The organism is Rhodococcus sp. LMD (assembly GCF_056108245.1).
In genome coordinates this window covers 4,173,775-4,231,445 of sequence record NZ_CM148557.1, presented here as the reverse complement: position 1 = coordinate 4,231,445, position 57,671 = coordinate 4,173,775, and the positions used below count along the sequence as shown (strand labels likewise).

General features: G+C 72.3%; 40 protein-coding genes (1 of these 40 running past the window's edge). 17 read left to right on the top strand and 23 right to left on the bottom strand.

Features of this window, described 5'->3' with window-relative positions:
• Both ACWPQI_RS19300 and ACWPQI_RS19295 read left to right on the top strand, forming a co-directional pair.
• A protein-coding gene (locus tag ACWPQI_RS19300; protein ID WP_474738441.1) for an amino acid adenylation domain-containing protein crosses the window boundary here: on the top strand, positions 1–8,175 show its 3' portion. The gene continues 10,695 nt to the left of window position 1, outside the view; only the last 8,175 of its 18,870 coding nucleotides appear in the window; its start codon lies off the left edge, out of view; the stop codon is at positions 8,173–8,175.
• Entirely contained in the window at positions 8,175–9,812 is a 1,638-nt protein-coding gene (locus ACWPQI_RS19295) for a tyrosine-protein kinase domain-containing protein (protein ID WP_010593281.1), read from the top strand. The genes ACWPQI_RS19300 and ACWPQI_RS19295 overlap by 1 nt, the downstream gene beginning before the upstream one ends.
• Here ACWPQI_RS19295 and ACWPQI_RS19290 read toward each other — a convergent pair.
• Entirely contained in the window at positions 9,783–10,298 is a 516-nt protein-coding gene (locus ACWPQI_RS19290) for an arsenate reductase/protein-tyrosine-phosphatase family protein (protein WP_010593280.1), read from the bottom strand. The genes ACWPQI_RS19295 and ACWPQI_RS19290 overlap by 30 nt on opposite strands.
• Before the next feature lie 154 nt (positions 10,299–10,452).
• Between ACWPQI_RS19290 and ACWPQI_RS19285 the strand changes: the two genes are divergently transcribed.
• Positions 10,453–11,853 (top strand): DUF7159 family protein, encoded by a 1,401-nt coding sequence (locus ACWPQI_RS19285; protein WP_474738440.1) that lies wholly within the window; start codon positions 10,453–10,455, stop codon positions 11,851–11,853.
• A gap of 69 nt (positions 11,854–11,922) precedes the next feature.
• The gene (locus tag ACWPQI_RS19280; protein WP_010593278.1) at positions 11,923–12,348 is read left to right on the top strand and encodes an ATP-binding protein; all 426 of its coding nucleotides are present in this window, start codon (positions 11,923–11,925) and stop codon (positions 12,346–12,348) included.
• Positions 12,349–12,369: 21 nt separating this feature from the next.
• Here the strand turns inward: ACWPQI_RS19280 and ACWPQI_RS19275 are convergent, their stop codons facing one another.
• From ACWPQI_RS19275 to ACWPQI_RS19255, 5 genes are all read right to left on the bottom strand, one after another.
• The gene (locus ACWPQI_RS19275; protein WP_003938889.1) at positions 12,370–12,813 is read right to left on the bottom strand and encodes a response regulator; all 444 of its coding nucleotides are present in this window, start codon (positions 12,811–12,813) and stop codon (positions 12,370–12,372) included.
• The gene (locus ACWPQI_RS19270) at positions 12,810–14,465 is read right to left on the bottom strand and encodes a sensor histidine kinase (RefSeq protein ID WP_017682226.1); all 1,656 of its coding nucleotides are present in this window, start codon (positions 14,463–14,465) and stop codon (positions 12,810–12,812) included. Before ACWPQI_RS19270 ends, ACWPQI_RS19275 begins: the two co-directional genes overlap by 4 nt.
• Positions 14,462–15,724: a PP2C family protein-serine/threonine phosphatase gene (locus tag ACWPQI_RS19265; RefSeq protein ID WP_017682225.1), complete on the bottom strand. Its 1,263-nt coding sequence runs from the start codon at positions 15,722–15,724 to the stop codon at positions 14,462–14,464. Before ACWPQI_RS19265 ends, ACWPQI_RS19270 begins: the two co-directional genes overlap by 4 nt.
• A gap of 115 nt (positions 15,725–15,839) precedes the next feature.
• The gene (locus tag ACWPQI_RS19260) at positions 15,840–17,141 is read right to left on the bottom strand and encodes a YibE/F family protein (protein ID WP_474738439.1); all 1,302 of its coding nucleotides are present in this window, start codon (positions 17,139–17,141) and stop codon (positions 15,840–15,842) included.
• 377 nt (positions 17,142–17,518) lie between these two features.
• Positions 17,519–18,784 (bottom strand): pyridoxal phosphate-dependent aminotransferase, encoded by a 1,266-nt coding sequence (locus tag ACWPQI_RS19255; protein ID WP_017682223.1) that lies wholly within the window; start codon positions 18,782–18,784, stop codon positions 17,519–17,521.
• A gap of 146 nt (positions 18,785–18,930) precedes the next feature.
• Here ACWPQI_RS19255 and ACWPQI_RS19250 point away from each other — a divergent pair, with 146 nt between their 5' ends.
• The 3 genes from ACWPQI_RS19250 to ACWPQI_RS19240 all read left to right on the top strand — a co-directional run bounded on the left by ACWPQI_RS19250 (position 18,931) and on the right by ACWPQI_RS19240 (position 21,594).
• Entirely contained in the window at positions 18,931–19,134 is a 204-nt protein-coding gene (locus tag ACWPQI_RS19250; RefSeq protein ID WP_003938894.1) for a cold-shock protein, read from the top strand.
• 197 nt (positions 19,135–19,331) lie between these two features.
• On the top strand, positions 19,332–20,483 hold the full coding sequence (locus ACWPQI_RS19245; protein WP_010593273.1) for an alkane 1-monooxygenase: 1,152 nt from the start codon (positions 19,332–19,334) through the stop codon (positions 20,481–20,483).
• A 166-nt stretch (positions 20,484–20,649) separates the two neighbouring features.
• Positions 20,650–21,594, top strand: coding sequence for a type IV toxin-antitoxin system AbiEi family antitoxin domain-containing protein (locus ACWPQI_RS19240; RefSeq protein ID WP_048772063.1), 945 nt, complete (start codon positions 20,650–20,652; stop codon positions 21,592–21,594).
• Between the two features lie 133 nt (positions 21,595–21,727).
• On the opposite strand, the gene ACWPQI_RS19235 is transcribed toward ACWPQI_RS19240, so the two are convergent.
• Positions 21,728–25,090 (bottom strand): (Fe-S)-binding protein, encoded by a 3,363-nt coding sequence (locus ACWPQI_RS19235; protein WP_048772065.1) that lies wholly within the window; start codon positions 25,088–25,090, stop codon positions 21,728–21,730.
• A 482-nt stretch (positions 25,091–25,572) separates the two neighbouring features.
• Here ACWPQI_RS19235 and ACWPQI_RS19230 point away from each other — a divergent pair, with 482 nt between their 5' ends.
• Positions 25,573–26,247 (top strand): DUF8020 domain-containing protein, encoded by a 675-nt coding sequence (locus ACWPQI_RS19230; protein ID WP_017682337.1) that lies wholly within the window; start codon positions 25,573–25,575, stop codon positions 26,245–26,247.
• A 397-nt stretch (positions 26,248–26,644) separates the two neighbouring features.
• Here the strand turns inward: ACWPQI_RS19230 and ACWPQI_RS19225 are convergent, their stop codons facing one another.
• The 5 genes from ACWPQI_RS19225 to ACWPQI_RS19205 all read right to left on the bottom strand — a co-directional run bounded on the left by ACWPQI_RS19225 (position 26,645) and on the right by ACWPQI_RS19205 (position 35,257).
• Positions 26,645–27,946, bottom strand: a complete 1,302-nt coding sequence (locus ACWPQI_RS19225; RefSeq protein ID WP_040270589.1) for a S1 family peptidase — start codon at positions 27,944–27,946, stop codon at positions 26,645–26,647.
• Positions 27,947–28,065: 119 nt separating this feature from the next.
• The gene (locus tag ACWPQI_RS19220; RefSeq protein WP_040270590.1) at positions 28,066–29,394 is read right to left on the bottom strand and encodes a S1 family peptidase; all 1,329 of its coding nucleotides are present in this window, start codon (positions 29,392–29,394) and stop codon (positions 28,066–28,068) included.
• Positions 29,395–29,486: 92 nt separating this feature from the next.
• The gene (locus ACWPQI_RS19215; RefSeq protein ID WP_474738438.1) at positions 29,487–30,995 is read right to left on the bottom strand and encodes a hypothetical protein; all 1,509 of its coding nucleotides are present in this window, start codon (positions 30,993–30,995) and stop codon (positions 29,487–29,489) included.
• Positions 30,986–33,454, bottom strand: coding sequence for a LuxR C-terminal-related transcriptional regulator (locus tag ACWPQI_RS19210; RefSeq protein ID WP_474738437.1), 2,469 nt, complete (start codon positions 33,452–33,454; stop codon positions 30,986–30,988). The genes ACWPQI_RS19215 and ACWPQI_RS19210 overlap by 10 nt, the downstream gene beginning before the upstream one ends.
• A 3-nt stretch (positions 33,455–33,457) precedes the next feature.
• Entirely contained in the window at positions 33,458–35,257 is a 1,800-nt protein-coding gene (locus ACWPQI_RS19205) for an Hsp70 family protein (protein WP_119699991.1), read from the bottom strand.
• A 245-nt stretch (positions 35,258–35,502) separates the two neighbouring features.
• Between ACWPQI_RS19205 and ACWPQI_RS19200 the strand changes: the two genes are divergently transcribed.
• The 3 genes from ACWPQI_RS19200 to ACWPQI_RS19190 all read left to right on the top strand — a co-directional run bounded on the left by ACWPQI_RS19200 (position 35,503) and on the right by ACWPQI_RS19190 (position 41,223).
• Complete coding sequence (locus tag ACWPQI_RS19200; RefSeq protein ID WP_474738436.1) at positions 35,503–37,827, top strand: IniB N-terminal domain-containing protein; 2,325 nt, start codon at positions 35,503–35,505, stop codon at positions 37,825–37,827.
• Positions 37,828–37,948: 121 nt separating this feature from the next.
• Complete coding sequence (locus tag ACWPQI_RS19195) at positions 37,949–39,775, top strand: dynamin family protein (protein ID WP_010593261.1); 1,827 nt, start codon at positions 37,949–37,951, stop codon at positions 39,773–39,775.
• Positions 39,772–41,223, top strand: a complete 1,452-nt coding sequence (locus ACWPQI_RS19190) for a dynamin family protein (RefSeq protein ID WP_017680759.1) — start codon at positions 39,772–39,774, stop codon at positions 41,221–41,223. Before ACWPQI_RS19195 ends, ACWPQI_RS19190 begins: the two co-directional genes overlap by 4 nt.
• A 73-nt stretch (positions 41,224–41,296) precedes the next feature.
• Here the strand turns inward: ACWPQI_RS19190 and ACWPQI_RS19185 are convergent, their stop codons facing one another.
• Positions 41,297–42,205, bottom strand: coding sequence for a type IV toxin-antitoxin system AbiEi family antitoxin domain-containing protein (locus ACWPQI_RS19185; protein WP_064066542.1), 909 nt, complete (start codon positions 42,203–42,205; stop codon positions 41,297–41,299).
• A 167-nt stretch (positions 42,206–42,372) separates the two neighbouring features.
• Complete coding sequence (locus ACWPQI_RS19180) at positions 42,373–42,870, bottom strand: hypothetical protein (RefSeq protein ID WP_064066541.1); 498 nt, start codon at positions 42,868–42,870, stop codon at positions 42,373–42,375.
• 239 nt (positions 42,871–43,109) lie between these two features.
• On the opposite strand from ACWPQI_RS19180, the gene dnaK reads away from it, so the two are divergent.
• Genes dnaK through ACWPQI_RS19160 form a run of 4 tightly spaced genes read left to right on the top strand, consistent with a single transcriptional unit; the run spans position 43,110 to position 47,217 of the window.
• Positions 43,110–44,954, top strand: a complete 1,845-nt coding sequence (dnaK, locus tag ACWPQI_RS19175; RefSeq protein WP_010593257.1) for a molecular chaperone DnaK — start codon at positions 43,110–43,112, stop codon at positions 44,952–44,954.
• Entirely contained in the window at positions 44,951–45,595 is a 645-nt protein-coding gene (gene grpE, locus ACWPQI_RS19170; protein ID WP_474738435.1) for a nucleotide exchange factor GrpE, read from the top strand. The genes dnaK and grpE overlap by 4 nt, the downstream gene beginning before the upstream one ends.
• 33 nt (positions 45,596–45,628) lie before the next feature.
• Positions 45,629–46,810 carry a molecular chaperone DnaJ gene (dnaJ, locus tag ACWPQI_RS19165; RefSeq protein ID WP_064066539.1) on the top strand — a complete coding sequence of 394 codons (1,182 nt, stop codon included), beginning with the start codon at positions 45,629–45,631 and terminating at the stop codon, positions 46,808–46,810.
• Entirely contained in the window at positions 46,810–47,217 is a 408-nt protein-coding gene (locus ACWPQI_RS19160; protein WP_010593254.1) for a heat shock protein transcriptional repressor HspR, read from the top strand. Before dnaJ ends, ACWPQI_RS19160 begins: the two co-directional genes overlap by 1 nt.
• Before the next feature lie 122 nt (positions 47,218–47,339).
• Here the strand turns inward: ACWPQI_RS19160 and ACWPQI_RS19155 are convergent, their stop codons facing one another.
• The 4 genes from ACWPQI_RS19155 to ACWPQI_RS19140 form a co-directional block, all read right to left on the bottom strand.
• Positions 47,340–48,329, bottom strand: coding sequence for an LLM class flavin-dependent oxidoreductase (locus ACWPQI_RS19155; RefSeq protein WP_040270615.1), 990 nt, complete (start codon positions 48,327–48,329; stop codon positions 47,340–47,342).
• A gap of 104 nt (positions 48,330–48,433) precedes the next feature.
• Positions 48,434–48,973 (bottom strand): flavin reductase family protein, encoded by a 540-nt coding sequence (locus ACWPQI_RS19150; protein ID WP_010593249.1) that lies wholly within the window; start codon positions 48,971–48,973, stop codon positions 48,434–48,436.
• 118 nt (positions 48,974–49,091) lie between these two features.
• Positions 49,092–49,340 (bottom strand): hypothetical protein, encoded by a 249-nt coding sequence (locus ACWPQI_RS19145; protein WP_010593248.1) that lies wholly within the window; start codon positions 49,338–49,340, stop codon positions 49,092–49,094.
• 11 nt (positions 49,341–49,351) lie between these two features.
• Positions 49,352–49,735 (bottom strand): nuclear transport factor 2 family protein, encoded by a 384-nt coding sequence (locus ACWPQI_RS19140; RefSeq protein ID WP_048772092.1) that lies wholly within the window; start codon positions 49,733–49,735, stop codon positions 49,352–49,354.
• A 240-nt stretch (positions 49,736–49,975) separates the two neighbouring features.
• Here ACWPQI_RS19140 and ACWPQI_RS19135 point away from each other — a divergent pair, with 240 nt between their 5' ends.
• The gene (locus ACWPQI_RS19135; protein ID WP_010593246.1) at positions 49,976–50,620 is read left to right on the top strand and encodes a PadR family transcriptional regulator; all 645 of its coding nucleotides are present in this window, start codon (positions 49,976–49,978) and stop codon (positions 50,618–50,620) included.
• 37 nt (positions 50,621–50,657) lie between these two features.
• On the opposite strand, the gene ACWPQI_RS19130 is transcribed toward ACWPQI_RS19135, so the two are convergent.
• The 4 genes from ACWPQI_RS19130 to ACWPQI_RS19115 form a co-directional block, all read right to left on the bottom strand.
• Positions 50,658–51,383 (bottom strand): IclR family transcriptional regulator, encoded by a 726-nt coding sequence (locus ACWPQI_RS19130; RefSeq protein WP_010593245.1) that lies wholly within the window; start codon positions 51,381–51,383, stop codon positions 50,658–50,660.
• Positions 51,384–51,563: 180 nt separating this feature from the next.
• The gene (gene bphC / locus ACWPQI_RS19125; RefSeq protein WP_010593244.1) at positions 51,564–52,472 is read right to left on the bottom strand and encodes a biphenyl-2,3-diol 1,2-dioxygenase; all 909 of its coding nucleotides are present in this window, start codon (positions 52,470–52,472) and stop codon (positions 51,564–51,566) included.
• A gap of 27 nt (positions 52,473–52,499) precedes the next feature.
• A complete protein-coding gene (locus ACWPQI_RS19120) occupies positions 52,500–53,681 on the bottom strand; it encodes an acyl-CoA dehydrogenase family protein (protein WP_017680753.1) in 1,182 nt (393 codons plus the stop codon).
• Between the two features lie 29 nt (positions 53,682–53,710).
• Complete coding sequence (locus ACWPQI_RS19115) at positions 53,711–54,877, bottom strand: 3-ketosteroid-9-alpha-monooxygenase, oxygenase component (protein ID WP_017680752.1); 1,167 nt, start codon at positions 54,875–54,877, stop codon at positions 53,711–53,713.
• Positions 54,878–55,121: 244 nt separating this feature from the next.
• Here ACWPQI_RS19115 and ACWPQI_RS19110 point away from each other — a divergent pair, with 244 nt between their 5' ends.
• A complete protein-coding gene (locus ACWPQI_RS19110; protein ID WP_010593240.1) occupies positions 55,122–56,816 on the top strand; it encodes a 3-ketosteroid-delta-1-dehydrogenase in 1,695 nt (564 codons plus the stop codon).
• 1 nt (position 56,817) lies between these two features.
• Here ACWPQI_RS19110 and ACWPQI_RS19105 read toward each other — a convergent pair whose 3' ends face one another.
• Complete coding sequence (locus tag ACWPQI_RS19105; RefSeq protein ID WP_010593239.1) at positions 56,818–57,603, bottom strand: FAD-binding oxidoreductase; 786 nt, start codon at positions 57,601–57,603, stop codon at positions 56,818–56,820.
• Positions 57,604–57,671 lie beyond the last annotated feature (68 nt).

Below are 57,671 nucleotides of genomic sequence, written 5' to 3'. Positions count from 1 at the left end.
GCCGGCGTCCGGCCCGGCACGGCCGTCGCGTGCGCCCTGCCCCGCTCGCTCGACGCCGTCGTCGCCGTGTGGGGGATCGCCCGGCTGGGGGCCGCGCCGATGCTCGTCGACCCGGCCCAGCCCGCCGCGCGGCTCGCTGCCATGCTCGCCGGCACGACCGTCGGTGTCACCGGCGCCGCGCACCTCGGGTCGCTGCCCGACGCCGTGACCTGGCTCGACGTCGCCGACACCCGCGACGGCACCGTCGCGGTGGCCGACCCGGATCCGGGCGCGCCCGCCTATCTGGTGTTCACCTCCGGCACCAGCGGAAACCCCAAGGGCGTCAGCATCACTCACCGCGGGGTCGGTGCCCTCGTCGAGGATCTGACGGAGCTGTTCGCCGCCGCGCCCGGTGACCGCATGCTGCACGTCGCGTCGCCGAGCTTCGACGCGGCGATGCTCGAGCTGCTCGTCGCGGGTACGTCCGGCGCGACCCTCGTCGTCGCCGGGGCCGACGCCTACGGCGGCGACGCCCTCGCTGACCTGCTCGCGGGTGAACGCATCACCCACGCCTGCCTGACCCCGTCGGCACTGGCGACGGTGCCGTCACGCGCACTGCCCGACCTGCAGGCGCTCATGCTCGGCGGCGAGGCCGTGAGCGACGAGCTCGTCGCGCGGTGGGGCGCGGGCCGTCGCCTCTACAACGGGTACGGCCCCGCCGAGGCCACGGTCTTCGCGACCTGTTCGTCGCCGCTGACGCCCGGCGCGGACGTCGTGATCGGCACACCCGTGCGCGGGGTCGAGGCCGTCGTGCTCGACGAGCGGCTGCGGCCCGTGCCCACGGGCGTCGCGGGGGAGCTGTACCTGGCGGGGGAGCGGCTCGCCGACGGCTACCGCGGCGATCCCGGCCGCACCGCGACCCGGTTCGTCGCCGCACCCGGCGGCCGTCGCCGGTACCGCACGGGCGACCTGGCCCGCTGGGCCGGTGTGTCCTTTGGGCGGCCAGGGCAGCCCAAAGGACACACCGGCGACGGAGTCGCCTTGCGGTTCGTCGGGCGCAGCGACGATCAGGTCAAGCTGCGCGGGGTGCGGATCGAGCCGGGGGAGGTCGATGCCGCGCTGCGCGGGGTGGCCGGGGTGCGGCAGGCGGCGACCGTCGTGCGCGACGGGGCGCTCGTGTCCTACGTCGTGCCCGCCACCGTCGACGCCGACGACGCGCGCCGGCAGCTGCGCCGCAGCCTGCCCGCCCATCTCGTGCCCGTCGCCGTCGTGCCGCTCGACGCGGTCCCGCGCACCGCGCACGGCAAGCTCGACGTCGCGCGGCTGCCCGCACCCGACCTCGGCGGCCGCGACGAACCCGGCACCGACACCGAGACCCTCGTCGCGCGGATCTTCGGCGAACTGACCGGAACCGACCCCGGCCGCGGCGACGACTTCTTCGCCGTCGGCGGCAACTCGCTGCTCGCCACCGTCCTCGTCGGCCGGCTCCGCGAGGAGACCGGCACCGCGGTGCCGCTGCGGCTGATCTTCGAACACCCCACCGTCGAGTCCCTCGCCGCCGCGCTCGACGCCGGCGGACTCGACGCCGACACCGGGCCGGTGCCCGTCCACCCCCGCCCCGACCGGATCCCGCTGAGCCGGGCGCAACACCGCTTGTGGGGACTGAGCCGCCTCGACCCCGACGCCTACCGGCTGCGCGCCGACGTGCACCTGACCGGACCCCTCGACGTGCCCGCCCTCGAGGCTGCGCTCGACGACGTCGTGGCGCGGCACGAGATCCTGCGCACCCGCATCGTCGTCGACGAGCAGGGCCCGCATCAGGTCCTCGCGGACCGCGGTGTCCACTGGGACCTCGAGGAGGCCGGAAGCGCCCGGCGGCTGCGGCTCGCGGTCGACCATGCTGCGGCGGACGGGGCGTCGCTCGCGCCGCTGCTGCGCGACCTCGCCGTCGCCTACGCCGCCCGCGCGGCCGGGCAGCCGCCGCGGTGGGAGCCGCTGCCGCTGCAGTACGCCGACTACGCGCTGTGGGAACAGACCCGCGGGATCCCCGAGCCGGACGTCGCGCACTGGCGACGCGCCCTCGACGGCCTCGACCCCGTCGAACTACCGACGGAAACAACCACTTCCGAGGCGGTGGCGGAGACCGTCGCGTTCGGGGTGCCCGCCGACGTGCGCGCCGGGATCGCCGCGCTCGCCCGCGCCCACGGCGCCACCGAGTTCATGGTGCTGCACGCCGCGCTGTCGGTGCTGCTCGCCCGCGTCGGCGCCGGCCACGACGTCGCCGTCGCCGCCGTCGTCTCCGCCCGCCGCTGGGCGCAGGTCGAACAGCTCGTCGGCCCGTTCCTCGACACCCTCGTGCTGCGCGCCCGCGTGGAACCCGACATGCCGTTCGCCGGGCTGCTCGCGCAGGTCCGCGACTTCGACGTCGCCGCCCTCGACCACGCCGGGGTGCCCTACGAGCAGATCCTCGCCGGCCTGTCCGGCCGCGTCCCGCAGGTCGCGCTCGCCCTGCAGGACTTCACCCTCGACCCCGTCCGGATCGGGGACCTCACCGTCGAGGCGCAGGAAGTCCTCGCCGGCGCACCGAAGTTCGACCTGCAGTTCGCGCTCGCGCCCGCCGCGGACGGCTACACCGGCACCCTCGTGCACGACGCGTCCCGGTTCGCCGGACCCACCGCGCGCCGGCTCGCCGACCGGTTCGTCGCCGTCCTGCGGCACGTCGTCGCCGCACCCGACGCGCTCGTCGGCGACCTGCCCGTCGCCCGGCCCGCCGCCCCGTTGACCGGAGCCGACCCCGCCCCCGCCCGCACGCTGCCCGAGCTGCTGCGCGCCACCGCCGCCGCGCACCCCGACCGGGAAGCGCTGCGCGAGGGCGAGACCGCGCTGACCTACCGCGAACTCGACGCCCGCTCCGACGCGCTCGCCGACGAGCTGCGCGCCGCCGGCGCCGGCCCCGGCACCGTGATCCCGATCGACCGGCCCCGCGGCCTCGACCACGTGCTGCGGCTGTGGGCGATCACCAAGACCGGCGCCGCCTTCACCAGCGCCGCCTCCACCAGTGCCGCCTCCACCAGTGCCGCCGCCACGAGTGCCACCTCCACCGGTGCCGCCGACGAGCCCGCCCCGGCGAACGTCGCGTACGTCGTGTCGACGTCCGGTTCGACCGGCGCTCCCAAACGTGTCGCCGTCACCCACACCGGTCTCGCGCCGCTCGCCGCCGAGGCCGCCCGCCGCTACCGCGTCGGACCCGGCGACCGCGTGCTGCAGGGCTACCACCCGGCGTTCGACGCGGCCCTGCTCGAGCTGCTGCTCGCCCACACCACCGGCGCGACCCTCGTCGTCGCCCCGCCGGAGGTGTACGCGGGCGCGGACCTGCAGCACCTGCTGCGCACCCAGCGCATCACCCACTACCTGTCCACCCCCGCGGTGCTCGGCACCCTCGACCCGCAGCAGCTGCCCGACCTGCGGGTCGTCGCCTCCGGCGGCGAAACCCTGCCGCCCGCGCTCGCCGCCCGCTGGACCCAGGGCTCGGGTGCGGCGGCCCGGCACATGCTCGACGCGTACGGACCCACCGAGGCCACCATCGTCGCGACCCTCGCCGACGTCGACGGCCGCGGCGGCATCGGCCGGCCCGTCCCCGGCACCGTCGCGCACGTCCTCGACGCGCGGCTGCGCCCGGTGCCCGACGACGCCGTCGGCGAGCTGTACCTGGCCGGGACGTCCGTGGCCCTCGGCTACCTCGGCGCCCCCGGCCTCACCGCGCAGCGGTTCGTCGCCGCACCTGGTGGCACCCGCCGCTACCGCACGGGCGACCTCGTGCACCGCCGCCCCGACGGCACCCTCGCCTTCCGGGGCCGCACCGACCGGCAGCTCAAGGTCCGCGGCGTGCGCATCGAACCCGGCGAACTCGAGGCCGCCCTGCTCGCGCAGCCCGGCATCCGGCACGCTGCCGTGCTGGTCTCCGGCGGCGCGCTCGTCGCCTTCGCCGCCGCCGACCCGGACGTCGACGACACCCGCGTGCGGGCCGGTCTCGCCGAAATCGTTCCCCCGCAGCGTATGCCGGCCCGGCTGCGGCTGCTGCGGCAGCTGCCGACCACCGTCAACGGCAAACTCGACGTCGCCGCCCTGCACGAACTCGACACCGTCCGCGACGACGCCGCCGACGACCGGCCCCTCACCGACGTCGAGGACCTCGTCGTCACCGTCGCCGAGAGCGTGCTCGGCGCCCGGCCCGACATCCACGCCGGGTTCCTCGCCGCCGGCGGCGACTCGCTGTCCGCCGTCGTCCTCGCCGCCCGCCTCGCCGACGCCTTCGGCGTCGACGTGCCCGCCCGCGCGGTCCTGCAGGCCCCCACACTCGCGGCGCTCGCCGCGCACCTGCGCGACGGCGACACCACCCGGATCCCGTTGCGCCGCTATGACGACGATACCGCCACCCCGCTCGCCCCCGCGCAGCAGCGGCTGTGGCTGCTCGGCCGCGCCGAACCGCGCAGCGCCGCGTACACCGTGCCCGTCGCGCTGCACCTGAGCGGCGACCTGGACACCGCCGCGCTGGCCGCTGCGGTCGGCGACGTCGCCGACCGGCACGAGGTGCTGCGCACCGCCTACCCCGACGGCGTCGCCACCGTGGTGGATCCGCCTGTGCTCGAGACGGTTCCGGGCACCGACGTGACCGCCGCCGTGACGGAGGTGTTCACCGCGCCGTTCGACCTCACCGCCGAGGCGCCGCTGCGGATCCGGCTGATCGACCTCGGCGCCGGCGAACGGGTGCTCGCCGCGGCCGTGCACCACATCGCGTTCGACGGCGGCTCGGTCGCGTCGCTGCTGACCGACCTGCAGCACGCCTACGCGGCCCGCGTCGCCGGCGCCGCCCCGATCTGGTGGCCGCTGCCCGTCCGCTACCGCGACTACGCCCGCTGGCACCACGACCTGCTCGGCGACCCCGCCGACCCGGACAGCCTCGCCGCCCGCCAACTCGACCACTGGGCAACGACTCTCGCGGGTCTGCCCGACACGCCGCTGCCGCTGCCCACCGACCGGCCCCGGCCCGCGCGGCCCAGCCACGTCGGCGGCGCTGTCACCGCCCACCTCGACGCCGCCACCCACCGCCGCGTGCGCGACGTCGCGCGCGCCCACGACGCCACCGGGTTCATGGTGCTGCACGCCGTGCTCGCCGCGCTGCTCGCCCGCCGCAGCGGCCGCGCCGACATCGCCGTCGGCACCGCCGTCGCCGGACGCGCCGACCCGCGCCTGCACGCCCTCGTCGGCATGTTCGTCGGCACCCTCACCCTGCGCACCACCGTCGACGGCACCGAGCCGTTCGCGGACCTGCTGCGCCGCGTCCGCACCACCGACCTCGACGCCCTCGCCCACGCGGACGTCCCGTTCGATCAGGTCGTCGCGCGGGTCGCGCCGGCCCGCGGCACCCACCACCCGCTGTTCCAGGTGCTGCTCGCCCACCGCACCGTGCCCGCAGGCGAGGACCTGCCGCAGCTGCCCGGGCTGCGCGTGCGCGAATTCGACGCCGGCGCCCCGGCCGCCCAGTTCGACCTCACCGTCGACGTCACCGACCGCGGCGACGACGGCGTCGACGTGCGTCTCGTGTACGCCACCGACCTGTTCGACGCCGGCACCGCCGAGGCGCTGCTGGACGAGTACCTCGCGCTGCTCGGCGCCGCGCTCGACGACCCCGCCGTCGCCGTCGGCGATCTCGCCGTCCCCGCCCCCGCACCGCTGACCGCGCCCGCCGCGCCGCCGCGGACGCTGCCGCAGATCCTCGCCGCCACCGTCCGCGCCCACCCCGGCGCCATCGCCGTGCGCGCCGGAACCGTCGCCTGGACCTACGCCGGGCTCGACGCCCGCGCCGCCTCCGTCGCCGCACGGCTGCGCGCCCGCGGCGTGACCGGCGTGGTCGCGGTGGCCGTGCCGCGCGGGGAGTACTGGCCGCTCGCGGTGTGGGCCGTCGCGAAGGCCGGTGCGGCGTGGGTGTCCGTCGACCCGGCGCAGCCGCCCGCCCGCGTCGCGACCGTGCTGCGCGACAGCGGCGCCACCGTCGGCCTGACCGTGCCGGGCGCGGCCCCGGCGGGGGAGGGCATCGACTGGCTGGACCTGACCGCCGGCGAGTCCGAAGACGATGCCCCGGATGTCGCCGCCGAGCCGCACCCCGACGACACCGCGTACCTGATCTACACCTCCGGCAGCACCGGCGCCCCCAAGGGCGTCGCCGTGCCGCACCGCGGCCTCACCGCCGTCGCCGACGCGCACGTCCTCGGCATCACGCCGGGCAGCCGGGTGCTGCAGGCCGCGTCGCACACCTTCGACGCGGCGGTGTTCGAACTGCTCACCGCCCACGCGCACGGCGCGACCCTCGTCGTCGCCCCCGACCACGTGTATGCCGGTGGGGCGCTGCAGGAGCTGATCGCCGCCGAGCACGTCACCCACGTCGTCGCCACGCCGTCCGTGCTGGCCACCCTCGACCCGGACGCGCTGCCGCGCCCGGTCACGGTGCTGTCCGAGGGCGAGGCGCTCACCGCGCCCGTCGTCGAACGCTGGCAGCGGCACCGGCTGCTCAACGGGTACGGGCCCACCGAGTTCACGATCGCCGTGTCGTTCGGCGGCCCGTTCGCCCCCGGCGCCCGGCCCACCGCCGGGACCGTCGTCGCCGGCGCCACCGCCCACGTCCTCGATGCGCGCCTGCACCCCGTCCCGGCCGGGGTGATCGGGGAGCTGTACGTGACCGGGCCGAGCCTGGCCCGCGGCTACCACCGCCGAAGCGGGCTCACCGCAACACGATTCGTCGCCGACCCGTACGGCGCGCCGGGCGGGCGGCTGTACCGCACCGGCGACCTCGCCCGCGTCACCGCCGCCGGCGAACTCGACGTCCTCGGCCGCGTCGACGAGCAGATCCAGCTGCACGGCATCCGCGTCGAACCCGCGGAGATCGACGCCGTGCTCACCGCCGCCGACGACGTCGACGCCGCCGTCACCGTCGCCGTGCCCGGCCCCACGGGCGAGACCGTCCTCGTCTCCTACGTGCAGGGCGGCGCCGACGCCGCCGCGCTGCGGGCCCACGCGGCCGCGCACCTGCCGCGGCCGCTGCGGCCCGCCGCGATCACCGTCGTCGACACGCTGCCGCTGCTGCCGTCCGGCAAGGTCGACCGCGCCGCGCTGCCCCGACCCGACTTCGGCGTCCCCGCACACGGTTTCGTGCCGCCCGCCGGCCTGACGGCCGAGGTGGTCGCCGAGGTGTTCGCCCGGCACCTCGACCGGCCCGTGTCCGCCGACCGGGGGTTCTTCGATCTCGGCGGCACGTCGCTCGGCGCCGTCGCCGTCGCCGCCGACCTGCGGGCCGCGCTCGACCGCGACGTCCCGCTCGACTGGCTGCTCACCGCGCCGACCGTCGCCGACCTCGCCGACCGGATCGACCTCGGCGGTGACGACACCGACCCGCTCGCCACCCTGGTGCCGCTCGCGGGACGCCCCGACGGCACCCCGCTGTTCTGCGTCCACCCGATCAGCGGAATGTCTTGGTGCTACACGGGACTCGCGCCGCACCTGCCCGGAGTCGCGCTGTACGGGCTGCAGGCCACCCGGCTCGAGCCGCTGCCGCGCACCGTCGCCGAGTTCGCCGCCCGCTACGTCGACCGGATCCGCACCGTCCAGCCCGACGGCCCCTACCACCTGCTGGGCTGGTCGCTCGGCGGAACCATCGCCCACGAGATGGCCGTGCAGCTGCACGAGGCGGGGCAGCACGTGGCGTCGCTGATCCTGCTCGACACGCTCACCCCCGACACCCTCCCCGACGTCGCGGCCCTGCCGGACGAACCCGTCGTCGAACTCGAGGTGCCCGGCCTGCCGTCGGCGTTCGTCGCCGAGATCCGGGAGCGGGCGCTCGCCGCGGGCGCCGCCCTCGAGGAGGCCGTCACCGCGCACACCCCCCGCGTCCTCGACGGCGACGCGCTGCTGTTCCGCGCCCGGCCCGCCGGACCGGCCGGACCCGACCTCGCGGCGAGCTGGCGACGGCACGTCCGCGGCCGCGTCACCGAGCACCACGTGCCCTACCCGCACTCCGACCTGACCACCCCGGGCGCGCTGGCCGTGATCGGCCCCGCGCTCGCCCAGCACCTGACCGCACGACAGATTTCCGCGCCCGTAGGGTGCACCGACAGTGTCACAGCAACGAGGGAGACACCGTAATGGAAGTACACGACTACCTACGCATCCTGCAGGCGCGATGGAAGATCGTCGCCGTGACGACCGTGGTGGCGGTACTCGGTGCGCTCGGAGCCTCCCTGCTCACCACCCCGATCTACCAGGCGAGCACCCGGCTGTTCGTCTCCACCTCGTCGGGGGCCTCGGTCAACGAGATCTACCAGGGCAACCTGTTCTCGCAGCAGCGCGTCGCCTCCTACACGAAGCTGCTCACCGGCACCACGCTGGCGCAGCGCACCCTCGACCGGCTGGGCCTGTCCGACCTGACGTCGTCGCAGCTGGCGGAGAAGGTCACCGCGTCGTCCGCGCCCGACACCGTGCTCGTCGACGTCAAGGTCGACGACGCGTCGCCCGAACGGGCCCGGGACCTCGCCAACGCCCTCTCCGACGAGTTCGTCGTGATGGCCCGCGAGCTCGAGACCCCCGAGAACGGCGGTGAGCCCACCGCGCGGGTCGTCGTCGAGCAGCACGCCGACACCCCGGCGACCCCGGTCTCGCCGAAGACGAAGCGCAACCTCGCGCTCGGCTTCGCCGTCGGCCTGCTCCTCGGCATCGCGCTCGCGGTGCTGCGCGACCGGCTCGACAACACTGTCAAGGACCGCAAGACGGTCGAGGAACTCTCCGGAACCGGCCTCGTCGGCACCGTCCCGCTCGACAAGGAACGGCAGGAGCACGCGGCGATCGCCTTCCAGGAGTCGAACTCCGGCAGCGCCGAGGCGTACCGGGAGATGCGCACCAACCTGAAGTTCCTCGACGTCGACAACCCGCCGCGCGTCATCGTCGTCACCAGCGCCCTGCCCGCCGAGGGCAAGACCACCACCGCCATCAACACCGCCCTGGTGCTCGCGGAGGCCGGTCACTCCGTCGTGCTCGTCGAGGGGGACCTGCGCCGGCCACGGGTGTCGAAGTACCTCGGGGTCGTCGGCGACGTCGGCTTCAGCACCGTGCTCTCGGGCCAGGCGGGCCTCGAGGACGTGCTGCAGCCCAGCCAGTACCAGGGCCTGTGGGTGCTGGCCTCCGGGGCGCTGCCCCCCAACCCCAGCGAGCTGCTCGGCTCCGACACCGCCAAGCACGTCCTCGACGACCTGCGGGCGCGCTTCGAGTACGTCATCATCGACGGCTCGCCGGTCCTGCCCGTCACCGACTCCGTCGTGCTCGCCGCGGCCACCGACGGCGCACTGCTCATCGCGCGCCACGGCAAGACCACCCGAGAGCAGCTCAGCCGCGCCGTCGGCAACCTCGGCAGCGCCGGCGCGCACCTGCTCGGCACGATCATCACGATGACGCCGAACAAGGGACGCGGCGCCTACGAGTACCGCTACTACTACGAGTCCGACCCGGCGGTGAAGAAGGCCGCCGCGGACGCGCCCGCCCAGCCCGCCGCGCAACCCACCGGCGGCCGTCGCCACCGGGGCGAGCCCAGCCGGCCGGAACCGTACCGGCCGGAACAGCAGGGTCCCGGCGACGCGCAGGCCGGGCAGCACTACCGGACCCCGCAGGCGTACTCCGCCGAGCCCGCCCACCAGCAGTCGGTGCCGACGGCGGTATCGCGGCCCGTCGCGCCCTCGCCCCTGCCGGGCCCGCGCAACGGATCAGTCGTGGATCCGGGCGAGCAGCGGTAGCAGCAGATCGGCGATCTCGGTCCCGACCGCGACGAACGTGTCCTCGTCGCGGCCGATCGGATCGGTCACATCCTCCGGCCCGGGCGCGGGAAACTGCGCCCGGGCCGCGGCCAGTTCGGTGACGGTCTCGGCGCCGCTGAGCTGCTGCAGCCGCGCGGCCTCACGCAGCGTGAACGTCCGCTTGAGCATCCGGGGCGCCGACTGCAGCACGGCCCCGCGATGCGACTCGGCCATCGTGATCACCAGGTCGGCGTCCTGCGCGATGCGCGGCGACAGACGCCGGGCGACGAAGCCGTCGGGTTCGCCGCCGAGCTGACGCAGCACCAGCGCCGCCGTCGGCTCCATGGGCCGGCCCACCATGCCGCGGGTGCCGGCACTGTGGGCGGACAGCTCACCCCGGCCCGCCTCCTTCGCGAAGGCGGTGGTCAACAGCTCGGCGGTGGGCGATCGGCAGATGTTTCCGGTACAGACGTACAGAACCCGCATCGCTCGATCGTAGGCAGCCGAAGGGTCGTTCGTCCGGTTCCCGGGCCGCATGTCCGATTCGGCCGGGGGTCTGTCCGGACCGTTCGGTAGCATCGGGCGGTCGGGATGCGCCGGGGGAGGCTGTGCGGCGCAAAACACGATCAGAAGGCGGCTGATGAGTTCGGTTCTCGGGGTGACCGCAGGGACGAGTGCCGTCCGGATCGTTCGTCCGATCGATCCGGACGCACCCTCCGCGGGCTACCAGTTCCAGGTGGTCGAGACCAGACGGGACGACCCGGCACGCCTCGCGGCGCAGACCGTGGGCGTGCTCGTGCAGGCCGGCATCGCGGGGGAGAGCGTCGAGCGCGCGGGCCTGGTGTACCGCGACGCCGCCGAGGCCGAACGGCTCCGCGCCGCGATGGCCGAGCAGGGACTCGACCGCTACCGGCTCGTCGGCGAGTCCGAAGCCGCACTGACGTACCTGCGGGCCACCGGCGAGCTCACCGCCGACGTCGCGGTCCTCTACGACCTCGGCGCGTCCGGGCTCACCGTCACCGTCGCCGACCGCAGCACCGGCGCCGTGCACACCGAACGCACCGGGGCCGTCGCCGGGCGCCTGTTCGACGACGCGGTGCGCCTGCACCTGCTCGGCTCGGACGGCGTGTGGCGGCCCGACGACCCCGAGGACGAGGAGTTCGTCGCCCAGTGCCGGACGGCGAAGGAACAGCTGTCCGGCAGCGACGCCGTCGCCGTGCCGGGTGCCGCCGGCGTGATCCTCATGTCCCTGGAGACGTTCGAACCGCTGATCAACCCGCTCGTCGAGGGCTCGGCACGGTTCGTGCGCGACGTCGTGCAGCGGTCCGGCGCCCAGCCGGAGACGATCGTGCTGCTCGGCGGCGGGGCCCACGTCCGCCTGGTGCGCCGGGTGCTCGAGACGTGGACGAAGCTGCCCGTCGTGGTGCCGCACGAACCCGAACTCGTCCTGGCCAAGGGCGGCGCCCTGCGTGCCGTCGCCGCGGACACCGCGGTCACCGAACAACTCGCCGCCCCGGCCGCGACCGAACGCATCGTCCCGCCGGGCGGCACGGCGCCGCACCGCACCGAGAGGCTGCCGCGCCCCGCCACGCCCGCACCGGCCGACGAGACCAGGACACCGGGGCGGAAGCGGGCGGCGACCGCTCACGAACCGCACGTGTCCAAACGACAGATCAGCGGGGCCGGGCTGGCCGGCACCGCCCTGGGCGTCGTCGCCATGATCGGCCTGGCGCTGGGCGCCCAGAACACTCTCGCCGGCGACGACGAGTCGGACACCCGGCAGACCGAGGTGATCGTGACGACGCCGTCGCCGACCCCGCAGCCGGCACCCGCCGTCGCGCCGGCACCGGCACCGACGACCACCACGACCGTCCCGCCGGTCGAGGACCCCACGACCGAGCGCGTGGTACCGCCTCCGCCGCCCCCCGCCACGGCACCGCCGCCGTTGATCCCCGGCCTGAACATCCCGGTGCCGACGCTGCCGCCGCTACCGCCGCTGCCGACGATCGAAGTGCCGCCGGAGCTGCGGTTACCCATCTGACGGGCCCCGTCCGCTGCCGGGGACCCGCGAACCTGATGGCGCCCAGCGCGACAGGCTAGAGTACAAACGATGTTTTCGCCGCAGAACACCCCGCTGTGCGACTCGGTCACGCTTGCCTATCGGCGCGTGCGCGCCGAGCCCGGTCAGCTGACCGTGCTGCGGCGAGCCCTGGAACGCTGGCTCGACGCGGTGCACGTGAGCCCCGAGCTGGCCCGCGACGTGCTGCTGGCCAGCTACGAGGCCCTCGCCAACGCCGTCGAGCACGCCTACCGCGACGGTGCGTCGGGCACGCTCGACCTCGAGGCGACGCTGATCCCGGCCGACCGCCAGGTCGAGGTCGCCATCATCGACCGGGGCAGCTGGCGCGCAAACGACACCGACCCGAGCACGAGCTCGCGCGGGCACGGCCTCACCCTGATCAACTCCTTGGCGGACACGGCGACCGTGGCCCCGGCCGACAGCGGGACCGTCGTCACCATGCGCTGGAGCATCTGACGCCGGTCCGGCCGCCCGGGACTACTGGCGACGGCGGGGCAGCCGCACCACCTGGACGAAGAACTCGTCGATCTGCCGGACCGCCCCGATGAACTGGTCGAGGTCGACCGGCTTGGTGACGTACGCGTTGGCGTGCAGCCGGTAGCTGCGCAGGATGTCCTCCTCGGCGGCCGAGGTGGTGAGCACCACGACCGGGATGTCGGACAGATCCGGGTCGGACTTGATCTTCTCGAGGACCTGCCGCCCGTCGTACTTGGGCAGGTTGAGGTCGAGCAGGATCAGGTCGGGCCGCGGCGCCTCGGTGTAGGCGCCGCGCTGGTACAGGAAGTCCAGGGCCTCCTCGCCGTCGCGGACCACGTGCAGCTCGTTGCCGATCTTGTTGTCCTCGAAGGCCTCGCGGGTCATCAGCTCGTCGCCCGGGTCGTCTTCGACCAGCAGGACGTCGATGGGCTCGGCGGGGGTCATGCGGGGGCTCCTTCGAGGTCGGTGTCGGCCGGGGCGGGCTCTTCGGGTTCTTCGTCGGGCAGGGCCGGAACGGTGAAGCAGAACCGGGTGCCCTCGGTGTGCTCGGTGTCGATCCAGATCCTGCCACCGTGGTACTCGACGATCTTCTTGCACACCGCCAGCCCGATACCGGTGCCGGTGTAGACGTCGCGGCCGTGGAGACGCTGGAAGATGACGAACACCTTCTCGGCGAACTCGGGGTCGATGCCGATGCCGTTGTCCGCGACGCACAGCGTCCAGCTGCCGGGCCCGTCCTGGTCTCCCTCGTCCCGCTCGCAGGTGATCTGCAGGACGGGAGTGCGGTCGGGGTGGCGGAACTTGATCGCGTTGCCCAGCAGATTCTGCCAGAGCATCGTCAGCAGGGTCGGATCGCCCGTGATCTCGGGCAGGTTCTCGGGACGCTCGACCCGCGCGCCGGACTCGTCGATCGCCGCGGCGAGGTTGGCCAGCGCCTTGTCCAACTGCTGATCCAGGTCGACGCGTACGTGGTCGTCGCTGACCCGCCCGACGCGGGAGAAGGTCAGCAGGTCGTTGATGAGGACCTGCATGCGCTTGGCGCCGTCGACGGCGAACGCGATGTACTGGGCGCCGCGCTCGTCGAGCTTGTCGCCGTAGCGCTTCTCGAGCAGCTGGCAGAACGAGGCGACCTTGCGCAGCGGCTCCTGCAGGTCGTGGGAGGCGACGTAGGCGAACTGCTCGAGCTCGGCGTTCGAGCGCCGCAGTTCCTCGGCCTGGGTGTCGAGGTCGGCCTTCTGCTGGGCGAGTTGCTGGTGCTGGGCGTGGGCGGCGGCCAGCGCGAACACGATGCGCCCGCGCATCTCCTCGACGTCCCGGGCCAGGATCCGGATGTCCTTCGGGCCCTGAGGGTGGATGTGCTGGTCGAAGTTGCCGTCCGCGACGACCCGCCGCGTCGCCGCACGCAGGCTGACCAGCGGCATCGCGACGAGGTTGTGCACCAGGACCACCATGAGCAGGCCGGTGAGCAGGAAGCCCGCCACCATCGCCACCAGCACGGAGTTGCGGATGGTCCGGGCGTGGATCAGGTCGTCGTAGCCGTCCGCGCGGGCCTGGACGAGTGCCGCGTTCTGCTCCTCGAACAGGGTGCGCATGGCGTCGAACGTCGTCCGGCCGCGCTCGGTGGTCGCGGGATCCACCGGTGCGGGGACGCCGGGGACGACGCTCGCGACGAGCGGGTCGGCGTAGTCGGCGCGCCAGGCCTCGGCCGCTGCCTCGATCTCGTCGACGTCGGCGAGCAGCTCCGGATGGCCGGTGGTGAACTCGCGCATCCGGTCGGCGGCCTCCTGCTCGACGCGTTTGCCGGTCAGGTACGGGGCGAGGAACTCGACGTCGCCGGTGGCGGCATAGCCGCGGGCGCCGGTCTCCTGATCCAGCAGAGCCGCCTGCAGCCGGTATGCCTCGGCGCGGGCCGGTTGGATCTGGTCGACGAGCTCGTCGGTGATCTGGGCGGTGCGCTGGATGAAGTACCCGCCCACGATGGTGCCGAGAACGACGAACACGGCAAGGACCGCGAAGGCGACCTGGAACCAACTCTGGACCGTCAGCCGCGAGCGCACCCGCTCGACCTTGGGTTCGGGCTTCGACGGGTCTCTCATGCCTGCTCCGTTGCCTTCTCGCTCCATCGCACGTGCACCACGGCCACGTCGTCGCCGAGTCCTCCGTGACTTTCCGCCAGGGCCTCGGCCCGGTCGATCAGGGTGTCGACGAAGGCCTCGGGCGTCAGGTGACCCTCCTCGCGGGCCAGCCGCAGCAGCCCCTCCTCGCCGAGGCGTTCCCCGCCGTCGCCGACCCGGCCTTCGAACAGCCCGTCGGTGAACAACATGATGCCGCCGCCTTCCGGCAGCTCCAACTCGTGCACGGGCCACGTCGACACACCGGGCAGCAACCCGATGGCGGGTCCGCCGGGCGCCTCGACCCAGTCGACCCCCCGAGGGCTGTGCAGCAGCAGACCCGGATGCCCGGCGCGCATCACCTGCACCCGGCGCCGGTCCGGCGACATCGCGAGACTGGTGAGGGTGGCGAAGTGCCGTTCGTTCGCGCGCTCGGCGACCATGATCCGCTCGAGCTTCTGCAGCTGGGTGACACCCGTGACGCCGGTGACCACCAGGGTGCGCCAGGCGATGCGCAGGCTCACCCCGAGTGCGGCTTCGTCGGGACCGTGCCCGCTGACGTCGCCGATGAGCACGTGCACGGTGCCGTCCTCGGTCTGGACGACGTCGTAGAAGTCGCCGCCGAGCAGCGACTGTTCGCGTCCGGGCCGGTAGCGGGCCACGATGTCCACGTCGCCGGTGCCGTGCAGCATCGGCGACGGCAGCAGTCCGCGTTCGAGGCGGGCGTTCTCCCGGGCCTGCAGCCGGCTGGCCTGCAACGCGACGGCGGCGTGCTCGGCCTGCTTGCGCTGGATGGCGTAGCGCACGGTGCGGCCGAACAGGTCCGGCTCCACGCGTCCCTTGACGAGATAGTCCTGCGCGCCGGCGGCGACCGCCGCCAGGCCCGTCTGCTCCTCGGCGAGGCCGGTCAGTACCACGACCGGGACGCCGGCGGCGTACTGCTGGACCCGCGCGAGGGCGTCCATGCCCTGCGCGTCGGGCAGATGCAGATCCAGCAGGATGCAGTCGGGCAGGCCGGCGTCCAGTTCGGCGCGCGCCGCGGCCATCGTCTGAACCCATTCCAGGCGCATGCCCTGGGCGCTGTCCGCCACCAGTTCCTCGACGATGAGCGCGTCGCCCGCGTCGTCCTCGATCAGCAGGACCGACGGCTCCTCCCGGGCCCAGTCGGTGTCCAGAGCGACCGACGAAGTGGTGGTGCCGATTCCTGGTGGTGCGCCGGCAGGCCTGTGCTGCTCGGAGAACATGGCCCCTGCCCTTCGATCTCGCGTGCCGTGACTCCGGTTCCCTCGTTCCGGACGACAACAGAGGAAGAATACCTATCGTGCGCACGTTCCCCGACGCGCGCGGCCCCGGAAACGGTCACCGGGCATGCCGGCCCTTGCGGGCGACGGGCTCGGGGGCGCCGGGCCGGGCCAGCAGCGCGGCGATGCCGGTGGTCAGCGGAACGGACAGCGCCAGTGCGATGCCGCCCACACACGCCCGCACCACCTCGATGGCGACGGCGTCGCCGGTGAGCACGTCCGACATGGACCGGCCGGCGACGCTGAACAGCAGCAACAGCGGCAGGGCGCCACCGGCGTACGCCAGCACCAGGGTGTAGACCGTGCTGGCGATGTGGTCGCGGCCGACCCGCATCGCGGAGGAGAACACCTTCCGGCGCGAGGCGGTGGGGTCGAGGGCCGCCAGCTCGAACGCCGACGCCGCCTGGGTGATGGTCACGTCGTTGAGGACACCGAGGGAGCCGATGATGAAGCCGGCGAGCAGCAGGCCGGTGATGCTGACCTGTTCGAGGTACAGCTGCACGTCGGTGTTCTGTTCCTCGGACAGCCCGGTCAGGTGGGTCATCCGGATCGTGACGTACGAGAGCACGGCGGCGAGCAGCATCGACGCGAGGGTGCCGAGCAGGGCCGAACTGGTGCGCAGGTTGACCCCGTGCGCGAGATACAGCACGGCGTAGAGAATGATCGCGCCGCCGACCAGCGCGACGGGCACGGCGGGTTGGCCGTCGAGCAACGCGGGGAGCATGAACACCACGAGCACACCGAATGCGATCAGCAGGCCGATCAGGGCGCGCAGGCCGCGCCAGCGGGCGACGGCGACGATGACCACGGCGAAGGCCGTGATGATGAGCGCGATCGGGAGGCCGCGGGCGTAGTCGTAGAACGAGTACTGGGTGGCGCCGGACGGGTCGACCTGCCGCACGAGCCGGATCTCCTCGCCGACGCGCAGGTCGGGCTGCCCCGGGCCCGGCCCGATCTCGAGCAGGGTGCGGGTGCCCTCGTTGGGGCCCGAATCGATCGTGACGATGCTGCGCTGGCACTGGTAGGCCTCGGTGGGAGGCGGGACGGGGTCGCCGGTGAAGGGGCGGCCGGCCGAACTGCTGCCGCACGCGCCGATGTCCTGTTCGACGACGGTGCCGGCCTCGGTGACGACGGCTCCGCCGCCGGTGGTCTGGAGCGGGGCCGGGATGTCGACGGCCTCGCGGCTCGGCCACAGGGCGACGGCGCCCGCCAGCACGGCGATGCCGATCACGACGAGGAGTCCGACGACGACCTTCGCGGCGGTGGGTCCGACGGGGACGGGTCCGGAGAAGTGGCCGTGTCCGTGCCCGTGTCCGTGTCCGTGGCTGGGGTCGGTGGGCTCTGCTCGTGTCACCGACACAGGGTAACGACGTGGTCTCGGTGAGGTCGCATCGCGGAGTCCGCGGTCACTCGCGGGGGAGATGGGCTGGTGGTGGCGGGGAGCAGGGGGGGTGTCCCCGCCACCGTCGACCTGATCTCGCACAGGGGGGTGGCGATGATCAGGGAGCCCAGCACGCTGAGGTGCCGTAGACAAACGTACTGCTTCTGTCGGTCCGACGGGTAGTACCTACGGTGTGTCGGTCCTCACCGGAACCCGGCCGAACGCTCGTTCCCGGTTCGTGGTCGACGTCCCGGCCTGCGGCGATGCAGTTCGCATGGGGGTACATATACATTCGACAACGTTCGGCGTGTCGCGCATCCCGGGCGTGTCGTGACGGCGGTCGATTCTCGTGGAGATCACTGCTTGTAGCTGGACAGGAAGTTGCCGAACCGTTCGATGGCCACCGCGAGGTCGCGGGCCCAGGGCAGCGTCACGATCCGCAGATGGTCCGGATCCGGCCAGTTGAAGCCGGTGCCCTGCACCATCAGGATCTTCTCCTGCAGCAACAGGTCCTGGACCAGCTTCTCGTCGTCGTGGATCTCGTACACGTCCGGATCGAGGCGCGGGAAGGCGTACAGGGCGCCGCGGGGCTTGACGCAGCTCACCCCGGGGATCGAGTTCAGGCGCTCCCACGCGACGTCGCGCTGCTCGAGCAGCCGGCCACCGGGCAGGATCAGGTCCTCGATGCTCTGATGCCCGCCGAGCGCGACCTGGATCGCGTGCTGAGCCGGCACGTTGGGGCACAGGCGGGTCGAGGCGAGCAGGTCGATGCCCTCGAGGAAGCCGGCCGCGTGCTCCTTCGGACCGGTGATCGTCATCCACCCCGACCGGTATCCGGCCACCCGGTAGGCCTTCGACAGGCCGTTGTAGGTCAGGCACAGCAGGTCGGGGGCGAGGGTGGCCAGGGAGATGTGCTTGGCGTCGTCGTAGAGGATCTTGTCGTAGATCTCGTCGGCCAGGAGCAGCAGCTGGTGCCGGCGGGCCAGCTGCACCAGCTGTTCGAGCACCTCGAGCGAGTACACGGCGCCCGTCGGGTTGTTCGGGTTGATGACCAGCAGGGCCTTGGTCTTGTCCGTGATCTTCGACTCGATGTCCTCGATGTCGGGATTCCACTCGTTGGACTCGTCGCACAGGTAGTGCACCGGCGTGCCCCCGGCCAGGGACGTCATCGCCGTCCACAGCGGGTAGTCCGGCGCCGGGATCAGCACCTCGTCGCCGTCGTCGAGCAGGGCCTGCATCGTCATCGTGATCAGCTCGGAGACGCCGTTGCCGAGGTAGACGTCGTTGATGTCGAGCTTCGGGAAGCCCGGCACGAGTTCGTAGCGGGTGACGATGGCCCGGCGCGCCGACGCGATGCCCTTCGACTCCGAGTAACCCTGGGCGTGGGGCAGCGCGGCGATCATGTCCTGCACGATCGTCTCCGGCGCCTCGAACCCGAACGGCGCCGGGTTGCCGATGTTGAGCTTGAGGATGCGGTGCCCCTCCGCCTCGAGCCGCGCGGCGTGCGCGTGCACCGGCCCGCGGATCTCGTACAGCACGTTCTGCAGCTTCGCGGACTGCTCGAGTTTCCGGCTGATGCGGTGGTGAAGGTGGCCCTGTTCTCCTGTACTCACGGCGTCCATGGTGCCACCCGTCCGCAACCGGGTTTCAGCCGGATTTGGGGCGCGTCGCCGCGTCCACCGCGACGTTCGGCCCGAAAAGTGCAATCATGACGACTTGTGACCGTGGCGTCGGGGTGACGCGCGGGTGGATTGAGGAGTCGTACGGTATGGCACAGGGAACTGTGAAGTGGTTCAACGCCGAAAAGGGTTTCGGCTTCATCGAGCAGGACGGCGGTGGACCCGACGTGTTCGTTCACTACTCGGAGATCCAGGGTTCCGGTTTCAAGTCGCTGGACGAAGGGGCCCGGGTCGAGTTCGAGATCGGACAGGGACAGAAGGGTCCGCAGGCCCAGGGGGTTCGTCCCATCTGAGCGGGTTCGTCCCGACAATTCGGCGGCGCTGCACCTTCGGTGCGGCGCCGCTGCTGCTTTCGGTCCAGGTCACAACCCATTGGGCAGTTCGTCTCTTTTGTCCTACCATTCGGTAACATTCCGGCGCGTCGCGGGCATACGCATGTGGGAACCGTGATGTTCGGGGGATGGGCGAGACAACCAGGGGGTTGGTGTAGATGGTGGGGGACGGTGCCGCTGTGGCGCAGTGGCGGGACCGCAAGCGATACCTGTGGCTGTGCGGGCTCGCCGTCCCGCTGAGCCCGTTCGTCGCGTGGGTGCTCGTCGAGTACCTGCGTCTGGGACTCTTCTGGGCGTTCGGCGCGCTGCTGATCGCGGTGATCGTCCCGCTCGTCGATCGATTCACCGGCGTCGACAAGGCCAACCCGCCGGAAGAACTCGTGCGTGAGCTCGAGGAGGACCGGTACTACCGCTGGTGCACCTACCTGTACCTGCCGCTGCAGTACGCCGGTCTCGTCTTCGCCTGCTGGGTCTGGACCGTCGCGCCGATGGGCTGGCCCGAGCGGTTCGCGATGGCCGCCACCGTCGGCGTGGTCGGCGGCGTCGGCATCAACGCCGCGCACGAGCTCGGGCACAAGCGCACCGACCTCGAACGCCGGCTCGCCAAGATCGCCCTCGCCCAGTCCGGGTACGGGCATTTCTTCGTCGAACACAACCACGGTCACCATCTGCGCGTCGCCACCCCAGAGGACGCCGCGACGGCCCGGTTCGGCGAGACGTACTGGAAGTTCCTGCCGCGCTCGGTGTTCGGTGGCGTCCGGTCGGGCTGGCGGTACGAGCGCGACCGCCTGGCCCGTCGCGGGCTGCCCTGGTGGAGTCCCCGCAACAACGTCCTGAACGCCTGGGCGCTGACCGTCGTGCTGTACGCCGGGCTGATCGCGGTGTTCGGGTGGTCCGTCGCGCCGTGGCTGATCGTGCAGGCGGTCCTGGCGGTGATGTTCCTCGAGGCCGCCAACTACCTCGAGCACTACGGCCTGCTGCGCGAGCAGCGACCCGACGGTTCCTACGTGCGTGTGGCGCCCCGGCACAGCTGGAACAGCGACCACAGCTGCAGCAACCTGTTCCTCTACCACCTGCAGCGGCACAGCGACCACCACGCCAATCCGCTGCGGCGCTACCAGACGCTGCGCACGATGGAGGAGGCGCCGCAGCTGCCCGCCGGCTACGCCGTCATGATCCTGCTGTCGTTCGTTCCGCCGCTGTGGCGCAAGGTGATGGACCCGCGACTGCTCGACCACTACGACGGTGACGTCTCGCGCGTGAACCTCGATCCCGCACGTCGCGAGGAGCTCATCGCCCGGCACAGCTGACACCCGTATCCGGATGCTTGCACCCGATGCGGCCGTCGAATTCGGGTGCAAGGACGCGATATCCGGCGCAAGCTCGGCTGTCCACAACCGGGCGATCCATCCACAGATCGAGTCGGTCCCGCCGTCGTCGCAGTGTGCGCCCGGCCCGATACGGCACTGTGACCGCATGGGCGACGAACACGACATCATCCGGCGCGCTGCGGCCCTCGAGCGGGGCGTCAGCGATCGCGAGATCCGGCGACTGTGCGGGCGCGGGCACTGGCACCGCGTCCACCGCGGCGCTTACCTGCCGGCCGAGAGTTATTCGCAGCTCGACGAATACGGCCGCCACCACCGCCGGGCCGTCGCGGTGGCCGGGGCGATCCGTTCCGACGCCGCGCTCAGCCACGTCTCGGCCGCCGTCCTGCACGGCCTCGCCCTGTGGCACACCCCGCTGGACGACGTCCACCTGACCCGCAACCGCGCCGGGGGAGCGAAGCGCACGCCGGGACGGAACCTGCATGCGTCGCCGTTCGCTCCCGACGAGGTCACCGAGATCGACGGAGCGCGCGTGCTGACCGTCGCGCGCACCGTCGCCGACCTCGCCCGCACCCTTCCGTTCGAGCAGGCCGTCGTCGCAGGGGACCACGCCCTGCACACGTGCGGGATCTCCGTCGCCGACGTGACCGATGCGCTGGCGCGCAACGTCCGCCACCCCGGTCATGCGAAGGGCCTGCGCGCGGCGCAGTTCATGGACGGACGGAGCGAGAGCGTCGGCGAGTCCCGCAGCCGCGTGCTGTTCGTCCGCGCCGGACTTCCGATACCACTGACCCAGGCGACGGTCCACGACGCCCGGGGACGGTGGCTGGCCCGGGTCGATTTCCTGCTCCCGGACCACGGCGTGATCGGTGAGTTCGACGGACGCGTGAAGTACCGGGGCGACGACGTCGCGCCGGAGGAGACGGTGTGGCGGGAGAAGCAGCGTGAGGATCGTCTGCGCGACGCCGGCTGGACCGTGGTGCGCTGGGTGTGGGACGAGCTGGCCGTACCCCTGGTGGTCGCCGACCGCATCCGGGAGGCGATCACGCGGGCCGCGCGGGGCCCGCGGCCCACCGGGACGTTCAGGGTCTGAGGTCGAGCTTGCACCCGTCGTCGCGTGCTTGCCCCCGCTGTGGGCGTACGCAAGGGGTGCAAGGACGGTAGAAAGGGTGTCTGCTCGGGAAGACGACGACGCCCCCCACACGAGGTGGGGGGCGTCGCTGGCGTTACGAGCGCCGGCCGGGGGCCTTGGCGCCGGACCGGAAGCCCAGCGCGCCGGGCTTGGCCTGCGGGGGAGCCGGGGACTCGGCGCCATTGGTCGGCGAGGCCTCGGCGCCATTGGTCGGCGTTGCCTCCGCACCGTTGGTCGGCGTTGCCTCCGCGCCGTTGGTCGACTGCGTCTCGGGCTCCGGTGCCTTCTCCGGCGGGGCGTCCGGATCGGGTGCCTCACCCGGGGGTGCGTGCGCCGGTTCCGGTGCCTTTTCGGGGGCCGCGGGCTTCTCAGCCGGCTCGGGCTTTCCAGCCGGCTCGGACTTCTCGGCTGGAGCTGTCGGCGCGGCGGCCTTGCGGGCGCCGGGAGCCTTTGCTCCACCCTTGAAGGCCAGGCCGCCCGGCTTCGCCTTCGGCGGCTCGGGAGCCGTCGAAGTCTCGGCAGCGGGTGCTTCCGCAGCCGGTGCTTCCGCAGCGGGTGCTTCCGCGGAGGCGGGAGCCTCGGTGGCGGGAGCCTTGGCGGCCGGAGCCGCCGGGGCGGCCTTCTTGGCGCCCGGGGCCTTGAGCCCGCCCTTCATCTGCAGCCCGCCCGGCTTGGCCTTCGGGACCGACGGTGCGGCCGGTGCCTCGGCAGCCGGCGCCTCCGCGGCGGGAGCCTCGGCGGCCGGAGCTGCCGGGGCGGCCTTCTTGGCGCCCGGGGCCTTGAGCCCGCCCTTCATCTGCAGCCCGCCCGGCTTCGCCTTCGGCGCAGCCGGTGCCTCGGCAGGAGCGGATTCGGCGGCCGGAGCCGCCGGGGCGGCCTTCTTGGCGCCCGGGGCCTTGAGCCCGCCCTTCATCTGCAGTCCGCCCGGCTTGGCGGCGGGTGCAGCGGGAGCTTCGGCTGCGGCGCCGTCACCGGAAGCCTTCGCGCCGGGAGCCTTCAGACCGCCCTTCATCTGCAGTCCGCCCGGCTTCGCGCCGGGAGCCTTGGCGGCGCCCTTCATCTGAAGACCATCGGCCGGGGCCGTCTTGGGGGCTGCCGGCGTCGCGGCCGCCTCCTCGATCTCCTCGACGCGTTCCTTCTCCTCGGTCTCGGCGACGGCCTCGGACGCCACGGCGGCGCCCTTCGAGTCCGCGGCCGGGGCGGGAGCGGGCCGCTCACTCGGGATCACCTTGAGGTTCTCGCCGAGCTGCGCCGGTTCGAGACGCGTGATCGAGTCGAGCATGAGCTGCGCGACGTCGACGACCTCGACGCCCTCACCCTCGCCCTTCTCCTGGCGAGCGGTGACACCGTCGTTGAGCATGACGCGGCAGAACGGGCAGCCGGTGGCGATCTTCGACGGACTCGTCGACAGCGCTTCGTCGACGCGGTCGATGTTGATCCGCTTGCCGATCTTCTCTTCCATCCACATGCGGGCACCACCGGCACCACAGCACATGGATCGCTCGCCGTGCCGCGGCATCTCGGTGAGCTTCGCACCGGACGCTGCCATGAGCTCGCGCGGCGCGTCGTACACCTTGTTGTGGCGGCCGAGGAAGCAGGGATCGTGGTAGGTCACGTCCTGGCTCACCGACGCCACCGGCACCAGCTTCTTCTGCCGCACGAGGCGGTTGAGCAGCTGGGTGTGGTGGACGACCTCGTAGTTACCGCCGACCTGCGGGTACTCGTTGTTGAGCGCGTTGAAGCAGTGCGCACAGGTGACGACGATCTTGCGCTTGGAGTCCTCGACGCCTTCGAACACCGAGTTCAGCGTCTCGATGTTCTGCATCGCGAGCTGCTGGAACAGGAACTCGTTGCCCGCGCGACGTGCCGAGTCGCCGGTGCAGGTCTCCTCGGCGCCGAGCACCATGAACTTCACGCCGGCGGTCGCGAGCAACTCGGCGACGGCCTTGGTGGTCTTCTTGGCCCGGTCCTCGTAGGCACCGGCGCAGCCGACCCAGAACAGGTACTCGTAGTCGGCGAAGGTGTCCGCGTCCTGACCGAACACCGGAACGTCGAAGTCGAGTTCGGAGATCCAGTTGAGCCGGTCCTTGGCGTTCTGGCCCCACGGGTTGCCCTTGTTCTCGAGGTTCTTGAACAGACCCGCGAGCTCGGACGGGAAGTCGGACTCGATGAGCACCTGGTAGCGGCGCATGTCGATGATGTGGTCGACGTGCTCGATGTCCACCGGGCACTGCTCGACGCAGGCACCGCAGTTGGTGCAGCTCCACAGCGTTTCCGTGTCGATGACGGGCGCGAGCTCGCCCTCGACGGTCTCGCCGACGAGCCTGCGGTCGGTCTCGGCCAGCGCTGCGGCCGGGATCTTTCCGAGCTTGGCTTCGTCCGGGTTGCCCTCGGCGTCGACCAGCCCGATCTCGTCGCCGCCGAGGTCCTTGCGGCCACCGGCGAGCAGGTAGGGCGCCTTGGCGTAGCCGTGGTCGCGCAGCGAGGTGATGAGCAGCTTGGGCGACAGCGGCTTGCCGGTGTTCCAGGCCGGGCACTGCGACTGGCAGCGGCCGCACTCGGTGCACGTGGTGAAGTCGAGCCAGCCCTTCCAGGAGAAGTCCTCGATCTTCCCGGCACCGAAGGTGTCGGTGTCCGGATCGGCCGTCTCCATGTCGATGGCCTTGCCCTTCGACGTCATCGGCTTCGCGGCACCGAGGGCGACGCCACCGTCGTCTTCACGCTTGAAGTAGATGTTGAAGAACGCGGCGAAGCGGTGCCAGGCGACACCCCACGTGATGTTGCGGCCGACGACGTACAGCCAGATCATGCCGGACATCAACTTCACGAACGCGAAGATCGACACCATCACGGCGCTCGCCGGCAGCAGCTTGGCGAGGTTCATCGTGAAGAAGTCGGTCCACGGGTTGGCGTGGCCGTAGGTCGCGATCTTGCCGGCCTTGACGAAGATCATGCCGAGGCCCTCGATGAGGACGACGGTCTCGACGAAGTACGCCGCCCGGAAGTCGGAGCCGGCGAAACGCGAGAGCCGCTCGGGCTTCCGCGGGTGGTTCAGCTGCCGAATGATGATCAGGGCAGTGATGCCGATCACGGTTCCGAGGCCGAGCAGTTCGTCGATCAGGTGGTAGACGGCGGTGTTGCCGATCAGCGGCCAGTGGAACGCCGGGTCGAAGGTCTGGCCGTAGGCCTCGAACCAGACGATCGCGCCGAGCATGAAGCCGACCATCACCAGCCAGTGGGCCCAGCCCACGGTGCGGAACTTGCTCATCCGGGTGTGTGCGACGAACTCGACGAGCATCTGCTTGAAGCGCGGGAAGAACGGCTGCCACCGATCCGGAGCCGGCTGGCCGATCCGGACGACGTTGACCATCTTCATCGCGCCACCGATGAACGAGTACCAGCACACCAGACTGAGCAGCACGCCGATCGTGCCCAACGTGATCGTCAGGGCATTCATAGGTGGCCTTTCGTGTCGGGGGCGGCCGCGGCCGCCTGGTATAAGCCCACGCATCGTAACCCGAACTAAGTTACCAGCCGGTAGCTATAGGAAGTTACCGGCCAGTAGTCTAGTCTCGCGGTGCTGCGGCGCGGTGCCTGGTGGAGGTCGACCGCGTGGGGGGCGGCCGAATTGCCGCATCGCGCCGTAGCGTGAGTGTCCGCCCACGGTAAGCGTTAAACCTTTCGACTCATTGAGTCAGGCATACCTAACGTGCGGTAACCGGTCACGCTTCGGCATCCCTACCGTCGAGTCGGGCAACAGACCGGCAACGGATTCGGCACATTCCGGACGCGACGATCCCTGTGATGTCGGTTATGATGCTGCGCGAGATGTGCTTCGCGCACCCGCGATCAGGGCCTACGGTGCGCAGGGGCGCATTGGTGTCAGAACTTGGGGGGCGTCCGTCGGGGGCGTGCGCCGAAGTCACAGAACGGAATCGAATGAAGTTCAGGAAGCTCGCCGCCGTGGCGGCGATGACCATCGCTGCCGTCGGCCTCACCGCCGGCACGTCCTACGCCGCTCCGGCGGTCACGGCACCGGAGAAGATCAACTACGAGACCAAGGCGGAGGGCGACTCCGTCGTCACCGTCATCGACGCCGGTTCGTTCGCCGTGTCCGGCGACGGCAAGAGTGTGGAACTGCAGGACAGCGACGGCAACGCCGTCGTGAGCCTGCCGCTGGCCATCCAGCTCGGCGACCTTCAGTTGCCGTTCGAGCGGGAGATCAGCGAGGACGGCAAGACCCTCACCCTGACCCCGGTCGTCGACCCGGCCAAGGCCACCCCGGTCGAGCCCGAGGACAAGGTGGCTCCGGGTCTCAACCCCGTCAGCCTGAAGCTGAACGACGTCGCCTCGCCCGAGGAGAACCTGAAGGCGCAGCAGAACTTCGCCTCGCAGCTGGGCATCGCGACCGCCGTCGGCGGTCTGGTCGGCACCATCATCGGTGCGATCGCGGGTTGCATCGTCGGAGTCGGCGTCGGTTGCATCCCGGGTGCCACCATCGGCGGCATCATCGGCACCATCGTCGCCGGTGGTCCGACCCTGGTCGTTGCGGGTATCGGCCTGATCAACACCCTCATGGCGCCCCCGGGCACCACGGAGTGGGCCGAGAAGTAGTTCTCGCGCCAAAGCCACTGCGGCCCCGTCACCGTTCCGGTGGCGGGGCCGCAGTCGTTTTCTCTCGGCATCCTCAGGAGTTGAGGGTGATCAGCCGGAAAAGGTGCACCACGAGCTCGGCGGCATAGACCACCACATCGACCCCGACCAGCAACAGATCTGTTGACACCGGCCACTCACCTTCTGTCGAACCGGCCGTCAGCGGACGCCGGGATATGCAACAGTCCGGCCGCGGAACACTCCGCAGCCGGACTTCGGGACGCTCAGGATCCTAAACCGGTCGGCTGGTTTCCGATCGTCGCGCCCGGTGCGACACGCCGCACAGCACGAGGGCCCGCCTCCGGTCGGAGGCGGGCCCTCGTGGACCACTCACAGTGACGCTCTCACAGAGCGACGATCACCAGGTGCGCACGCGCAACCCGGGGTTCTCGGCGAGGACCGCGGAGATCGGCGTCGCGAACAGCTCCGGCGACTCGCCGAGCAGACCGCTGACCACGCCGGCGATCTCGCACATGCCGTACTGGCCGACGTTCGAGGCGCTGGAGATGCCCAGGGCGAGGGTGCCGGTGACGATCGTGCCGCCGCTGTCGCCCTGCAGGGCGCACAGGTTGGTGGAGAAGCCGTCCCTCAGCACCCGGTGGCCGACCTCGACGGTCTGACCCGCCGCGGTCACGACACCGCAGCTGTAGCCCGAGCGGACGCCGGACTTGCACGCGGGCGCACCGACGACGGGCTCGGCGATACCGGTGATCGGCAGCGGCGCCGCGAGCGGCACCCGCACCCCGTTGTTCTCGAACCGGCCCTGTGCCTCGGCGGTGGGCCGGATCAGGGCGTAGTCGTGGCCGTCCAGGCTGGTCTTCTCGAAGGTGCCGAGCTGCTGGCCGAGTTCCTCGCCGATCAGGTGGTACACCTTCGACGCGTACTCGGTGCCGGCGGACGGCCGGTTCGGGTCGCAGTGCCCGGCGGTGATGTTGACCGGCCGGTCCGAGCCGTCGACGGCGTTGAAGCCGAGCGAGCAGCGCAGACCATCGCCGGCGCCGAGGGCGGCGTAGGCGTCCCCGCCGAACAGGGCCGTGGGGGCGGCGAGATCGGCGACGGGCTGCAGGTCTCCTGCGGCCGGCTCCGGGACGAGCGGTGCGGGCGCGAACAGCACCCGGGCGCCCTGCAGGAAGTCGGGCAGCTCGATCCCGGCGACGTTCTCGGTGCGCAGCACGACGTCGTTGTGCACGACGTCGATGGCGACGCCGCGCACCAGGTCGGCGACGGCGGGCGGCTGGGTGGCCAGCCAGTCGTTCAGCGCCTTCAGTTCGTCGCGCAGCTGCGTCTCGGTGCGGTCGGTGTCCTCGACGGTGAATCCGGCGTCCTCGGCGGCCTCGCGGGCGGCGTCGTAGCCCTCACCCTCGGTCAGCCCCACCTTCGGCGTGCCGTCCTGCTCGAGCCACACACCGGAGAACACGGCAGCGAACTGCTCCCGCGCCGTCTCGGCGAAGCGGGCCAGCTCCTGGCTGCGGGCAGCGTCCGTCAGGTACCGCTCGGGGCTCATCTGCAGGTCCCGGGCCAGCGCCTCCACGAGTTCGTTCGGCAGCGCCGTCGCCTCGATCGGGGCCGGTTCGGCCTGGGCGATGGCGGCGGCGGGGCCGAACAGCATGAGCGCTGCCGAACCGTAGACCGCTGCTCGACGGGCGAAGGAGCGTCGCATGGATGCCTTCCTCGTTGATCTCCGCGACGGTGCGCGGAGATGCCGGCCCCGGGCGGGCCGGTGCTGGACGGGACGATCATAGGGGCTCGGCGGCGTGTACACCCAGCCGCGCGAACCGGTCAGGCCGCCGCGCCGGTGCGCACCCGCGCGCCGGTCTCGGCCTCGATGTCCTGGATCGCGATGCCCAGGCTGGACGTGCCGCCCTGCGGGGCGAGGACGAGGTTGGCTTCCACGCAGTCCGGTGCGCCGGAGCTGTTGGAGCCGCTGATCACCCCGAGTGCGAGGGTGCCGGTGACGATGGCGCCGCCGCTGTCGCCGGAGAGGGTGCAGGCGGTGGTCGCGAAGCCCCGGATCGTGGTGCTCGTGCCGTCGGCGCGGACCAGCTGGGTCTCGATCCGGTCGGCGGCGACGATGCCGCACGTGAAGTACGACGACTGCCCGGACTTGCACACCGGGGCGCCGGCGACGGGCGCCGCGGTGCCGGTGACGGTGAGCGTCGAGCCGTTGCCGCCGCGGATCACGGGCCGGTTCAGGCCGACGTCCACGCCCGCCTGGTCGAGGCCGATGATGCCGTAGTCCAGGGTGCTGCCCTCGCCGACGGTCGAGCGGGTGAACGCGCCGATCTTCACGCTCTCGTCGATGTTCTCCCGGTTGGGCAGGTAGACGGTGGAGCCGCCGTCCTCGCGGGCGACCGCGTCGCAGTGGCCGGCGGTGATGTTGACGGCCGACCCGTCGGCGTCGACGGCGTTGAAGCCGAACGAGCACACGCCGATGCGGTCGAGCGGCGTCGAGCGGACGTCGCCGTCGGCGGTGATGTAGGTGTCGCCCCCGAGCGGGCCCGGCTCGTTCGGCGGCTGGCCGGGAGTGAGCATGACCTGGACGTTGGCGATGAGCGTCGGCAGGTTCAGGGCACGGCCGGCGGGGCTGTTGGCGATGTCGACGATCAGCCGGTTGTTGAACACGTCGATCGACGTCGAGTTCACCTGGGAGGCCAGTTCGCGGGGCAGCGCGGCGACCCAGCGGTTCAGCTCGGCGAGGGACCGCTCGAGTCCGTCCGCGGACACCGGCGCGACGGTGACGTGGTAGCCGTCGTTCTCGGCCTGCCGGGCAGCGTCGGGGTTGGTGACCGCGACGACGGGCTTACCGTCGGTGCCCAGCCATGCCCCGGCGAAGTCGTCCGGCCGTTCGGCGCGGAAGGTGCGCGCGTAGTCCGCGAGTTCCTGGGCGCGTTCGGACCGCTCGAGGTACTCGTCGGCGCTGATCTTCAGGTCCCGGCTGATGGCCTCGACGAGTTCGGCGGGCAGCTGATCCACCGGCAGCTGGTCGGCCGGGGCCGCGTGGGCGGTCGCGGCGAGCGGCCCGGCCAGCAGCAGCGCCGACGCCGCAGCGACGACGACACGGCGGACGGTGGTACGAGCAGCGGCGCGCGACGCCGACGAGTAACGCATGGGGGCCCTTCGAGAATGTGTTGACGGGTTTCGTGCGTGATCGTGCCGCGGGAGCGAACACGACCGTGTGACAGCGTACGGGACGGTTGGTCTCACTCCGGTGCCTCGGAACCGGTGGTGTCCGTTGGGTCCGGTTCCGTGGTTCCGGTGGGCGTGGACGTGACCGTCGTGGTCGGCGCGACGGTCGTGGTGGCGGTGGGGGTCGTCGTCCGGGTGGGCCGGTCCCGTTCCCGGGTGGCCGCGCTCGTGGTGGGTTCGGCCGTGGTCGAACGCGTGGTGGTGGTGGGTGCCGGGCGGGACGTGGTGGACCGGGTCGACGGGGCGACCGCGGCCGCGGGCAGCGGCTCGGTGACGACGGGCCACGAGTCGACGGGCCCCGAGTCGACGGCGACCGGCGCCGCGTCGGGGGTGGTCGCCGGGGCGGCGGTGGTACCGGTCGGTGTCCCGGTGGTCGACGGCACCTGCACGGCGCTCGACAGCGACTCGTAGGCGGCGCCCGCTTCCCGCACGGGGGTCTCCGCCGGGGTGTCCCGCAGCGAGAACACCAGGGCACCCATTCCCACGAGCAGCGCGACGGCTGCCGCGACGGCGCCGCTGACGACGAGCCGGTTGGGTGGGACGCGGTCCGGCTCGGCGGATCCCCGGTCGGTGACGGTCGCCGCGACGGCGGGGCCGGCGTCGGCACGGGGTTCGGGGGCGACACGGGGTTCGGGGGCGGCAGGGGGCTCGAGCGGTGTGCGTGCGGCGGCGGCCGAGCGGACCGCCGGGATGATCCGGGTGGCGCCGACCATGTCCGCCGATCCGGCCGCGGCCGCGAGCGCCGCGCCCCGCACCACCGTGTGCTGCGGCTGCGGCGGCAGCACGCACCGCACGCCCATCCCGGCCTTCACGGCCTGCGCGACGAGCTGTGCCGCCGACGGGTCCACGGGGTCCTCGGTGCTGATCACGACGGCATCGAGGTTGCTGACGAGCCAGCCGAACGCACCGAGCGCGGCCGACAGCTGCGCGGGCACCGACGGGGCGTCGCCCTCCGGATAGCGGAACGCGCGGCCTGCGGCGACACCGGAACGCACGAGCGTCACCGTCGATCCGCCGGCGTCGAGGTGATAGACGGCGACGAGCCGACCGCTCTGCTGCGCGACCCGCGCCTCGAACCACGCCGCGACGGCCTCGGCGTCGGAGATGAGGGCGACGTGCCGCAACCCGACGTAGTCGAGGGCGTTGCGCAGCACCGCGACGGTGGCCGGGGACCATTCGGTGGGATGCGCGGCGGCCACCGTCGCCGGGGCGTCGCCGACCAGGGGCGCGGCGTCGGCGAGGAGGCATTCCATCGCGGTCGCCACGAGGTCCTCGGCGCGGGAGAGCGCACCGTCCTCGGCGCGCACCCCGGCCGGGTCGCCCACACGGTCGACGAAGCCGGCGAAGGAGCTGCACCCGCCGGCACCGGGGTCGCGGACGCCGAGTGTGGCCGTGCCGTCGGAGTGCAGGTGCAAGTGGGTGAGGCGTTCGACCGGTTCGGGGTCGGGACGGATGCCCTCGGCGGAGGTGACGGCCACGGCGGACACGGTGGTGCCGACTTTCAGGCCCACGCCTACGGACATGCGGAAGTCCCCCCGTTCCCACTGGTTGCCGGTTGCCGAGCCTCGGCCCCGTGCCCGAGCGCGCGGAGCATCGAGATGAGCTCCGATCGCGAGCCGGCGCCGAGCCGCCGCCGGATGCGCGCGACGTGATGCTCGACAGTCTTCGCGGAAATGTACAGGCGGGACCCTACTTCGCGGTAGGTCAGTCCGGCGACGACGAGGTCGGCGACCTCCGCCTCCCGATCCGACAGGGGACTCGGGGCCGTCGGCGCGGCGGCAGCGGGCGCCGGCGCGGGGGAGCGCGGCGCGGCCGACGGGTGCCGCACCGCCCGTGCGACCTGCAGCAAGGCCGTCGCCGTCGCGGTGTCGCCCACCCGCAACGCGGCCTCGCCGGCCAGTCGTGCCCCGTCCCAGGGCAGGCCGATCGCGGCGAGTGACTCCGCCGCCGCCTGCACCCGCGCCGGATCGGCGTCGCCCTGCAGCACCCGCAGCCACGCCTGCCCGGCCCGCGCCAGGGCGGCCGCGTAGGCGGTGGACTCCGCCGCCGACCCGAGCGCGCGGGCGTGCGGCAACAGCTCCGGGGGCCGGTCCGCGGCGATGGCCGCCTGCACCCCGTACCAGTGCAGCGTCGCGCCCCACAGCGGCGGTTCACCGAGGGTCGACAGGAGCTCCTGCGCCTGAGCGACCAGATGGGCGATGCGGTCGGCCTCGCCGAGCCGGACCGCTGCGAGCCACAACTCGCCGAGGGGCAGCAGGCTCAGCAGGTCCACCGAGTATGCGGCCACCACGCCCTGCGCCGCGGTCCAGGCGGCGGTCAGCGCGCCGACGTCGCCGCCGCGGCGGGCCAGACCCACCCGCAGCCCGTGCAGGAACAGCTGGTCCCGCTGCTCGGTCGCCGAGGGGGCGAGCTCGTCGGCGGCGGCCGTGGCCACCGGCAGGTCCCCGCCGATCAGCGCCGTCCACGCCGCGAGCAGGCGGTGCCGCACGGACGGCACGGTGCTGGGGCGGCCGAGCACGGCGGCGGCATGGCCGAGTTCGCCGGAATGCAGGCACAGCAGTGCCGTGACCGCCTCCGGGGTGTCCGGCAGCAGCCGCGTCCGGTCGCCGGTGCCGTGCACGGACAGGGCCCGCGTGAGGCTGTTCATCGCGACGCGCCCGTCGCCACCGACGGACTCGCGCAGGCCGGCGGCCAGCAGCTGCGCCGCCGCGGCGGACGACGTCGGTGCCGGCGCAGCCGTGCCGAACCGGGCAGCGGCGCCGGGACGGCCCGCGGCGAGCAGCACCGTCGCGGCGACGGGCGCATCGGCACCCGCGCGTTCGGGTCCGAGCCACTCGTACAGATCCGCGCTGCGACCGAGCATGCCGCGGCGCGCGGCGACGGTCGCGGCGATGCGGGTCGCGGCGGTCAGCTCGTCGCCGGGCAGGGTTGCGGCCCGGTCGAGCAGCCGATCGGTGAGCTGTGCGGCGGTGGCGAGATCACCGGCGAGCCCGGCGGTCTCGGCGCGGCGCACATCGAGTGCGTCGGCGTCGGCACCGGCGCGGATCGCGGCGTCGTACAGCGGGAGGGCCTGCGCGGGCGCGGCCTCGGCGGCGAGCGTCACGAGACGGTCCGCGAGACGGGCGTCGGCCACGCCCGCGTCGGCGAGGGCGCGGGCGGTGTCGGCGGACAGCAGCCCCGCGTCGAGACGCAGCGCCGCCAGCCGGTGCGCGAGCGTGCGGATGCCGTGGGATCCGAGGACGGTGGCGGGCACCGCGGCGGCCGCGGGGATCGGGACGTCGCCGTCGACGGTGAGCAGGCCACTGGCTCGCGCGGCGTCGACGAGCTCCCGCGCGCGGTCCGCCTCGACGCCGAGGACGGAGGCGACCTCGAGCGGATCGAGGGTGCCGCCGAGGGCGGCGAGGACCAGCACCCGGGGCAGGTCCGGGTCGCCACCGGCGAGCCGGTCCCGGACGCGGGCCGCGGCGGCCCGTCGGGGATCGGTGCCGTCGCGCAGTGCCACGAGGGCCGCGTCCACGACGTCGCGGGTCCCGCCGGTCAGGCGGTGCACCGCGCGGATCGGTTCCGGACGCGGCGTGAGTCCGAGAGTCGCTGCCCGACCGGCGATTTCGCGTGGGCTGAGGGGGCGCAGTTCGACGAGCGCCGAGTGCGTGCCGAACGCGGACGACAGCGCGCGCAGATCGCCGCGGTGAGGCCGCGGTTCCGTCGCGACGACCACCGCCCGCTCGCCGCGCCGCGCCTGCTCGGCGAGCGCGAGGACGGACTCGGCGGGCAGGGTGTGTGCGTCGTCGACCACCAGCGCCGACGTCGCGGGCGAATCCGGATCGGTGCCGACGGTGAGGCCCCGATCGGCGAGCGTCTGCCGCACCGAGGACAGCAACGCGGACTTGCCGCTGCCGGCGGGACCGGCGAGCAGCAGCCGGGGAGGACTCGCGGCGACGGCGTGCGCGACGTCGCGCGGCAGGGAAACGGGTTGCGGCATCGGTCAGTTGCCGAGAAGTCCGCCGACGCCGTCGACGACGCCACCGACGGCGCCGCCGACCCCTTCGACGACACCGCCGACCGCGTTGCCGGCGCCGCCGACGACCGCACCGGCACCCTCACCGGCACCGCCGAGGGCATCACCGACCTGGGAACCGTAGTTCGGGGCGGGCGCCGGCGCGGGAGCCGGTGCCGGGGCGGGAGCGGGAGCCGGGGGAGGGGTCGTCGTGGGGACGGGGGCGACGGTGCCCGGGGCGACGGTGCCCGGGGCGACGGTGCCGGGGGCCGGTGCGCCCGGCGCCGCACCGGGCGCGGTGGTGCCCGCGGGAACGGACCCGGCAGGGGCGACGGTCCCGGGCGCCCCGGGCGTCGCCGCCGTGGCCGCGGCCCGCGTGCCCGGTGTCGTCGCGGGCACGGCACTGCTCGTGCCGGAGCCGGTGGTCGCGGTCGTCGCCGGCCCCCCGGCCGAGGCGGGGGTCGCGCCCGGGACGGTCGCGGAAGTGGCGGCGCCGACGCCGGCCTCCGAGGCGTCGGACGTGCCGAGCGTCCCCACCGCGAGACCACCCGCACCGAGCAGAACGAGCGCAGCGGCCGCGGCCCCCGCGAGCACGTAGCGCCGCGACCGGAAGGGAGCCGCAGCCGCCGCGGCGGCCGGAGCCGGGGCGGGGACGACGGCCGGGCGGACCGGCGAGATCGCCTCGGTCGGCCGGGCGGTCGTCACCGGCAGCACGGTGGTGGGCACATCGTCGTCCACCGGGGCGGCGACCGCGGTTCCCGCCCGTGGCTGGGCCGCCCCGAGGGCCGCCGTGTGGGCCGGATGCGGCCCGGCCACCACCGCGACGCCCAGCTCCGCCGAGAGCAGCTCGGCGACGAGAGGGATCGCGCCGCCGCCACCGGTGAGCAGCACCCGCCCCACATCCGACGGCTCGACCCCGGCCCCGCGCAGCGCCTCGTGCACCAGCGCCGTCGACGCCTGCAGCGGGCCGCGGGCCAGTTCCTCGAACTCGTCGCGTACGAGACGCACGTCCCGCCGCACCCCGGGCAGATCGATCGCGACGACCGTCTCGGTGTCGGTCGACAGCTGCTCCTTCGCGGCTCTCGACCGGGTACGCAGCTCCGCCAGCGCCGCCGTCATCGGCGCGGCGAACGGATCGAAGTCGGGGACGTCGTCGCGCACGGTGTCCAGCAGATGGGTGGTGACCAGATGGTCGAGGTGACCGCCGCACACGTCCTCGCTCGCGATCGGACGGCCGAGAAGAACCGGTTCGGCGCCGGTGCGTACCACCGAGACGTCGAGCGTGCGGGCGCCCAGGTCGTAGACGACGACCACCCCGTCGCCGAGGGGACCCCGGGTGGCCTCGAGCCAGCGCACCGCGGCGATCGGCTCGGGCATCAGCGTCACGTCCGCGAGCCCGGCCCGCGACAGGGCCTCGCGCAGCGCGTCGACGGTGTAACCGGCCCAGGTCGCCGGGTGCGCCACCGTGATCGCGGGGGCCTCCGGCAGGTCGAGCGAGGCCTCGTGCACCAGGCAGCCGATCGCCGTCGCGGTCAGGTCCGCCCCGGAGTACGACGCTCCGTTGTCGGCGAGCACACCGACGGGATCCCCGACGCGGCTCACGAAGTCGGTGAACACCAGCGCCCCCGGGGCGGCCGGCCGGTGACCGAGGTGCGGCGCGTCGTCGGGGGGAAGGTGCAGTTCGCTGGCACGGGACAGGACGACCGGACGGTACGTGTCGGCGCGATCGAACGCGGTGGCCGCCACCGAATCCGCCGAACCGATCGTGACTCCGAGCCCTGCTGCCATGTCGTTTCGCTCCCTGTTCGGGGCGGACGTATCCGCCGTGTCGCGTTGAATGTCGTAATCGGACACGATGTCGTTAGCCCGATACGAGACCTTCGACCCTGGTGCGGGGGCGATCCCCCTGTCCGCCCCGATCCCCTAATGCGCACCCCCGTACGGGCCCCGGACCGAGGGGGGTCTCGGCCCCCTTGGGCGGGGGACCGGCCGTTCGTAGCGTGAATCGCAGAACACCGACCCCAGGAGATGCGATGTCCACCAACGCTGTGCTCGACTTCATCCTCAGCCTGCTGCGCGACGACGAGGCCCTCGCCCGCTACTGCGCGAACCCCGACGCCGCCCTGGCCCAGGCCGGGCTGGCCGACGTGTGCCACGCCGACATCGTCGCCGTCGCGCCCCTCGTCGCCGACAGCGGACTGTTCGCGGGCACGGCCGCCGAGCTGACCGCGGCGCTCGGCGGGGCGGCGGGCGCGGCCGGCGCCATCGGAGCCGGTGCGGCCGGTGCCATCGGGGCCGGTGCGGCCGGTGGTCTCGCCGGGGGTCTGGCCGGCGGTGCGGGTCTCGGTCTCGCTGGCGGTGCGGGGCTCGGCCTCGCGGGTGCCGTCGGCGGTGGACTCGGCGGCGGCCTCGGTATCGACACCGACTTCGCGGCCGAGCTGGCCGCCGGCCTCACCGGCACACTGGGCGCGGCCCTGGAACTCGGCGGTGATCTCGGTGCCGCCCTCGGCGCGGCGTTCGGCGCGGCCCTCGGCGCGGGCGGTGCCCTCGGCGGCATCGGTTCCGGTGCCGTGGACCTGGCGGGCGACCTGGACCTGGGCGCGGTGCTCTCCGGGGCACTCGCCGGCGGTCTCGGACTCGATGCCGCAACCGGAGTCGTCGCGGACCTGGGCGCAGCGCTCGATGCGGCGCTCGGCGCCACGGCCGGGACGGCGCTCGACCTGTCCGGTGCACTCGAGGCCGCCTTCGGGGTCGGTGGCGAGCTCGGCGGCCAGCTCGGCGGGGCGCTGGGCGGGCTGCTCGACACGGCACTCGCCGCGGGCGGCGACTTCTCCGCCGCCGTCGAGGCGGCCCTCGCCGGAGGCGCGGACCTCGCGACGGCCGTCGGCGCGACCCTCGGCGGCACGCTCGGGCTGGGCACCGAACTCACCGCGCAGCTCGGCGGCGCCCTCGACTCCGTCCTCGAACTCGGAACCGGCCTCGCCGGCGGTCTGGACCTCGGCGGCGGTCTCGACGCCGTCACCGGCGTGACCGCCGGACTCGGTGCCTCCCTGTCGGCTCTGCTCGAGGCCGGTGGTTCCGTCGCCGGTGATCTCGGCGGCACGCTCGGCGCCGTGCTCGAGGCCGGCGCCGACGGGGGGCTCGTCGGGGGCGTCGACCTCGGCGCCCTCCTCGGCGGCGACGCCGGCGGCGACCTGGACCTCGGCACCGCGGTCGGCGGGCTGCTCGGCGGCGCGCTCGGCCTCGAGAACTCCGCCACCCTCGAACTCGGCAACGCCCTCGACGTCGCGCTCGACCTGTCCGCGTCCGTCGAATCGAGCGCCGACGGCACCCTGTCCGCGGTGCTCGCCTCCGCGTTCTCCGTCGGCGGGGAGGCCGGCGCGAATCTCGGTTCCGCGCTCGGTGGCGTGCTCGAGGCGGGCCTCGGTGGCGTGCTCGAGGCGGGCCTCGGTGGCACCGTCGACTCCACCGTGGACCTCGGTTCGCAACTGGCCACCACCATCGGCGGCGGGCTCGGCGTCGACGCCGACCTGACCGGCCAGCTCGGCTACGCCCTCGACGGTGCGCTCGACCTCGGCGGGCAGCTCGCCGGCGGCGGCGAAGCGGCAGGTGATCTCACCGGTGGTCTGACGGGTGGGCTCGACGGTGCGGCGGATCTGGGTGCGGGCCTCGGTGGGGGTCTGGCCGGTGGTCTCGGCGGTGCGGTGGATCTGGGTGGGGGTCTGGCCGGTGGTCTCGGCGGGGCGGCCGATCTGGGTGGCGAGCTGGCCGGTGGTCTGGCCGGTGGGCTCGACAGCGCCGCGGATCTGGGTGCGGGTCTCGGTGGGGGCCTGGCCGGTGGTCTCGGCGGAGCGGCCGACCTGGGTGGCGAGCTGGCCGGTGGTCTGACGGGTGGGCTCGACAGCGCCGCGGATCTGGGTGCGGGTCTCGGTGGGGGCCTGGCCGGTGGTCTCGGCGGAGCGGCCGACCTGGGCGGCGAGCTGGCCGGTGGCCTGGCCGGTGCGACCGACCTGGGCGGCAGCCTCGGCGCCGGCCTCGACGGCGCCGCGGGCGGCGCGTCGCAGGTCGGGGGCGCCGTCACCGGCGGTGTCGAGGGAGCCACCGACGCCGGCGGCTCGCTCGGTGCCGGCCTCGGCGGTGCGGTCGAGAGCACCTCGCAGCTCGGCGGCCAGCTCTCGGGCACCGCCGACGGCGCGACCGGTGCCTGGTCGTCCATCGACGCCGGTGACGCCTTCGGCAGCGCCGGCGGCACCGGTGGCCTGTTCGGTTCCGCCGAAACCGGCGCCGACCTGCACGGCGGGATCGACGCCGGTGCCGGCGCGGACACCGACCCGGACTTCGACACCTTCCTCGGCTGACCTACTCTGCACGAACCCCGACGCCGGCCCCGCGTGCACCACGCGGGGCCGGCGTTCTTTGCAGAGGACATAATCTCGGTGCAGCCCGCACTCCGACAGAAGGCGAGTCGAAGCGATCACCATGCACACGTCCTCCGCAGATGCCGCCGCTCGCCGCGCGGCCCTCGTCGAACTGATCGACGCGGCCGCCGAACATATCCGCGCCGCCGAGCGCGGAGACCTCGCCACGAGGCTCGAGGCGGCGCGCACCCGCGTCGTCGACCCGCGCCTGCGGGTCGTCGTCGTCGGCCAGCTCAAACAGGGCAAGAGCCAGTTCGTGAACTCGCTCCTCAACCTCGAGGTGTGCTCGGTCGGCGACGACGAGACCACCGCCGTCCCCACCGTCGTGCAGAACGCGGACCGCACCTTCGCCGAACTCGTGCTCGCCGAGCCCGGCCGCGATCCCGTCCGGGTGGACCTGCCCGTCGACGAGCTGCAGCGCGTCACGCCCGCCACGCCGCGCGCGGGCGGGCGCGAGGTGCTCCGCCTCGAGGTGAACGTGCCGAGCCCGCTGCTGGCCGACGGCCTCGTCCTCGTCGACACACCCGGCGTCGGCGGGCACGGAAACCCGCACGCCGCAGCAACATTGGGCCTGCTTCCGGCCGCCGACGCGGTGTTCGTCGTCTCCGACGCCAGCCAGGAGTTCACCGAGCCGGAACTGAGCTTCCTGCGGCAGGTGCTGCAGCTGTGCCCCGCCGCGGCGGTGCTGATCACCAAGACGGACCTGTACCCGCACTGGCGCGAGATCGTCGCCGCGGACCGTGGGCACCTGCAGCGCGCGGGCCTCGACGTGCCCCTGCTGCCCGTCTCGTCGCTGCTGCGCAGTCACGCCCTGCGCCTCGACGACGCGTCGCTGCACGAGGAGTCGGGCTTCGAATCGGTCTACGGGTTCCTCCGCGAGCGGGTCGTCGCGCGCGGCGCCGACGTCGCCCGGCGTTCCGTCGCGCTGGATGTGAAGTCGGTCGTCGAGCACGTCGCCCTGAGCCTGGGCAGCGAGCTGGCGGCGCTGCGCGATCCCGAGACCGGTGCGGCGGCCGTCGCGGAGCTGCAGCGGGCCAAGGCCGCCGCGGAGGCGCTGCGCACGCGGGCCGCCCAGTGGCAGCAGACCCTGGCCGACGGGATCGCGGACCTCGCCGCCGACATCGACCACGACCTGCGGGACCGGCTGCGCCGCGTCACCCGCGAGGCCGAAGCCACCGTCGACGAATGCGACCCGGGCGAGGAATGGCCGCGGATCGGGGAATGGCTCGGTGAGCAGGTCGCCGAATCCGTCGGCGACAACTTCGTGTGGGCCCACGAGCGTTCGGTGTGGCTCGCCGAGGTCGTCGCCGGGCACTTCGCCGACAGCGGTGCCGTGGACCTGCCGGACCTGCACCTCGGCGACCTGGAGGGGCTGCTCGAGCCCGTCTCCCGGCTCTCGGACCTCGAATCGGGCCGCATCGGTGTCGGCCAGAAGATGCTCGTGGGAATGAAGGGCTCCTACGGCGGCGTGCTCATGTTCGGGCTGATCACCACGCTCATGGGTATGGCCCTGGTCAACCCGATCTCCGTCGGCGCGGGAGTTGTGCTCGGCACCAAGGCCTATCGCGACGACAAGCAGGCACGCATCGTCAAACGCCGGGCCGACGCGAAGGTCGCCATCCGCAAGTTCACCGACGACGTCGGCTTCCAGGTGGGCAAGGAGTCGAAGGACCGGCTCCGGCTGATCCAGCGCCAGCTGCGCGACCACTTCACCGAGCTGGCCGAGCAGACGTTGCGGTCGCTGTCCGAGTCGCTGCGCGCCGCGCAGGAGGCCGCGACGGTCGAGGAAGCGCAGCGGCAGCGCCGCGTCGCCGAACTCGAGACGCACGTGCGTGCGCTGACCGCGCTGCGCGAACGGGCCGCACAGCTGGCCGGGGCCGACGCGTGAGTGTCGAGCAGGCCCGCGAGCTCGTCGCGGCCGCGCGTGCCCGGTACGGAAGCGACCCGCGCGCTGCCGAGCAGCTCGCGCTGTGCGCGGCGCGGCTCGAACAGCCGCTGCGCGTCGCGCTCGCCGGGTCCCTCAAGGCCGGCAAGTCGACGCTGCTCAACGCCCTCGTCGGGCAGGACATCGCCCCCACCGATGCCACCGAGTGCACGCGCGTCGTCACGTGGTACCGCAGCGGCTCGACCCCCTCGGTCACCGCCCACTACGACGGCGACCGGATCCTGCCGGTGCCGGTGCAGCGCCGCGACGGCCGGCTCACCTTCGATCTCGGAGAGCTGACCGCGGACCGGGTGGACCGGATCGACGTCGAATGGCCGGCCAGTGCGCTGTCCCAGACCACGATCATCGACACGCCGGGCACGTCGTCGCTGTCACAGGACGTCTCGGCCCGGACGTTCGAACTGCTGACCCCCGACGACGACGCCTCCGGCGCCGACGCCGTCGTCTACCTGATGCGCACCCTCGGGGCCGCCGACGTGCAGTTCCTCGGCCGGATCGGCCAGCACGTGGGCGGCGAATCCGGGCCGCTCGGCGTGATCGGTGTGGTCTCCCGCGCCGACGAGGTCGGCGCGGGCCGCATGGACGCGATGATGTCGGCCAAGGAGGTTGCGGCCCGGTTCGCGGGTGAGCTCGAGCGCACCGGACTGTGCCAGGCCGTCGTGCCGGTCGCGGGGCTGCTCGCGCTGGGCGCGCGGACGTTGCGGCAGAGCGAGTTCGCCGCGTTCGAGGCGCTCGCGCAGGTGCCGTCGCAGGACCTTCAGGTGGCGATGCTGTCGGCGGATCGGTTCGCCCGCCCCGACATCACGCTGCCCGTCGATCCGGGCACCCGGGCGCACCTCGTCGACCGGTTCGGCCTGTTCGGGATCCGCATGGCCGTCACGCTGATCGGTCTCGGGGTGCGGGACTCGCCGACGCTGGCCGCGGAGCTGGTGGCGCGCAGCGGGCTCGACGAGCTGCGCCAGGTGATCGACGTGCAGTTCGGCCAGCGCGCCGATCAGCTCAAGGCCCATTCGGCGCTGATGTCGCTCGAACGGGTCCTGCGCGCCCACCACGACGGCCCCCTGCTCGCCTCCGTGCAGCGGCTGCTCGCCGACGTCCACGGTTTCACCGAGCTGCGCCTGCTCGGCCGCCTGCGCTCGACCCGGGTCACCCTGAGCGAGGACGACGTGCTCGAACTGCAGCGCCTGATCGGCGGTTTCGGTATCGGCCCGGCCCAGCGCCTGGGTCTCGCGCCGGATGCGACCGTCGCCGAGATCCACGCCGCGGGCGTCGCCGCCGTCCGCACCTGGCGCGCCCGGGCCGAGCACCCCCTGCTCGACCGGTTCACCGCGAACGCGTGCAGCGTGGCGGCCCGCAGCGGCGAGGGCATCCTCGCCGACGTCGCGGGCTGATGCGCGCGTCGGTGCCTCCTGCGCGCGTAAGAACAAGCGCAAGAGGCACTTTCGCGCGCAAGGCTTGGGGGCTTCAGCGTCGCGCCCGCTGTGCCGCCTGCTCGAACCGCGCCTGCACGACATGGAAACGGAACAGATCCGGCCACGTCCATCGGATCACTTCGAAACCGAGCTGCCGGATGGCGTCCTCCCTCAGCTTCTCCCGGCGGACGATCTCGGCGGTCGCACCGGGCTCGTCGGCACCGTACTTCCCCATGCCGTCGAACTCGCCGGCGATTCCCTCCCAGTAGAAGTCGGTGCGCGCGACGAACCGGCCGTCGCCGGTCCGCAGCTCGTGCTGCAACTGCGGCCGGGGCATTCCGGCGTCGCGCATCCGCAGCCTGCTCAGGGATTCACCGGGACTTTCGCTGCGTCCGTCCAGGAAGGGCACCACCCGCCGTGCGGAGGCGATTCCGGCCTTCGTCCCCGCAGTTGCCAGGGCGACGGACAGCGCGCCGGGGTCGACGCGACGCAACCGCAGTGCCGAATCGCCGATCACCGTGGCGTGGTCCGAGGGCAGGGTGCGGGCCAGATCGACGACGGTGCGGGCGGCGGAGGTGACCGGCAGTCCGTCGCACGTGGCGATCTCGTCGGCCCCGTACCCGCCGACGTGGACGTGCAGGTGGGGGGTCCGGCGACCGCCCGACGTGCGCCCGCGGGTGACGTGCACGCGGGAGAGGTCCACGTTCCACAGGTCGAAGCCGTGGAGGACGGCGGCCGAGACGTGGCTGAAGACCGCGTCGGCGTCCAGCGCGGGGGCCAGGGCCTGCACGCGCAGCCGGTGCCGGTCGACGTCGTCGAGGCCGTCGGTCTCGTGCCGCCGAAGATAGATGCCGGGAGCGATCCTGCGCAGGCGTCCCGTGCGCAGCGCGTTGCGTAGTTCGGTGGGTGTGTGTCCGGACGCGAGCAGGTCCGCACGTCGTAGTGGTGTCGGGTCGTTCATGCCGACCAGAGTGGGGTGGACATCCGTCGGTCGCGCGCGCTCGGCGGCGTGCGGGCCGGATCTGTGGATGAAGCCGCCGGTTGTGGACAACTCCTTGCGCGCGTCGCTGCCTCATGCGCGCGTGAGAACGCGCGCATGAGGCACTTTCGTGCGCGACGAGCAGTGGGTCAGCGACGCCAGGTCGCGACCGCGCCGACGACGGTGAGCCCGGCCCACAGCAGGGGAGCCCACAGCAGGACGCCGGCGGTGGCGTCGCCGGCGTCGGCGAGGACGCTGCGGGCGGCGACGGCCGTGACGACGGTGGCGACGGAGACGACGGCGAGTGCGGGGCGGGCCCAGGGTCGGCCGCGGCGCAGGAGCTCGAGGAAGACGGCGGCGACCGCGACGAGGAGCAGGCCGGCGGCGGCGAAGCCGGTGAGGGTGAGGGCGACGGTGTCGGCGATGCTCGCGGCGGTGGTGCCGGGGTTGGCGCTCCGCAGCGACTGCTCGAGGGCGTCCCGGACGGATTCGCGGTCGAGGTAGACGGCGCCGAGGAGTCCGGCGAAGACGACGAACGACAGGCCCCAGGCCGAGACTGCGGCGCCGACGCGGGGGCCGGGGGTGTCGGCTGTGCGGAGCGGGGTGACCGAGAACTCGGGGCGAGGCGGCTGCGGGCGTGTGCTCACTCCGGGATCGTAGCCTTCGCCATTTTGTGTGATCCGAGTCACGAAGGGAACAACCCGCGGTGGTGTGCCGTTGGAGAAAGCAGACAACTTGAGCGACAGCGACTCAACTTTGACTTGACTGGGACTTCCGGACGGGTGCAAGCTTGAGTCGACTGCGCTCAGCTGAGTCGGATCGGCTCAGGTTGTGCATGAACACCCATGTGGCACGGATGTGTCGCAGCGAAGAATGGAGAAGCACTATGGCTCGTGCGGTCGGTATCGACCTCGGAACCACCAACTCCGTCGTTTCCGTGCTGGAGGGCGGCGAGCCCGTAGTGGTCGCCAACTCCGAGGGATCGCGCACCACCCCGTCGGTCGTCGCCTTCGCCAAGAACGGCGAGGTGCTGGTCGGCCAGCCCGCCAAGAACCAGGCGGTCACGAACGTCGATCGCACCATCCGCTCGGTCAAGCGCCACATCGGCACCGACTGGACCGTGGAGATCGACGGCAAGAAGTACACCTCCCAGGAGATCAGCGCGCGCACGCTCATGAAGCTCAAGCGCGACGCCGAGGCCTACCTCGGTGAGGAGATCACCGACGCCGTCATCACCGTCCCCGCCTACTTCGAGGACGCACAGCGGCAGGCCACCAAGGAAGCCGGGCAGATCGCCGGCCTGAACGTCCTGCGCATCGTCAACGAGCCCACGGCCGCTGCCCTCGCCTACGGCCTGGACAAGGGTGAGAAGGAACAGACCATCCTGGTCTTCGACCTCGGCGGCGGCACCTTCGACGTGTCCCTGCTCGAGATCGGCGACGGCGTCGTCGAGGTCCGCGCGACCTCCGGCGACAACCACCTCGGCGGTGACGACTGGGATCAGCGCGTCGTCGACTGGCTGGTCGAGAAGTTCAAGGCGCAGCACGGCGTCGACCTGACCAAGGACAAGATGGCCCTGCAGCGTCTGCGTGAGGCCGCGGAGAAGGCGAAGATCGAGCTGTCGAGCTCGCAGTCGACGTCCATCAACCTCCCGTACATCACGGTCGACGCGGACAAGAACCCGCTGTTCCTCGACGAGCAGCTCTCGCGCAGCGAGTTCCAGAAGATCACCTCCGATCTCCTCGACCGCACCCGCGCGCCGTTCCAGCAGGTCATCAAGGACGCCGGCATCTCCGTCAAGGACATCGACCACGTCGTCCTGGTCGGCGGCTCGACCCGTATGCCTGCCGTCACCGACCTGGTGCGTGAGCTGACCGGTGGCCGTGAGCCCAACAAGGGCGTGAACCCGGACGAGGTCGTCGCCGTCGGCGCCGCCCTGCAGGCCGGCGTCCTCAAGGGCGAGGTCAAGGACGTGCTGCTGCTCGACGTCACCCCGCTGTCCCTCGGCATCGAGACCAAGGGCGGCGTGATGACCAAGCTCATCGAGCGCAACACCACCATCCCGACCAAGCGGTCGGAGACCTTCACCACGGCCGACGACAACCAGCCGTCGGTGCAGATCCAGGTCTTCCAGGGTGAGCGCGAGATCGCGGCGCACAACAAGCTGCTCGGCTCGTTCGAACTCGGTGGCATCGCCCCGGCTCCGCGCGGCGTCCCGCAGATCGAGGTGACCTTCGACATCGACGCCAACGGCATCGTGCACGTCACCGCGAAGGACAAGGGCACCGGCAAGGAGAACACGATCAAGATCCAGGAGGGCTCCGGCCTCTCCAAGGAGGAGATCGACCGGATGATCAAGGACGCCGAGGCGCACGCCGAGGAGGACCGCAAGCGTCGCGAGGAGGCCGAGGTCCGCAACCAGGCCGAGTCGCTCGTGCACCAGACCGAGAAGTTCCTCCAGGAGAACGAGGACAAGGTCGCTGCCGACGCCAAGGGCAAGGTCGAGTCCGCGATCAAGGAGACCAAGGACGCGCTCGCCGGCACGGACATCGCCGCGGTGAAGACCGCCGTCGAGAAGCTCGCGACGGAGTCGCAGGCCCTCGGTCAGTCCCTGTACGAGTCGCAGGCCGCCGACGCGGGTGCTGCCGCCGGTGACGGCGCGGCTGCGGGCTCGGACGACGTCGTCGACGCCGAGGTCGTCGACGAGCCGACCGACTCGGAGAAGAAGTGACGGCGGGGCAGCCCGAGCAGGAGCCGGTGACCGTCACCGACAAGCGTCGGATCGACCCCGACACCTTCGAGGTTCGCGACCCGGACGCCCGGTCGCAGCCTGTGGAGGAGACGGACACCGAAGCTCCGGCTGCGGGAGAACACGAGGAGGCCGCGCTCGCGGCCGAGCCGTCGCCCGGATCGGCTCAGCTGGCCGAGCGCACCGCGGATCTGCAGCGCCTCACCGCCGAGTACGCCAACTACCGGCGTCGGGTGGAGCGCGAGCGGGTGGTCACGACCGAGGCGGCCAAGGCCTCGGTGGTCACCCAGCTGCTCGACGTCGTGGACGACCTCGACCGGGCCCGCGCGCACGGCGACCTCGAGCAGGGGCCGCTGAAGTCGGTGGCGGACAAGCTGACCGGCGTCCTGTCGGGCCTGGGGCTCCAGCCCTTCGGTGACCCGGGCGACGCCTTCGACCCGGAGATCCACGAGGCCGTGCACATGGAGGGCGACGGCGCCAACCCGGTGCTGGACACGGTGCTGCGCAAGGGATACCGGCTCGGTGAGCGGATCCTGCGGCACGCGATGGTGACCGTGACGGACACGGTCCTGTCGGGCGACCCACCGGCCGAAAAGCCGGATTCCGGTGCGGACGACGAGTAAGTACAGAGAAGCAGCGAGAGGAGGAGACACCCGGTGAGCCAGAGGGAGTGGATCGAGAAGGACTTCTACAAGGAGCTGGGTGTCTCCTCCGACGCGTCGGCCGACGACATCAAGAAGGCCTACCGCAAGCTGGCACGGGACCTGCATCCCGACGCCAACCCCGGGGACACCAAGACGGAGGAGCGCTTCAAGGCGGTCAGCGAGGCGTACGCCGTGCTGTCCGATCCGGCCCGGCGCAAGGAGTACGACGAGACCCGGCAGATGTTCGCCTCCGGCGGATTCGGCGGCGGATTCCGTCCCGGTGCCGGTAGCGGCGGGTTCTCCGGCGGCGCCACCACCTTCGATCTCGGCGACCTGTTCGGTGGCGGGGGTGGCGGCGCCGGCGACGCCGGTCTCGGCGATCTGTTCGGCGGTCTGTTCAACCGCTCCGGTGGCGGGGGCGCGCGTACCACGTCGCGGCCCCGGCGCGGATCGGACGTGGACGCCGAGACGACGCTGGACTTCCGCGACGCAGCGCTCGGGGTGACCGTCCCGCTGCGGCTGACCAACCCGGCGCCGTGCACCACCTGCCACGGCAGCGGTGCCCGTCCCGGCACGAGCCCGCGGGTGTGCCCGCGCTGCAACGGAAGTGGCATCGTCTCGCGCAACCAGGGCGCGTTCGGATTCTCCGAACCGTGCGACGACTGTCGCGGCACCGGTTCGATCATCGACGAGCCCTGCACCGACTGCCGCGGGTCCGGTATCCAGAACCGCACCCGCACCATCACGGTCCGGATCCCACCCGGGGTCCGGGACGGCCAGCGCATCCGGCTGCCCGGTCAGGGCGAGGCCGGCCTGCGCGGCGCCCCGTCCGGCGACCTGTTCGTCACCGTGCACGTCCGTGCCGACAAGGTGTTCGGCCGCGACGGCGACGACCTGACGCTGGTCCTGCCGGTCAGCTACGGCGAACTGGTGCTCGGCACCACCGTCTCGGTTCCCACCCTGGAGGGACGGGTCGGCCTGAAGATCCCGGCCGGCACTGCCGACGGGCGGGTGCTGCGGGTGCGCGGGCGCGGCGTCCCCAAGCGCGGGGGCGGCGCCGGTGATCTGCTGGTGACGGTCAAGGTGGCCGTGCCCCAGAATCTGGACGATCAGGCGATCGAAGCGCTGCGGGCGTACATGCACGCGGAGCAGGCGAACGGCTTCGATCCACGGGCGGGCTGGGCAGGTGCATGATGAGCGAGAACCGCAACCGGAACGATTCCCCGATGGACCCCGACGCCCGGGTCTACGTGATCTCGGTGGCGGCGGAACTTGCCGGCATGCACGCGCAGACACTGCGCAACTACGACCGGCTCGGCCTGGTCACCCCGCACCGCACCCGCGGTGGTGGACGCCGCTACTCGCCCCGCGACGTGGCGCTGCTGCGTGAGGTGCAGCGCCTGTCGCAGGACGAGGGCGTGAACCTCGCGGGCATCAAGCGGATCATCGAGCTGACCAACCAGGTCGAGGCCCTGCAGCAGCGGGTGTCCGAGATGGCAACCGAGATCGCGCAGCTGCACGCGTCGCGCCGGGCGCTGGTGCCGATACCACGCAGCAACGCGCTGGTGGTCTGGAAGCCGAAGCATCAGCGCGACCGGTAGACGCGCGGCCCCCTGCGCCTCGGTCACCCAATACCGTTGTGGCCGAATGTCACATCGCGCGTGGCCGAATGTCACATCGCGTCGATTCGATCGACGCGATGTGACATTCGGCCATTCGGCCTTCAGGCCGGGACGAGCCCGCTGACCTGCGCCAGCAGTTCGAGCGAGCGCAGCCACGCCTTGCGGCCCGGCGCCGACGACACGACGATCAGCTCGTCGGCCTGTGCGCGCTCGGTGAAGCGGTCGAGATAGTCGCGCACCTCGCCCGGGGTACCGACGGCGGTGTAGCGCAGCATCTGCAGCACCTGCTGCCCGGCGGGGGCGTCGAGCAGCATCTCGACCTCCTCGTCGGTGAACGTGCGGCCCCGGCCGAGCATCTGCCGGATGCGCTGCCGCTTGGTGGCCTCGAACAGGGCGTCCGCCTCGTCCGTGGTGTCCGCGGCGATCACGCCGACGCCCGCGACGACGTACGGCTCGGACAGCTGCTCGGACGGCTGGAACTCGCGCCGGTACAGCGCGACGGCGTCCTCGAGCGCCTGCGGCGCGAAGTGCGACGCGAACGCGTACGGAAGACCGAGCAGCGCGGCGAGTTTCGCCCCGAACAGCGACGAGCCGAGGATGTACAGCGGCACGTCCGTGCCCTTGCCGGGGACGGCGTCGACACCCGGGATGCGGGACTGCCCGCGCAGGTAGGCCTGCAGCTCGAGCACGTCCTGCGGGAAGCTGTCGGCCGACGACGGGTCGCGGCGCAGTGCCCGCAGCGTGTTCTGGTCGCTGCCGGGGGCGCGGCCGAGGCCGAGGTCGATGCGGCCCGGGTGCAGCGTCTCGAGGGTGCCGAACTGCTCGGCGATGGTCAGCGGCGAATGGTTGGGCAGCATGATGCCCCCGGCGCCGAGCCGGATCGTGGAGGTGTGCGCGGCGACGTGCGCGATCAGCACGCTGGTGGCCGACGACGCGATGGTCGGCATGTTGTGGTGTTCGGCGTACCAGATGCGGCGGTAGCCCCACTGCTCGGCGCGCTGAGCCATGTCCACGCTCGCGGCGAAGCTGTCGCGCGCGGTTTCGTCACGGCCGATGTGAGCCAGGTCGAGAATCGATAGTGGTGTGGTCACCGGGATCCTTCGCGTGTCCGGGGCCCGGTGTCGGGATCCGGGCACACGATCGGTCCAACCATCCCGGACGGTCCGCTATTCCGTGACGTGCGCCTCGTCGCCGTTCACCGCAGCGGGTTCACGTCGGTGGCGGTCTCCTCGTCGAGGATCGTCTCGGTCGTGTACCGCCCGAAGCCGCCGCGGTAGAACAGCAGCGGGCCGTCGTCGTGCAGCGCGGTGAGCCCGGTGACGCGGGCGACGACGATGGTGTGGTCCCCGGCGTCGTGCTCGGCCTCGACCACCGCTTCGATGCGGGCCAGGGCGCCGGTGAGCGCGGGTGCGCCGTTGTCCCCGCGCGTCCAGTCCACGCCGGTGAACTTGTCGCCGCCGCTGACGGCGAACGCCATGCACGTATCGCGCTGGTCGTGGGCCAGGACGTTGATCGCGAGGGTGCCGATCTCCCGGATCCTCGGCCAGGTCTGCGACGTGCGGGCGGGGCAGAACGACACGAGCGGTGGATCCAGCGACACCGACGCGAACGACTGGCACGCGAATCCCAGCGGTTCACGGCCGTCGTGGCCGGTCACGACGGTGACGCCGGTGCAGAAGTTGCCCAGCACGTCGCGCATGGTCCGGGGATCGAGCACCGTGTGTTCCGCGGCCATCGAGGCTCCTCTCGGGTAGGTCTGTGTCCAGTGTCCGTCATGCCGGTGCGTGCGATGCAAATCGCTCCCGGTCGGCGGGAGCGCGACGGCGGTGACCGGTCGGGTTCGGACGACGCGGTCAGTCGAGCCGGCCGGGCGTGGGGCAGCTGCGAGCGGTGATCGGCAGTTCACCGCGGTCGGCGAGCTCGTCGACGGTCTCGCGCAGATCGGCGCAGCTGTGGAGGGCGGGACGACCGTGCTCGGCGTCGGCGCGGAAGCGCGCGCACGACCGGGCGGCGTCGGTGAGCCACTGGATGCTCGTGTGGACGGGACTGTACTTCTCGGCGAGCACGCGGTTACCGCAGGTGCGGCAGGTGACGGGGTGCACGACGGACCTCCTCAGTTCTGTCGCATGTCGGCCGGCGCCCAGAAGGCCCGCATGCTCGTGATGAGGCCGTTCTCGTCGAACGTCATGACATCGATGGGTTCGATCTCGTAGCGCTGCCCGTCGGTTTCCGTGACCACCCGGAAGTGGAAGGCGGCGCCGGCGTCGGTGATGCGGAGCGTCAGCAGCTCCGTTTCGTTCCGCGTGTTCTCCACCGCGCGGTAGAACGCCCGGATGGCCTCGTGGCCCGCTTTCGGTTTGCTGCCGGCGGGATCCTCGACGGTGGCGTCGGGCGCGTAGAGGGCGGTGATCTCGTCGGCGGTGCCGTTCGCGACGGCGGAGAGGTAGGCCGTGACGGTGGCGCGGATGCGGTCCGTTCGGGTGGCGAGGTCGGTCATCGTGGACGCTCCTGTCGGTTCTCGCGGCTGCTCTTCCGGACGCTATCGGCGCGGCCGCCGCAGTGGGGGCTCGTCTCCCGCGGAGCGGGACATCGGCGCAGCCCGCGGAGCGGGACATCGGCGCAGCCCGCGGAGCGGGAGATCGGCGCAGGTGGTCGCGGGTCGTGGGGTTGTTAGGCTCGCGGGGTGTCCGATTCCGCTCCTGCCGCGTATCCCGGTCTACCCGCGACGAGTTGGGCGGTGCTGGGGGTTCTGGCGCTGGGGGAGGAGATGACGGGCAACGACGTGAAGAAGTGGGCGGATTGGAGCCTGAGCTTCTTCTACTGGAGTCCGTCGGTCAGCCAGGTGTACGGGGAGCTGAAGAAGCTCGAGAAGCTGGGCTTCGTGCGGTCGCGATCGATCTCCGAGCCGGGGGCCCGCAGCCGGCGCGTCTACTCGATCACGCCGACCGGGGTGGGGGCGGTCCGGGCATGGTCGCGGGAGGCCCCGGTCGAGGCCCCGGTGCTCAAGCACGGGGTGATGTTGCGCATGTACCTGGGTCACCTCAACGAACCCGAGAAGTTGAAGTCGATCGTGCGGGATCACATCGCCAACCTCGAGGAGAACCTCGGGCGCGTCCGGGACTACGCGGACCATTCGGACGTGGAACCGAGCTGGGCGTTCCCGTTGCTGAGCCTGCGCTGGTCCGAGCGGTACTTTCGTGCGGAGATCGGTCTGTTCGAGGAGCTGCTCGACGAGATCGACGAAGCGGCAGCGCGATTCGCGCGCAGCGACATCGACGAGAACGGTGTTCCCCATCCGCGGCGGCGGGGTGGCTGGCGCACAGTGGAACAGATGCTGAGCGCCCACGACGAGGACGACGACGGATCGGGACCCGCCGGGTAGGGGTCGGGCGCCGATAGGGATCAGGCGCCGATGGTGGTCACGCAGAGCGCAGCCGGGGGCTTCGGGACGTGGCGGGGAAGCGCTGCCGGTCGTATCCGCGCCAGGTCGCGGTCGCTGCCAAGCGGACGCGCCCACTGAGCCGGTGATCGAACGGCATGTGCTGCAACGGCCCGCACACGGAGACCGCTGCGGGAGCCGCGCCGACCGGACCGACGGGCACGGCGATGCACCCCAGCCCCGGCACGGCCTGTCCGCGTTCGTAGGCCACCCCTGTCTCCCGGATGCGTTCGAACTCGGTGCCCTGGGCCCCGGCGTAGGCGAGCAGCGCCTTGCCCAGGGCGGCATGCGGTGCCGGCCGGCGCCCACCGATGCGGGTCGGGACGGCGCTGTCCAGACGTCCCCCGAGCTTGTCGAGGTAGACGACGTCGGTGCCGTCGAGGACTGCGAGGTGGACGACGAGTCCGGTGGCTCGGTGCAGCTCGTGCAGGTGGGGACGCGCGGCGGCGCACAGGCCGTCCTGGTGCACGGCGAGGGAACCGAGTTCCATCAGCCGCAGCCCGAGTGCGTACTCGCGGCCGTCGCGTCGCAACCATCGCAGGTCGACCAGGCGCTCGAGGATGCGGTGCGCCGACGAGCGGGGGAGGCCGGTGCGACGGACGATCTGGGCGAGCGTCAGCCGCCCGGTCTCGTCGAAGGCGTCGAGGACGAGGCCCACACGGTCGATGACAGCACTGGGGGTGGCGGGGGCGGCGGGAGTCGGCACGGGTGCTCCTCACTCATTTGCGGCTGATGAGCTGGCTATTTCGATTCGAAATAGTGTCACATCGCGGCCTCGTTGTGAAGTGCGTCACCGATCCGGGCGTGGCGGGGCCCCGCACGGTCACCGTGCGGGGCCCCGCGGTCGACGTCCCGGGGGTGACGGATCACCCGGCCGTCGCGGCGATCAGGACATCACCCCGAGCGGTTCGCTTCCGGACCAGTCGTGACCCCAGTAGCTGTCGGCGGTGATCTCCTCCGCGGTGTAGTACCGCTCGTCGACCGCCGTCCCGTCGGTGCCGTACTCGATGTCCCAGCCGCCGGGGGCACGGACGTAGAAGGACACCATCTTGTCGTTGGTGTGCCGTCCCAGCGTCGACGAGACGGAATACCCCTCCCGCGTCACCCGGTCGAGAGCCCGGCCGACGGCGTCGAGGGTGTCGACCTCCACCATGATGTGGATCAGGCCGGGGTCCTTGCCTGCGGGGACGGGCATGAGTGCAAGGCTGTGGTGCCGCTGGTTCACCCCGAGGAACCGGATGCGCATCGGACCGGCCTCGGGAGGAGCCGGCAGGCGGAAGGCGCCGCGGGGCAGGAACCCGAGCACCTCGGTGTAGAACCCGAACGTGGCGTCCGGATCGGTGACCGGAAGTACGACGTGCCCGAGACCCTGTGCGCCCGTGACGAACCGGGCACCGTGCGGCGTGACCACCGGACTGTGGTCGAGGGCGGGGCCGTGGAACACCTCGACGGAGGTGCCGGAGGGGTCCTGGAAGGCGATCACCTCCTCGACGCGCCGGGCGTCCGCCTCGTCGACCGAGAGGGCTTTCACGGCGACGCCGGCGGCCTCCACGACGCGCCGCACCCGCGTCAGGGCCGCGTGGTCGCGCACCTCCCATGCCACGTCGACCACCCGGTCGCTGTCTCCCGGCACGACCACGACACGGCCCGGGCGCTCGTCCATGCGCAGGTACAGGGCGTCGGGTTCCGGTCCCGACCCCTCGGCGAACCCGAGGACGTCGAACGCGAAGGTCCGCCACCGGTCCATGTCGTTCGTCTGAATCCTGATGTAGCCCAAACCCTTGATGTCGGACACTGTGTCTCCCAGTTCGAGTCGAATCGGTCAGATCATCGCCCGCAGGGGGCCCTGCGGTTCGGCGCCGAGGCGGCTGAGGGTCGCGGCGTGCAGCACCGTGCCCGGCTGGTGGATCGCGTGGTGCAGGCCGGCGTGGGCGTCGCGCCAGAACCGCTGCAGGGGCTTGTCCATCCGCAGCGCGTTCCCGCCGCAGCGCGGGTAGATGCGGTCGATCGCATTCACCGCCCGCCACGCCGCCTGGACCTGGGTCTGCCGGCTCGCGGCGCGCTGCTCGAACGTCGGGGTCCGCCCCGAGTCGACGAGATCCCAGATCCGGTCGACGTTCGACAGCAGCGAGTCGCGCGCGGCCCGCAGATCGGCGACCGCCTCACCGAACACGTACATCGTGTAGGGGTCGTCCTTGACGGCGGTGCCCTGCGCGTTGATCCGGTCGGCCTGGTAGACGTCCGCGTGCAACACCAGTCCCTCGCAGATCCCGATCGTGGCGGCGGTGATGCCCAGCGGGAAGGCTGTCGACCAGGGCAGCTTGTAGAGAGTCTCGGTGCGGCCGTAGCGGGCCACCGCGCTGCCGTCGATCAGGTCGTCGTAGTACATGACGCGGTACTCGGGGACGAACGCGTCCTCGACCACCACGTCCTTCGACCCGGTACCCCGCAGGCCCACCACATCCCACGAGTCCTCGACGATCCGGTAGTCGGTCCGCGGGATGATGACGTGCGCCATCTTCGGGGGCTGGGCCACCGAACCGTCCGGGTTCCCGACGAACGCGCCGAGGAAGGCCCAGTCGCAATGGTCTGTGCCGGAGGAGAACTGCCAGCTACCCGAGAACCGGAAGCCGCCGTCGACGGGGGTGACGATGCCACCCGGCATGTAGGGCGACGCCATCCAGGTGTCCGGATCCTCTCCCCAGATCTCCTGCTGCACGCGAGGATCCGCGTAGGCGAGCTGCCACGGATGCACTCCCACGATGCCGTGCACCCAGCCCGCGGAGGGGTTCAGCGCGGCCGTGCGCATGACGGTCTCCGCGAATTCCCTCGGGTGCGACTCGAAGCCGCCGAACTCCCGGGGCTGGAACATGCGGATCGAGCCGGCCTCCTTCATCTTCTCGGCGGTCTCGTCCGCGAGGCGGCCGAGCCGCTCGGCTTCCACACCTTCGGCGAACAGATCGTCCGCCATCGCGTCGATGTGCTCGAGGACTTCGTAACTCATGGTGTCTCCTCGACTCTGACGGCGGACGCTCAGGCGACCGGCTCGGGGGCGGATTCCGCACGGGCCGCGAGATTCTCGGCGATCTGCTGCTCCCACCGCGCGGCCGGCTTCGTGGTGTCGATCGCGAACTCGTAGCGGTTGGTCATGTCCGGGGTGATGTCGGCGACGTCGACATAGAACTGCTGGTACCAGCGGCGCAGCTGGTAGACCGGGCCGTCCTCGTCGCACAGCAGCGGGTTGTCGATCTTGGCCTTGTTCTTCCAGATCTCGATGTCCTGCTCGAACGTCTTCTCGGTGCCCCCGCCGAAGTGGGCGGCCATCGCATTCGCCTCCTCGGCGGACATGCCCGGCAGGCGCTTGACGATCACGCCGTACTGCAGCACGAACGAGGTGGGCGTGACGGGGTAGTGGCAGTTGACGAGGACCGTCTCGATGGTGGCCTCGCCGGTCTCCGTCCACAGCTTGTCGATCATGTAGGAGGGGCCGTGGTACGACGCCTCGGAGCGCGAGAAGTTGTCCGCACCGAAGTCGATGTCCAACTCGACGTCGGTGCGCTGGTTGAACGACATGATCTGTGTGGCGACGTGACCGTCGAAGATGTTCTCGAACGACCGCGGGACGCTGTAGTGGACGTAGAAGAAGTGCGCCATGTCCACGACGTTGTCGACGATCTCGCGGCAGTGCGAGCCCTCGATGAGCACCGAGTTCCACGTCCAGTCGGACCACTCGTCGGTGCCGGCGCCCTCGATCGCGGGGATGGTGACGTCCGCCGGCGGCGGATTGCCTTCGGGGTCGTGCCAGACGAACAGTTGCTGGTTGCGTTCCAGGGTGGTCCACGACCGCGTCCGCGCGAGCGGGGGGACGCGGCGCGCATACGGAATGCCGGTGCACCTGCCGTTGCCGCCCCAGCGCCAGTCGTGGAACGGGCACGCCACCGAGTCGCCCTTGATCTCGCCCTGCGCGAGATTGCCGCCCATGTGCCGGCAGTAGGCGTCGAGGACCTGCAGTTCGCCTGTGCTGTCGGCGAAGACGACGAGGCTGGTGCCGAACGCGTCGACCTGGTGGGGCTTGCCGTCCCGGTAGGTGCGGGCCAGTCCGAGGCAGTGCCAGCCGCGTGCGAAGCGGGTCGGTGCCGCGTCGGCTTCGATGGTGCGGACTTCATCGTGGGGTGTGGTGGGGGGTGCGCTCTGCGTCATCGTGTCCTCCGAAGCGGGTGAGTGCTGCGCCCGAAACAGGCATCGAGGTCATGCTGGGCGGCGGCGTGAGCGGCACAGAAGGGGTTCTCCCGCTGGGCGGACCGTTCGTCCGGGGGCGTCCCGGTGGGCGGGACACCTCCCGGTGGGCGGTGCCGACGTGACCTAGCCTCGCTCCGAGGTCCGCACCGCCGTCCGGCGTCGACGACCTTTCGTCCCAGCGGCAACGACGTGAAGGAGCAGATCGATGGCGACCAATCCCGTACCGGTGAGCCCCACCCACGACACCACCGTGGACCTGCTCGTGATCGGGTCGGGCACCGGCATGGCCGCCGCGCTCACCGCGCACGAGCTGGGGTTGTCCACCCTGATCGTGGAGAAGACGGAGTACGTCGGCGGCTCCACGGCGCGCTCCGGCGGGGCCTTCTGGGTGCCGGCGAATCCCGTGCTGCGCAAGGCCGGCTCCGGTGACACGCTCGACCGGGCCGGCACCTACATCCGGTCCGTGGTCGGTGAGTCCGCACCGGCGGAGCGGGGTGCGGCCTTCCTCGATCATGGCTCCGCCACCGTCGAGATGCTGCAGCGCACCACCCCCATGCGGTTGTTCTGGGCCAAGGGCTATTCCGACTACCATCCGGAGCTGCCCGGCGGGTCCGCCGTCGGCCGCACGTGCGAGTGCCGGCCCTTCGACGTGTCCGTCCTCGGACCCGAACGCGAGCGGTTGCGGCCGGGACTGATGAAGGCCGGCCTGCCGATGCCGGTGACCGGCGCCGACTACAAGTGGATGAACCTCATGGCGCGGAAGCCGTCGAAGGCGTTCCCGCGCATCTTCCGTCGCCTCGCGCAGGGTGTCGCCGGGCTCGCCCTCAAGCGGGAGTACGTCGCCGGGGGCCAGGCGCTCGCGGCCGGCCTTTTCGCCGGCGTGGTCCGGGCCGGGATCCCGGTGTGGACCGAGACCACGCTCGTGCGGCTGCTCACCGAGGGGGATCGGGTCACCGGTGCCGTCGTCGCGTGCGACGGGCAGGAGGTGACCGTGACCGCGCGGCGCGGTGTCGTCCTCGCGGCGGGCGGCTTCGACCACGACATGGCGCTGCGGCACAAGTACCAGTCCGAGCGGCTCGGCGAGCACGAGAGCCTCGGCGCCGAGGGCAACACGGGCGACGGCATCCGCGCCGCGCTCGACGTGGGTGCCGCGACCGACCTGATGGACCAGGCGTGGTGGTTCCCCGCCGTCGCCGCCATGAAGGGGCGCCCGCCGATGGTGATGCTCGCCGAGCGGGCACTGCCCGGGTCCTTCATCGTCGACCACACCGGCCGCCGGTTCGTCAACGAGGCGACCGACTACATGTCGTTCGGCCAGCTCGTGCTCGACCGGGAACGCGCCGGCGACCCGGTCGAATCGATGTGGATCGTGTTCGATCAGCGCTACCGCAACAGCTACATCTTCGGCGGCGGGCTTTTCCCGCGGCAGCCCGTCCCGGAGGCGTGGATCCGGGCGGGCATCGCGCACCGGGCGGACGATCCGGCGGCGCTGGCCCGCGCGGCCGGCCTGCCGGAGGGGGCGTTCACCGAGACCTTCCGCCGGTTCAACGATGCCGCGGCCGCCGGCACGGACGCCGACTTCCGCCGCGGTGCGAGCGCCTACGACCGGTACTACGGTGACCCCACCGTCGAGCCCAATCCCAACCTGCGCCCGCTGACGGACGGACCCTTCTACGCGGTGAAGATGACGCTGAGCGACCTCGGCACGTGCGGCGGCGTGAAGGCCGACGAGCGGGCACGGGTGCTGCGTGAGGACGGCAGCGTCGTCGACGGCCTGTACGCGATCGGCAACACCGCCGCCAACGCCTTCGGCAACACGTACCCGGGTGCGGGCGCGACGATCGGTCAGGGACTGGTGTACGGCTACATCGCCGCACAGGACGCCGCGAAGTCCCGCTGAGTCAGTACGGGTCGAACCGGATGTTCCCGGCCGGCGTCCCGGTCCCGGTGAGCTCGTGCAGGGTCGCGCGGACCATCGCCGCCGACCCGCACACGAGCACCTGGTGGTCGCCGAACGCCCCGTAGGAGGTGACCACCTCGTCGAGGCTGCCCTCGAGCAGGTCGTCGGGGTGGAACCCGGCGTCGCCGACGTGGGCGACGATGCGTTCGTACCACTCGTCGCCGAACTCCGGGTCCTCGACCGACTCGACGACCGGCACCACCGTCAGCCACGGCAGCGCCTCGGCGAGCAGGATCAGCATGTCGGCGGCGTACAGGTCGCGCGGGGAGCGGCCGCCGACGAACAGGAAGGTCTGCGGCGGGTCCGGCCGGCGCGCGACGTCGAGGATCAGCGCGCGCAGCGGCGCCAGGCCGGTGCCGCCGGCCACCATGATCACGATGCGGCCGGAGTCGTCGACGTGCAGGGTGCCGCCCTGCGGCGCGCCGATCGTCCACACGTCGCCGGGGCGGGTGCCGGCGACGATCGTGCCGCTGACCCAGCCGCCCGGCACGGTGCGGACGTGGAATTCGAGCTTGCCGTCGAGCGACGGCGGCAGCGCGGGGGAGAGGCGGCGCGGCAACCGCGGGTGCTGCGGCACCGTCACGTCGACGTACTGCCCGGGGGCGAACGGCACCATCGTGTCGGCTTCGAGACGCACCACGGCGACGTCGTGGCGCAGGCGGTGGTGTTCGACGACGGTCGCCGACCAGGTGTCGCGGGCGTGCAGGGACTGTCCGGCCGGCTGCATGGTGTGACTCCCGGGGCTCGAGCGTGAAGGGTGGCCCCACTCTAGGGGAGTCCGGCGCCGATCCCCGG

Excerpts from the sequence above, each read along its gene's own strand:
- ACWPQI_RS19255 (WP_017682223.1), bottom strand. The coding sequence starts at position 18,784 with ATGGACGCCGTGAGTACAGGAGAACAGGGCCACCTTCACCACCGCATC.
- ACWPQI_RS19150 (WP_010593249.1), bottom strand. The coding sequence starts at position 48,973 with ATGGCCGCGGAACACACGGTGCTCGATCCCCGGACCATGCGCGACGTG.
- ACWPQI_RS19110 (WP_010593240.1), top strand. The coding sequence starts at position 55,122 with ATGGCGACCAATCCCGTACCGGTGAGCCCCACCCACGACACCACCGTG.
- ACWPQI_RS19270 (WP_017682226.1), bottom strand. The coding sequence starts at position 14,465 with ATGAGAGACCCGTCGAAGCCCGAACCCAAGGTCGAGCGGGTGCGCTCG.
- ACWPQI_RS19115 (WP_017680752.1), bottom strand. The coding sequence starts at position 54,877 with ATGACGCAGAGCGCACCCCCCACCACACCCCACGATGAAGTCCGCACC.
- ACWPQI_RS19265 (WP_017682225.1), bottom strand. The coding sequence starts at position 15,724 with ATGTTCTCCGAGCAGCACAGGCCTGCCGGCGCACCACCAGGAATCGGC.
- ACWPQI_RS19280 (WP_010593278.1), top strand. The coding sequence starts at position 11,923 with ATGTTTTCGCCGCAGAACACCCCGCTGTGCGACTCGGTCACGCTTGCC.
- ACWPQI_RS19120 (WP_017680753.1), bottom strand. The coding sequence starts at position 53,681 with ATGAGTTACGAAGTCCTCGAGCACATCGACGCGATGGCGGACGATCTG.
- ACWPQI_RS19140 (WP_048772092.1), bottom strand. The coding sequence starts at position 49,735 with ATGACCGACCTCGCCACCCGAACGGACCGCATCCGCGCCACCGTCACG.
- ACWPQI_RS19210 (WP_474738437.1), bottom strand. The coding sequence starts at position 33,454 with ATGCCGCAACCCGTTTCCCTGCCGCGCGACGTCGCGCACGCCGTCGCC.
- ACWPQI_RS19230 (WP_017682337.1), top strand. The coding sequence starts at position 25,573 with ATGAAGTTCAGGAAGCTCGCCGCCGTGGCGGCGATGACCATCGCTGCC.
- ACWPQI_RS19200 (WP_474738436.1), top strand. The coding sequence starts at position 35,503 with ATGTCCACCAACGCTGTGCTCGACTTCATCCTCAGCCTGCTGCGCGAC.
- ACWPQI_RS19285 (WP_474738440.1), top strand. The coding sequence starts at position 10,453 with ATGAGTTCGGTTCTCGGGGTGACCGCAGGGACGAGTGCCGTCCGGATC.
- ACWPQI_RS19240 (WP_048772063.1), top strand. The coding sequence starts at position 20,650 with ATGGGCGACGAACACGACATCATCCGGCGCGCTGCGGCCCTCGAGCGG.
- dnaK (WP_010593257.1), top strand. The coding sequence starts at position 43,110 with ATGGCTCGTGCGGTCGGTATCGACCTCGGAACCACCAACTCCGTCGTT.
- ACWPQI_RS19295 (WP_010593281.1), top strand. The coding sequence starts at position 8,175 with ATGGAAGTACACGACTACCTACGCATCCTGCAGGCGCGATGGAAGATC.
- ACWPQI_RS19290 (WP_010593280.1), bottom strand. The coding sequence starts at position 10,298 with ATGCGGGTTCTGTACGTCTGTACCGGAAACATCTGCCGATCGCCCACC.
- ACWPQI_RS19225 (WP_040270589.1), bottom strand. The coding sequence starts at position 27,946 with ATGCGACGCTCCTTCGCCCGTCGAGCAGCGGTCTACGGTTCGGCAGCG.
- ACWPQI_RS19235 (WP_048772065.1), bottom strand. The coding sequence starts at position 25,090 with ATGAATGCCCTGACGATCACGTTGGGCACGATCGGCGTGCTGCTCAGT.
- ACWPQI_RS19205 (WP_119699991.1), bottom strand. The coding sequence starts at position 35,257 with ATGGCAGCAGGGCTCGGAGTCACGATCGGTTCGGCGGATTCGGTGGCG.
- ACWPQI_RS19250 (WP_003938894.1), top strand. The coding sequence starts at position 18,931 with ATGGCACAGGGAACTGTGAAGTGGTTCAACGCCGAAAAGGGTTTCGGC.
- ACWPQI_RS19275 (WP_003938889.1), bottom strand. The coding sequence starts at position 12,813 with ATGACCCCCGCCGAGCCCATCGACGTCCTGCTGGTCGAAGACGACCCG.
- ACWPQI_RS19195 (WP_010593261.1), top strand. The coding sequence starts at position 37,949 with ATGCACACGTCCTCCGCAGATGCCGCCGCTCGCCGCGCGGCCCTCGTC.
- ACWPQI_RS19220 (WP_040270590.1), bottom strand. The coding sequence starts at position 29,394 with ATGCGTTACTCGTCGGCGTCGCGCGCCGCTGCTCGTACCACCGTCCGC.
- ACWPQI_RS19185 (WP_064066542.1), bottom strand. The coding sequence starts at position 42,205 with ATGAACGACCCGACACCACTACGACGTGCGGACCTGCTCGCGTCCGGA.
- ACWPQI_RS19105 (WP_010593239.1), bottom strand. The coding sequence starts at position 57,603 with ATGCAGCCGGCCGGACAGTCCCTGCACGCCCGCGACACCTGGTCGGCG.
- ACWPQI_RS19245 (WP_010593273.1), top strand. The coding sequence starts at position 19,332 with ATGGTGGGGGACGGTGCCGCTGTGGCGCAGTGGCGGGACCGCAAGCGA.
- ACWPQI_RS19160 (WP_010593254.1), top strand. The coding sequence starts at position 46,810 with ATGAGCGAGAACCGCAACCGGAACGATTCCCCGATGGACCCCGACGCC.
- ACWPQI_RS19215 (WP_474738438.1), bottom strand. The coding sequence starts at position 30,995 with ATGTCCGTAGGCGTGGGCCTGAAAGTCGGCACCACCGTGTCCGCCGTG.